At 59.0% G+C, this 57,259-nt stretch carries 54 protein-coding genes (2 of these 54 running past the window's edge); 32 read left to right on the forward strand and 22 right to left on the reverse strand.

All coding sequences use genetic code 11. The annotated features are described in order from the left end of the window. A protein-coding gene (locus tag HU754_RS06395; RefSeq protein ID WP_225919991.1) for a phage portal protein crosses the window boundary here: on the forward strand, positions 1–746 show its 3' portion. 163 nt of this gene lie to the left of the window's left edge; the window shows 746 of its 909 coding nt (coding positions 164–909); the start codon falls outside the window, past its left edge; its stop codon occupies positions 744–746. A 19-nt stretch (positions 747–765) separates the two neighbouring features. Here the strand turns inward: HU754_RS06395 and HU754_RS06400 are convergent, their stop codons facing one another. Next, positions 766–1,047, reverse strand: a complete 282-nt coding sequence (locus tag HU754_RS06400) for a hypothetical protein (RefSeq protein WP_186625375.1) — start codon at positions 1,045–1,047, stop codon at positions 766–768. A gap of 214 nt (positions 1,048–1,261) precedes the next feature. On the opposite strand from HU754_RS06400, the gene HU754_RS06405 reads away from it, so the two are divergent. Further along, complete coding sequence (locus tag HU754_RS06405) at positions 1,262–1,516, forward strand: ogr/Delta-like zinc finger family protein (protein WP_186625383.1); 255 nt, start codon at positions 1,262–1,264, stop codon at positions 1,514–1,516. Positions 1,517–1,549: 33 nt separating this feature from the next. Here HU754_RS06405 and HU754_RS06410 read toward each other — a convergent pair whose 3' ends face one another. After that, positions 1,550–1,933 carry a DUF6124 family protein gene (locus HU754_RS06410; protein ID WP_186625385.1) on the reverse strand — a complete coding sequence of 128 codons (384 nt, stop codon included), beginning with the start codon at positions 1,931–1,933 and terminating at the stop codon, positions 1,550–1,552. Between the two features lie 533 nt (positions 1,934–2,466). On the opposite strand from HU754_RS06410, the gene HU754_RS06415 reads away from it, so the two are divergent. Continuing rightward, on the forward strand, positions 2,467–3,402 hold the full coding sequence (locus tag HU754_RS06415) for a glutathione S-transferase family protein (protein WP_099758067.1): 936 nt from the start codon (positions 2,467–2,469) through the stop codon (positions 3,400–3,402). A gap of 115 nt (positions 3,403–3,517) precedes the next feature. Here HU754_RS06415 and HU754_RS06420 read toward each other — a convergent pair whose 3' ends face one another. Both HU754_RS06420 and yejK read right to left on the reverse strand, forming a co-directional pair. Further along, complete coding sequence (locus HU754_RS06420; RefSeq protein WP_186625387.1) at positions 3,518–3,868, reverse strand: glutaredoxin family protein; 351 nt, start codon at positions 3,866–3,868, stop codon at positions 3,518–3,520. Continuing rightward, entirely contained in the window at positions 3,868–4,872 is a 1,005-nt protein-coding gene (yejK, locus tag HU754_RS06425) for a nucleoid-associated protein YejK (RefSeq protein ID WP_095050956.1), read from the reverse strand. Before yejK ends, HU754_RS06420 begins: the two co-directional genes overlap by 1 nt. 395 nt (positions 4,873–5,267) lie before the next feature. On the opposite strand from yejK, the gene HU754_RS06430 reads away from it, so the two are divergent. Continuing rightward, positions 5,268–5,549, forward strand: a complete 282-nt coding sequence (locus tag HU754_RS06430; RefSeq protein WP_003221909.1) for an HU family DNA-binding protein — start codon at positions 5,268–5,270, stop codon at positions 5,547–5,549. A gap of 192 nt (positions 5,550–5,741) precedes the next feature. Here the strand turns inward: HU754_RS06430 and rlmF are convergent, their stop codons facing one another. The 5 genes from rlmF to HU754_RS06455 form a co-directional block, all read right to left on the reverse strand. Then, the gene (gene rlmF / locus HU754_RS06435; protein WP_095119373.1) at positions 5,742–6,761 is read right to left on the reverse strand and encodes a 23S rRNA (adenine(1618)-N(6))-methyltransferase RlmF; all 1,020 of its coding nucleotides are present in this window, start codon (positions 6,759–6,761) and stop codon (positions 5,742–5,744) included. 690 nt (positions 6,762–7,451) lie between these two features. After that, on the reverse strand, positions 7,452–10,298 hold the full coding sequence (locus tag HU754_RS06440; protein ID WP_186625393.1) for a valine--tRNA ligase: 2,847 nt from the start codon (positions 10,296–10,298) through the stop codon (positions 7,452–7,454). Between the two features lie 198 nt (positions 10,299–10,496). After that, positions 10,497–10,898, reverse strand: coding sequence for a DNA polymerase III subunit chi (locus tag HU754_RS06445; protein WP_186625600.1), 402 nt, complete (start codon positions 10,896–10,898; stop codon positions 10,497–10,499). A gap of 8 nt (positions 10,899–10,906) precedes the next feature. Beyond that, positions 10,907–11,335: a DNA polymerase III subunit chi gene (locus HU754_RS06450; RefSeq protein ID WP_186625602.1), complete on the reverse strand. Its 429-nt coding sequence runs from the start codon at positions 11,333–11,335 to the stop codon at positions 10,907–10,909. Positions 11,336–11,392: 57 nt separating this feature from the next. Then, entirely contained in the window at positions 11,393–12,883 is a 1,491-nt protein-coding gene (locus tag HU754_RS06455; RefSeq protein ID WP_186625604.1) for a leucyl aminopeptidase, read from the reverse strand. Positions 12,884–13,358: 475 nt separating this feature from the next. Here HU754_RS06455 and lptF point away from each other — a divergent pair, with 475 nt between their 5' ends. From lptF to pdxJ, 8 genes are all read left to right on the forward strand, one after another. Beyond that, positions 13,359–14,480 carry an LPS export ABC transporter permease LptF gene (gene lptF / locus HU754_RS06460; protein WP_186625606.1) on the forward strand — a complete coding sequence of 374 codons (1,122 nt, stop codon included), beginning with the start codon at positions 13,359–13,361 and terminating at the stop codon, positions 14,478–14,480. Continuing rightward, positions 14,473–15,534 carry an LPS export ABC transporter permease LptG gene (lptG, locus tag HU754_RS06465; protein ID WP_093436914.1) on the forward strand — a complete coding sequence of 354 codons (1,062 nt, stop codon included), beginning with the start codon at positions 14,473–14,475 and terminating at the stop codon, positions 15,532–15,534. The genes lptF and lptG overlap by 8 nt, the downstream gene beginning before the upstream one ends. Positions 15,535–15,707: 173 nt before the next feature. Further along, the gene (gene lepA, locus HU754_RS06470; protein WP_008083639.1) at positions 15,708–17,507 is read left to right on the forward strand and encodes a translation elongation factor 4; all 1,800 of its coding nucleotides are present in this window, start codon (positions 15,708–15,710) and stop codon (positions 17,505–17,507) included. Positions 17,508–17,512: 5 nt separating this feature from the next. Further along, positions 17,513–18,367, forward strand: coding sequence for a signal peptidase I (gene lepB / locus HU754_RS06475; RefSeq protein ID WP_007909027.1), 855 nt, complete (start codon positions 17,513–17,515; stop codon positions 18,365–18,367). 169 nt (positions 18,368–18,536) lie between these two features. Continuing rightward, positions 18,537–19,226 (forward strand): ribonuclease III, encoded by a 690-nt coding sequence (gene rnc / locus HU754_RS06480; RefSeq protein WP_186625608.1) that lies wholly within the window; start codon positions 18,537–18,539, stop codon positions 19,224–19,226. Continuing rightward, entirely contained in the window at positions 19,219–20,121 is a 903-nt protein-coding gene (era, locus tag HU754_RS06485; RefSeq protein WP_186625610.1) for a GTPase Era, read from the forward strand. The genes rnc and era overlap by 8 nt, the downstream gene beginning before the upstream one ends. A 166-nt stretch (positions 20,122–20,287) precedes the next feature. Next, the gene (gene recO, locus HU754_RS06490) at positions 20,288–20,977 is read left to right on the forward strand and encodes a DNA repair protein RecO (protein WP_093436899.1); all 690 of its coding nucleotides are present in this window, start codon (positions 20,288–20,290) and stop codon (positions 20,975–20,977) included. 207 nt (positions 20,978–21,184) lie between these two features. Beyond that, complete coding sequence (gene pdxJ / locus HU754_RS06495; protein WP_093436895.1) at positions 21,185–21,928, forward strand: pyridoxine 5'-phosphate synthase; 744 nt, start codon at positions 21,185–21,187, stop codon at positions 21,926–21,928. A 123-nt stretch (positions 21,929–22,051) separates the two neighbouring features. Here pdxJ and mltF read toward each other — a convergent pair whose 3' ends face one another. Next, positions 22,052–23,512 carry a membrane-bound lytic murein transglycosylase MltF gene (gene mltF, locus HU754_RS06500; RefSeq protein WP_093436891.1) on the reverse strand — a complete coding sequence of 487 codons (1,461 nt, stop codon included), beginning with the start codon at positions 23,510–23,512 and terminating at the stop codon, positions 22,052–22,054. A 285-nt stretch (positions 23,513–23,797) separates the two neighbouring features. Here mltF and purL point away from each other — a divergent pair, with 285 nt between their 5' ends. Then, positions 23,798–27,694: a phosphoribosylformylglycinamidine synthase gene (gene purL / locus HU754_RS06505; protein WP_186625612.1), complete on the forward strand. Its 3,897-nt coding sequence runs from the start codon at positions 23,798–23,800 to the stop codon at positions 27,692–27,694. Between the two features lie 5 nt (positions 27,695–27,699). After that, entirely contained in the window at positions 27,700–28,011 is a 312-nt protein-coding gene (locus HU754_RS06510; protein ID WP_042607740.1) for a YqfO family protein, read from the forward strand. A gap of 546 nt (positions 28,012–28,557) precedes the next feature. Here HU754_RS06510 and HU754_RS06515 read toward each other — a convergent pair. Continuing rightward, positions 28,558–28,788, reverse strand: coding sequence for an EF-hand domain-containing protein (locus HU754_RS06515; protein WP_099758074.1), 231 nt, complete (start codon positions 28,786–28,788; stop codon positions 28,558–28,560). 409 nt (positions 28,789–29,197) lie between these two features. Here HU754_RS06515 and HU754_RS06520 point away from each other — a divergent pair, with 409 nt between their 5' ends. From HU754_RS06520 to HU754_RS06535, 4 genes are all read left to right on the forward strand, one after another. Beyond that, entirely contained in the window at positions 29,198–30,343 is a 1,146-nt protein-coding gene (locus HU754_RS06520) for an integrase core domain-containing protein (RefSeq protein WP_116256756.1), read from the forward strand. Between the two features lie 397 nt (positions 30,344–30,740). Continuing rightward, the gene (locus HU754_RS06525; RefSeq protein ID WP_186621908.1) at positions 30,741–31,100 is read left to right on the forward strand and encodes a DUF6124 family protein; all 360 of its coding nucleotides are present in this window, start codon (positions 30,741–30,743) and stop codon (positions 31,098–31,100) included. 260 nt (positions 31,101–31,360) lie between these two features. Further along, positions 31,361–31,999, forward strand: coding sequence for a DUF6036 family nucleotidyltransferase (locus HU754_RS06530; protein WP_186621910.1), 639 nt, complete (start codon positions 31,361–31,363; stop codon positions 31,997–31,999). Further along, positions 31,983–32,435, forward strand: coding sequence for a hypothetical protein (locus HU754_RS06535; protein WP_099758076.1), 453 nt, complete (start codon positions 31,983–31,985; stop codon positions 32,433–32,435). The genes HU754_RS06530 and HU754_RS06535 overlap by 17 nt, the downstream gene beginning before the upstream one ends. A 78-nt stretch (positions 32,436–32,513) precedes the next feature. Here HU754_RS06535 and nagE read toward each other — a convergent pair whose 3' ends face one another. The 7 genes from nagE to HU754_RS06570 form a co-directional block, all read right to left on the reverse strand. Further along, positions 32,514–34,229, reverse strand: coding sequence for an N-acetylglucosamine-specific PTS transporter subunit IIBC (gene nagE / locus HU754_RS06540; protein ID WP_186621912.1), 1,716 nt, complete (start codon positions 34,227–34,229; stop codon positions 32,514–32,516). A gap of 35 nt (positions 34,230–34,264) precedes the next feature. After that, on the reverse strand, positions 34,265–36,778 hold the full coding sequence (gene ptsP, locus HU754_RS06545; RefSeq protein WP_186621914.1) for a phosphoenolpyruvate--protein phosphotransferase: 2,514 nt from the start codon (positions 36,776–36,778) through the stop codon (positions 34,265–34,267). Positions 36,779–36,812: 34 nt separating this feature from the next. Beyond that, complete coding sequence (locus HU754_RS06550; RefSeq protein WP_186621916.1) at positions 36,813–37,835, reverse strand: SIS domain-containing protein; 1,023 nt, start codon at positions 37,833–37,835, stop codon at positions 36,813–36,815. Next, positions 37,816–38,922 (reverse strand): N-acetylglucosamine-6-phosphate deacetylase, encoded by a 1,107-nt coding sequence (nagA, locus tag HU754_RS06555; RefSeq protein WP_186621924.1) that lies wholly within the window; start codon positions 38,920–38,922, stop codon positions 37,816–37,818. Before nagA ends, HU754_RS06550 begins: the two co-directional genes overlap by 20 nt. A 40-nt stretch (positions 38,923–38,962) precedes the next feature. Next, positions 38,963–39,694 (reverse strand): GntR family transcriptional regulator, encoded by a 732-nt coding sequence (locus tag HU754_RS06560; protein ID WP_116254598.1) that lies wholly within the window; start codon positions 39,692–39,694, stop codon positions 38,963–38,965. 287 nt (positions 39,695–39,981) lie between these two features. Continuing rightward, positions 39,982–40,497, reverse strand: coding sequence for a L,D-transpeptidase family protein (locus HU754_RS06565; protein ID WP_007909004.1), 516 nt, complete (start codon positions 40,495–40,497; stop codon positions 39,982–39,984). A gap of 113 nt (positions 40,498–40,610) precedes the next feature. Further along, positions 40,611–41,162 carry an NUDIX hydrolase gene (locus tag HU754_RS06570; RefSeq protein ID WP_007909002.1) on the reverse strand — a complete coding sequence of 184 codons (552 nt, stop codon included), beginning with the start codon at positions 41,160–41,162 and terminating at the stop codon, positions 40,611–40,613. 147 nt (positions 41,163–41,309) lie between these two features. Here HU754_RS06570 and HU754_RS06575 point away from each other — a divergent pair, with 147 nt between their 5' ends. The 5 genes from HU754_RS06575 (at position 41,310) to purT (ending at position 44,772) form a co-directional block, all read left to right on the forward strand. Then, the gene (locus tag HU754_RS06575) at positions 41,310–41,909 is read left to right on the forward strand and encodes a CoA pyrophosphatase (RefSeq protein ID WP_099758082.1); all 600 of its coding nucleotides are present in this window, start codon (positions 41,310–41,312) and stop codon (positions 41,907–41,909) included. A 62-nt stretch (positions 41,910–41,971) separates the two neighbouring features. Continuing rightward, positions 41,972–42,496 (forward strand): gamma carbonic anhydrase family protein, encoded by a 525-nt coding sequence (locus HU754_RS06580; protein ID WP_186621926.1) that lies wholly within the window; start codon positions 41,972–41,974, stop codon positions 42,494–42,496. Beyond that, the gene (locus HU754_RS06585) at positions 42,493–42,702 is read left to right on the forward strand and encodes a DUF1289 domain-containing protein (protein ID WP_093436849.1); all 210 of its coding nucleotides are present in this window, start codon (positions 42,493–42,495) and stop codon (positions 42,700–42,702) included. The genes HU754_RS06580 and HU754_RS06585 overlap by 4 nt, the downstream gene beginning before the upstream one ends. 320 nt (positions 42,703–43,022) lie before the next feature. Further along, on the forward strand, positions 43,023–43,490 hold the full coding sequence (locus tag HU754_RS06590; RefSeq protein ID WP_016986366.1) for a VUT family protein: 468 nt from the start codon (positions 43,023–43,025) through the stop codon (positions 43,488–43,490). Positions 43,491–43,590: 100 nt separating this feature from the next. After that, complete coding sequence (gene purT, locus HU754_RS06595; protein ID WP_003221968.1) at positions 43,591–44,772, forward strand: formate-dependent phosphoribosylglycinamide formyltransferase; 1,182 nt, start codon at positions 43,591–43,593, stop codon at positions 44,770–44,772. Between the two features lie 120 nt (positions 44,773–44,892). Here the strand turns inward: purT and HU754_RS06600 are convergent, their stop codons facing one another. From HU754_RS06600 to HU754_RS06610, 3 genes are all read right to left on the reverse strand, one after another. Continuing rightward, complete coding sequence (locus HU754_RS06600; RefSeq protein WP_186621928.1) at positions 44,893–46,209, reverse strand: MFS transporter; 1,317 nt, start codon at positions 46,207–46,209, stop codon at positions 44,893–44,895. Between the two features lie 256 nt (positions 46,210–46,465). Beyond that, a complete protein-coding gene (locus tag HU754_RS06605; protein WP_186621935.1) occupies positions 46,466–47,707 on the reverse strand; it encodes a transporter associated domain-containing protein in 1,242 nt (413 codons plus the stop codon). A 12-nt stretch (positions 47,708–47,719) separates the two neighbouring features. Continuing rightward, on the reverse strand, positions 47,720–48,532 hold the full coding sequence (locus tag HU754_RS06610; protein WP_186621949.1) for a cytochrome C assembly family protein: 813 nt from the start codon (positions 48,530–48,532) through the stop codon (positions 47,720–47,722). A gap of 210 nt (positions 48,533–48,742) precedes the next feature. Here HU754_RS06610 and ffh point away from each other — a divergent pair, with 210 nt between their 5' ends. The 6 genes from ffh to HU754_RS06640 all read left to right on the forward strand — a co-directional run bounded on the left by ffh (position 48,743) and on the right by HU754_RS06640 (position 52,880). Beyond that, the gene (gene ffh, locus HU754_RS06615; protein WP_093436823.1) at positions 48,743–50,119 is read left to right on the forward strand and encodes a signal recognition particle protein; all 1,377 of its coding nucleotides are present in this window, start codon (positions 48,743–48,745) and stop codon (positions 50,117–50,119) included. Between the two features lie 311 nt (positions 50,120–50,430). Continuing rightward, positions 50,431–50,682, forward strand: a complete 252-nt coding sequence (gene rpsP / locus HU754_RS06620) for a 30S ribosomal protein S16 (RefSeq protein WP_016986371.1) — start codon at positions 50,431–50,433, stop codon at positions 50,680–50,682. Between the two features lie 5 nt (positions 50,683–50,687). Then, entirely contained in the window at positions 50,688–51,224 is a 537-nt protein-coding gene (gene rimM, locus HU754_RS06625; protein WP_093436819.1) for a ribosome maturation factor RimM, read from the forward strand. A 2-nt stretch (positions 51,225–51,226) separates the two neighbouring features. Further along, positions 51,227–51,979 carry a tRNA (guanosine(37)-N1)-methyltransferase TrmD gene (gene trmD / locus HU754_RS06630; protein ID WP_008081628.1) on the forward strand — a complete coding sequence of 251 codons (753 nt, stop codon included), beginning with the start codon at positions 51,227–51,229 and terminating at the stop codon, positions 51,977–51,979. A 45-nt stretch (positions 51,980–52,024) separates the two neighbouring features. Then, positions 52,025–52,375, forward strand: coding sequence for a 50S ribosomal protein L19 (rplS, locus tag HU754_RS06635; RefSeq protein ID WP_003175895.1), 351 nt, complete (start codon positions 52,025–52,027; stop codon positions 52,373–52,375). A 91-nt stretch (positions 52,376–52,466) separates the two neighbouring features. Next, positions 52,467–52,880: an acyl-CoA thioesterase gene (locus HU754_RS06640; RefSeq protein WP_093436815.1), complete on the forward strand. Its 414-nt coding sequence runs from the start codon at positions 52,467–52,469 to the stop codon at positions 52,878–52,880. Positions 52,881–52,998: 118 nt separating this feature from the next. On the opposite strand, the gene HU754_RS06645 is transcribed toward HU754_RS06640, so the two are convergent. Then, positions 52,999–54,807 (reverse strand): cation:proton antiporter, encoded by a 1,809-nt coding sequence (locus HU754_RS06645; RefSeq protein WP_186621951.1) that lies wholly within the window; start codon positions 54,805–54,807, stop codon positions 52,999–53,001. A gap of 107 nt (positions 54,808–54,914) precedes the next feature. Between HU754_RS06645 and xerD the strand changes: the two genes are divergently transcribed. From xerD to HU754_RS06660, 3 genes are all read left to right on the forward strand, one after another. Further along, positions 54,915–55,811, forward strand: coding sequence for a site-specific tyrosine recombinase XerD (gene xerD / locus HU754_RS06650; RefSeq protein WP_186621958.1), 897 nt, complete (start codon positions 54,915–54,917; stop codon positions 55,809–55,811). A gap of 254 nt (positions 55,812–56,065) precedes the next feature. Continuing rightward, positions 56,066–56,797 carry a bifunctional protein-disulfide isomerase/oxidoreductase DsbC gene (gene dsbC / locus HU754_RS06655; RefSeq protein WP_007908974.1) on the forward strand — a complete coding sequence of 244 codons (732 nt, stop codon included), beginning with the start codon at positions 56,066–56,068 and terminating at the stop codon, positions 56,795–56,797. A 130-nt stretch (positions 56,798–56,927) separates the two neighbouring features. Further along, on the forward strand, positions 56,928–57,259 hold the 5' portion of the coding sequence (locus HU754_RS06660; RefSeq protein ID WP_186621965.1) for a homoserine dehydrogenase. It continues 973 nt past the right edge of the window; the window shows 332 of its 1,305 coding nt (coding positions 1–332); it begins with the start codon at positions 56,928–56,930; the stop codon falls past the right edge of the window.

Raw genomic sequence — 57,259 nt, forward strand, 5'->3', positions numbered from 1 at the left:
GGTGCAGCGCGCAAACCATGGGCCGTGCAGCGCTGGATTTTATGGTGTTTGGCGAAGGGTACTTTCAGCGCAAGCGCAATGTACTGGGGCAGGTGCTGGAACTCAGGCACCTGCCCGCGTTGAACATGCGGCGCAAAGTGGGGGGCGGCTTTGTAATGTTGCTGCCTGATGGTAAGCAGTTGCATTTCGACGAAGAGGAGGTTGAGCACGTCATGGATTACGACGTGGAACAGAACATCTACGGGGTGCCGGACTACTTGGGCGGGATGCATGCGTTGCTGCTCAATGAGTCGGCGACGCTGTTTCGTCGTCGGTATTTCAACAACGGTGCGCATGCGGGGTTTGTGTTTTACACCAATGATCCGAATTTGACGGAAGAGGACGAGAAAACACTGCAGGCGAAAATTGCTGGCAGTAAGGGAGTGGGAAACTTTCGTTCGCTTTTCGTCAACATTCCCGGGGGAAGCGACAAGGCTATTCAAATTATTCCGATTGGGGACATTGCCACAAAGGATGAGTTCGAGCGCATCAAGAACATAACCCGTAATGACGTGATTGCAGCATGGAGGATGAACCCGGCGCTGGCGGGAGTGATGCCGGAAAACGCGGCGGGATTTGAGGGCATTGAAAAGATTGACCGAGTCTACACTAACAACGAGATTCGGCCAATCGGTCACCTGTTCATGCAGATTAATACTAATTTGAGGAAGGATAAAGCTGTCGGATGGAGGGGGCACGGCGAGTAATTAGTAATGAATTTAGACCTCAACGGTCATTCTTTTTAAATTCTTCATCGAGAGAGCGATTGTAGAAAACATCAGCATTATCAATAACTCCAAGGTCTACTATCAATATGCTGTCGAGTTGTACTTCGACGTACAGGGCGGGAGAGCTGTCATGCTGGTAGGCGGCGAGTTCCACAGTTTGGGTTCTGTTATCATAATACCTAACTTTATATTGTTTATGCACTTCCTCGCCTACGAAGACTATATTGGCGGTAAGGCCGGAACGTTCGGCTATTATAAGAGTGTTATATAAATCATACATTTTTGGTTTTCCTTTTTGAAGTTAGTGGTGGGTTGCAGATGGTTGTTCAAATAATCATGCTTGCAATGCGATTTTGTATGTTTTCTCGATAATAGTTAACTGTCATGTCTGACAGTTTTTTAGATTGATCTGCTATAATTCGGTTGGTAAAAAGAAATAAGATAATAAGCCTGCTGAGTAGGCATGTTGAGATAAGTATGATTAAGGGACGCCTATGCGAGTGGTTTGTAAATCGTGTGGAGAGAAAGGAAGGGTTGTCTCTCGTGATGAACTCTCTTTGGAGTTTGTTCGGCTTTATTGTCAGTGCAGTTCTGTCGTTTGCGGTCACACGTGGGTCGCAAACTTGACGTTCTCGCATACGTTGAGCCCTTCGTCTCAAGCAGTTGACCGCCTGCTGTTCGACCGCTTGCGAAGCCTTCCACGTGAGAAGCAGCGTGATTTGTTCGAACAGCTAGGGTCATTAAGGTAGTGGCGAGATCGGTGCTCTCGCCACTACGTATCACTACTCAGTCGGCACTAACTTATCCAGCACCTGATTGACTGCCATTTCCGCCACCATGACGACTTGGGCAATGCCTTGCAGGGTTTTGCGGTGGGGACCTTCAAGCACTGCTGCAAAGTCGTTGAGCATCACGCTGGCGGATCCCAGGGTTTCGCACGCATCGACCAGCAACGGTTCGGTGCCGGATTGTGGGTTGGCCATGTAGAGGCGGTTGGGTTGGTAGGGCGTGGCCATGATCTGGGCGGTGGGTGGCCCTAGGTAATGGTTGAGTGCGCGTTCGGCGGCTTCGTTGAGTTTTTTCGAATCGAGGGATTCGTAGGGGGACGTCGGATTGGTGATGGTTGCCGGGTCTATTACCGGCGGGTTTGGCGTTACTTTGAACATGGTGACTAACCTCTTTGAGGCCGCAATCCTTAAGCCGCTAAGCGAAAGGGTGGCGGCTATGCGCAAGTTAGCGGACCGGTAGTCACCTAAACCCGGCGCACCCGAGGGTGCCATGCGCACAGCCACCATCAAGTGCAGGCGAATGCCTGACTGGATAGACATGTGCAACCGTGGTGACTAGCCGAGCCGCTAAGCTCGATCACTGCGAATCAGTGACCGTCCCAAATTACGCAGCAAGTCCAAGGCGCACAAGCCGGCGGATTCTGGCGCACGCGTAGGCAGTGGCGCAAGAATTTGTGGGCCTTTGCGCGTAACACTGAGTGTCTTTAAACGGATGTGGAAAATTGCGTGTAATTACCGAAGAGTTCCATGACTTTATCAGTCGGACAGTGCGTTAACGCCATATCTGGATGACGCGATCACTGCAGCACTCTTATCAATCTGACTGATCAGTTCCCATCAGGCAGATCTGTAGGCTGCTAAGCAAATGCACGCTAAGCTGCGGGCTCACTATCTGAGCGGCGGAGCCGAGCATGTCCGAGTTGATTCTGCATCATTACCCGACCTCCCCATTTGCCGAGAAGGCCCGTCTGCTGCTGGGCTTCAAAGGCTTGTCGTGGCGCTCGGTGCATATCTCGCCGGTGATGCCGAAACCGGATCTGACCGCCCTGACCGGTGGCTATCGCAAGACGCCGGTGTTGCAGATTGGCGCTGATATCTACTGCGACACGTCGTTGATCGCTCGTCGTCTCGAGCAAGAGAAGGCTTTGCCAGCGTTCTTCCCCGAAGGTCAGGAGTTCACCACCGCCAGTTTCGCCACTTGGGCTGACTCGGTAGTGTTCCAGCATGCGGTGAGTCTGGTGTTTCAGCCGGAATCGGTCGCCGTGCGCTTCGCCAAGTTACCGCCGGAAGCGATCAAAGCTTTTATCGCCGACCGCGCCGGTTTGTTCTCGGGTGGCAGTGCCACACGTCTGTCCGCCGAACAAGCCAAGCATCAGTGGCCGACGATCATGGCGCGTCTGGAGCAGCAGTTACAGCGCGAGCAAGGCGACTTCCTGTTTGGCGAGCCGTCGATTGCTGACTTCGCATTGGCGCATCCGCTGTGGTTCCTCAAGGCGACGCATGTGACGGCGCCGCTGGTGGATGAGTATCCGGCGGTTTCGGCGTGGCTGAGTCGAGTGCTAGGCTTTGGTCATGGCGCGGCGAGTGCGATGACGTCGGAAGAGGCGCTTGAGGTCGCACGCAACGCTACACCGGCGGCATTGCCGGATGAGCAGTTTGTTGATCCGAACGGCTTCAAGGCTGGCCAGCAGGTGGCAGTCTCGGCGACGGATTACGGGGTTGATCCGGTGGTGGGTGAGTTGCTGTTTGCCGGCAGTGAAGAGCTGATCATTCGTCGCGAAGACGAGCGTGGCGGCGTGGTGCATGTGCACTTCCCGCGATTCGGCTTCCGCATCGAAGCCCGCTGATCTCTCAAGTCTGATGCAAAACTTTGTAGGAGTGAGCCTGCTCGCGATAGCGGTGTGTCAATGGCGGATTTATCGACTGACACACCGCTATCGCGAGCAGGCTCACTCCTACAGGTTATTTCAGGGCGGCGAGGATTTCGTCCGGGTCAAAACCGCGAATCAACGTGCCATTCACGTCGATCAACGGAATCCCGCGTCCACCCAATGCCTCATACGCCTTGCGCGCCTCGGCATCCTTCTCGATATCGAACTCCTTGAACGCAATCCCTTTGCTGTCGAGAAAGCGTTTGGTCTGCTTGCAGTAGCCGCACCAGTCAGTGGCGTAGAGCACGACGCTGGCCTGTGCGCGCGTCTGCTCTGCAACCATTTGCGACGGGTTGAACAGCCGCTCGATCTTGCCCCAGTTCTGATAGACGACCACCACCAGCAGAACCAGTGCAACCTTCTTCAGCACATTGCCGAGCATCAGTTGCGGCGCTTCAACTGATCGGTGAGCGACGTTGGCAGGCCCTTGATCACCAAGGTGCCAGCCTCTTCGTCGTATTCGATCTTCGAGCCCAGCAGGTGCGCTTCAAAGCTGATCGACAGGCCTTCGGCGCGGCCGGTGAAGCGGCGGAATTGATTCAGGGTGCGTTTGTCCGCAGGAATCTCCGGCGACAAGCCGTAATCCTTGTTGCGGATGTGATCGTAAAAGGCTTTCGGACGCTCTTCGTCGATCAGCTCCGAGAGCTCTTCCAGGCCCATCGGTTCGCCGAGTTTGGCCTGGCTGCTGGCGTAATCGACCAGGGTCTTGGTCTTCTCGCGGGCGGAGTCTTCCGGCAGGTCTTCGCTTTCGACGAAGTCGCTGAACGCCTTGAGCAGCGTGCGGGTCTCGCCCGGGCCGTCGACGCCTTCCTGGCAACCGATGAAGTCGCGGAAGTACTCGGAGACCTTTTTGCCGTTCTTGCCTTTGATGAACGAGATGTATTGCTTGGACTGCTTGTTGTTCTGCCACTCGGAAACGTTGATCCGCGCCGCCAGGTGTAATTGGCCGAGGTCGAGGTGACGCGAAGGGGTCACGTCCAGCTCATCGGTCACTGCCACGCCTTCGCTGTGGTGCAGCAGGGCGATGGCCAGGTAATCGGTCATGCCTTGCTGATAGTGGGCGAACAACACGTGACCGCCAACCGACAGGTTCGACTCTTCCATCAGCTTCTGCAGGTGCTCGACCGCGACTTTGCTGAACGCGGTGAAGTCCTTGCTGCCTTCCATGTATTCCTTCAGCCAGCCGCTGAACGGGAACGCGCCGGACTCCGGATGGAACAGGCCCCAGGCTTTGCCCTGTTTGGCGTTATAGCTCTCGTTGAGGTCGGCGAGCATGTTCTCGATGGCTGCAGACTCGGCCAGTTCCGTGTCACGGGCGTGCAGAACTGCGGGCGTGCCGTCGGGTTTTTTGTCGATCAGGTGGACGATGCAATGACGGATCGGCATGGGCTTCTCGGCTGTAGGAAGGGAGGAGGGCTGGCTCCCCCGAAAAAGCGCTAAGTGTACCGCAACCACTGGTTTTGGCGCGGGTTGTAGGGCAAAACCGGGGCGCGCACTGACGCATATGCAGTTTTTTACCGATTTAGCGCAATAAAGCTGACCAAATGGGTAGCTAGAGGCGGATATTTCCCCGTCTCTGTGCTAGTTTTGCCCGGTCTTACGCGAAGTCACTGCGTTAAGCGTGCAATCAGCATTTGTCAGGTCGAACCAAACCCTGATTTCGGTATCTATAACCCGACTCGTCGTGGTTATCGCCGAGGGTGCCAGATCCAGAAGATCGGGCTCGATGGCTGACACTGCACTCTGCAATCCATATGAATTTGATAGGGAAGGAACACTACATGGCTCTTACTAAAGACCAACTGATCGCCGACATCGCTGAAGCTATCGACGCGCCGAAAACCACCGCGCGTAACGCTCTGGACCAACTGGGCCAAATCGTTGCCGATCAGCTGGAAAACGGCGGCGAAATCACCTTGCCAGGTATCGGCAAGCTGAAAGTGACCGAGCGTCCTGCCCGCACTGGCCGTAACCCTTCGACTGGCGCTGCCATCGAAATCCCTGCTAAGAAAGTGATCAAGCTGGTTGTGGCCAAAGGCCTGACCGACGCTGTGAACAAGTAAGACGCAGCAATAAAAAACCGTGCACCGGAGTGATCCGGGCACGGTTTTTTTGTGCCTGCGATTTGGCGCTGCCCACTGAAACCAATGTGGGAGCGAGCCTGCTCGCGAAAGCGGTGGGTCAGTCGATATTGAAGCTAACTGACACACCGCCTTCGCGAGCAGGCTCGCTCCCACAGGTGGATCTGTTGTGTGTCAGCGAACCCAGCGCTCGCGGCGCCAGATCTGCTGCTCGGACTTGGTCTGGAAGGTCCAGGCCACAAAGCGGCTCTGCTTCTGGCCCTGAGACATCTCGACGACCTGGCTTTCCAGCACCCCGGCTTTTTTCAGTGCGGTTTCGATGGCCGGCAAGTTCGAAGCTTTCGAGACCAGCGTGCTGAACCACAACACTTTATGCTGGAAGTTGGCGCTCTCGGCGATCAGTTGCGTCACGAAACGCGCTTCACCGCCTTCACACCACAACTCCGCCGACTGACCGCCGAAGTTCAGCACCGGCAGTTTGCGTTTCGGGTCAGCCTTGCCCAGTGCGCGCCATTTGCGCTCGCTGCCCTTGGTAGCTTCGTCCATCGACGCGTGGAACGGCGGGTTGCACATGGTCAGGTCAAAGCGCTCGCCTGGCTCCAGCAAGCCAATCAGGATGTGCTTGCGGTTTTCCTGCTGACGCAGCTGGATGACTTTGTTCAGGTCGTTGGACTGAACGATGGCTCTGGCGGCCGCCACAGCAGTCGGATCAATCTCCGAGCCGAGGAAGTGCCAGCGGTATTCGCTGTTACCGATCAGCGGATACACGCAGTTGGCGCCCATGCCGATGTCCAGCACGTTGACGATAGCGCCGCGCGGGACCTTGCCGTCGTTCATGCTCGCCAGCAAATCGGCGAGGAAGTGCACGTAATCGGCACGGCCCGGAACTGGCGGGCAGAGGTAGTCTGCCGGGATGTCCCAATGCTGGATGCCATAGAACGACTTGAGCAGCGCCCGGTTGAAAACGCGCACCGCATCGGGGCTGGCGAAGTCGATGCTTTCCTTGCCGTACGGGTTGGTGATCACGAACTTCGCCAGTTCCGGCGTGGTTTTGATCAGCGCCGGGAAGTCGTAACGACCCTGATGGCGATTGCGCGGGTGCAGGCTGGCCTTTTCACGCGGCTCGACGGTCTTGGCCGGGGTCGCGGAGTCAGGCTTCTTGCGCGCAGGTTTGGGTGTGCGGGGGGCGTTCATGGGCGTGATCGATTCGGGTATGGCTGAAAGTGGCGGGTATTGTCCCACATCTATACGGTACCCGAGTAATCGAGTGAAAAAGGTATAAACATCGCAACTACCGATTCCAAATCGGTCTTGGAAACCTGTCATATATGACAGTAGGCGCATTTGTCGAATACGGCTTTACTGGCGACGTCTTCTCCAGCCGGAGATTCTTCAGGGAGTGATTGAGATGATTCAACTAAGTGAAGCGACCTTTCCAAGTGCCCCGTCAGGAATTATCAGTTGCGGAAGTAACCCGAGTCCCTTAAAGGGCATTCTGGTTAATGTCGAAACTCATCCGGAGCTGGTGGTGGGCGACGTAATTACCCTGACATCCCAAGCCTGTTCAGGTCTCAACGGTACGGGGCCCATAGCAGGAACGAAAGCCACTTTCGCCCAGACCTTAACGCAGAGCACGCAGAAACTACGATTCAACGTTGAACCGTACGATAAATGGATCAAACCAATACTTGACCAAGCCAATGGGAGTGGGTCGCTGCTTGTGAGTTATGTCGTAGAGCGAGGTTCTTCTGAAATCGGTACTTCACCACCGTCATTCGTCGCTATCGCACTCAAGCTACCGAGCGGTGAACCCTGCCAGGAGTAATAAACCGGTCATAAAAAAGGGAGGCCCATGCGGCCTCCCTTTTTCATTGCGATTTGCCCTTACAGGCTGGCAATCCGCGCGTGCTGCTCGGCCAGTTTGCCCAAGGCTTGTTCAGCCTCGGCCAGTTTGGCGCGTTCCTTCTCGATGACTTCGGCCGGGGCCTTGTCGACGAAACCAGCGTTGGACAGTTTGCCGCCGACGCGCTGGACTTCGCCCTGCAAACGCAGGATTTCCTTGTCCAGACGCGCCAGTTCAGCGCCCTTGTCGATCAGTCCGGCCATTGGTACCAGCACTTCCATCTCGCCCACCAGCGCGGTGGCGGACAGCGGCGCTTCTTCGCCGGCCTGCAGAACAGTGATCGATTCCAGACGCGCGAGCTTCTTCAGCAGCGCTTCGTTCTCGGTCAGACGGCGCTGATCTTCAGCGCTGACGTTCTTCAGGTAGATCGGCAGTGGCTTGCCCGGGCCGATGTTCATTTCGCCACGGATGTTACGCGTGCCGAGCATCAGTTCCTTGAGCCATTCGATGTCGTCTTCGGCAGCTGGATCGATGCGCTCTTCGTTGGCCACTGGCCACGCTTGCAGCATGATCGTCTTGCCCTGAATGCCGGCCAGCGGCGCGATGCGCTGCCAGATTTCTTCAGTGATGAACGGCATGAACGGGTGCGCCAGACGCAACGCCACTTCCAGTACGCGAACCAGCGTACGGCGAGTACCGCGCTGACGTTCAACCGGCGCGTTCTCGTCCCACAGCACAGGCTTGGACAGCTCCAGGTACCAGTCGCAGTACTGGTTCCAGATGAACTCGTACAGCGCTTGTGCTGCCAGGTCGAAACGGAATTGATCCAGCTGACGGGTCACTTCGGCTTCAGTGCGTTGCAGTTGCGAGATGATCCAGCGATCCGCCAGCGACAGCTCGTAGGCTTCGCCGTTCTGGCCGCAGTCTTCGCCCTTGTCCAGAACATAACGCGCGGCGTTCCAGATCTTGTTGCAGAAGTTGCGATAGCCTTCGACGCGGCCCATGTCGAACTTGATGTCGCGACCGGTCGAGGCCAGCGAGCAGAAGGTGAAGCGCAGGGCGTCGGTGCCGTAGCTGGCGATGCCATCGGCGAACTCGTCGCGGGTCTGCTTCTCGATCTTCTTCGCCAGTTTCGGCTGCATCATGCCGGAGGTGCGCTTCTGCACCAGTTCTTCCAGCTCGATACCGTCGATGATGTCCAGCGGATCCAGAACGTTGCCCTTGGACTTGGACATCTTCTGGCCCTGGCCATCGCGCACCAGACCGTGCACGTAAACGGTCTTGAACGGCACCTGCGGTGTGCCGTCCTCGTTCTTGATCAGGTGCATGGTCAGCATGATCATCCGGGCAACCCAGAAGAAAATGATGTCGAAGCCCGTCACCAGTACGTCGGTGGAGTGGAATTTCTTCAGGAATTCGGTCTGCTCAGGCCAGCCCAGAGTGGAAAAGGTCCACAGGCCAGAACTGAACCAGGTGTCGAGGACGTCGTTGTCCTGTTGCAGCGCCACGTCCGGGCCGAGGTTGTGCTTGGCACGCACTTCGGCTTCGTCACGACCGACGTAGACCTTGCCAGACTCGTCGTACCAGGCCGGAATCCGGTGGCCCCACCACAGCTGACGGCTGATGCACCAGTCCTGGATGTCGCGCATCCACGAGAAGTACATGTTTTCGTACTGCTTCGGCACGAACTGGATACGGCCGTCTTCAACGGCAGCAATCGCAGGCTCGGCCAGCGGTTTGGTCGACACGTACCACTGGTCGGTCAGCCACGGCTCGATGATGGTGCCGGAGCGGTCGCCTTTCGGCACTTTCAGGCCGTGGTCGTTGACGCTGACCAGCAGGCCGGCGGCATCGAACGCAGCTACGATTTGCTTGCGCGCTTCGAAACGCTCAAGGCCGGCGTATTCAGCCGGAATCGCGCCATCGATGCTGTCGTTCAGCGTACCGTCGAGGTTGAACACCTGGGCGGCTGGCAGCACGTTGGCGTTCTTGTCGAAGATGTTCAGCAGCGGCAGGTTGTGGCGCTTGCCGACTTCGTAGTCGTTGAAATCGTGGGCCGGGGTGATTTTCACGCAGCCGGTGCCGAATTCAGGATCGCAGTAATCGTCGGCGATGATCGGGATGCGGCGGCCAACCAGTGGCAGCTCGACGAATTTGCCGATCAGGGCTTGGTAGCGCTCATCGTTCGGGTTCACCGCAACGGCGGAGTCGCCGAGCATGGTTTCCGGACGGGTGGTCGCTACGATCAGGAAGTCGTTGCCTTCAGCGGTTTTTACGCCGTCGGCCAGCGGGTACTTCAGGTTCCACAGGAAACCTTTCTCGTCGTGGTTTTCCACTTCGAGGTCGGAAATCGCCGTGTGCAGTTTGGTGTCCCAGTTGACCAGACGCTTGCCGCGGTAGATCAGGCCGTCTTCGTGCAGACGCACGAAGGCTTCTTTGACCGCTTCCGAGAGACCGTCGTCCATGGTGAAGCGCTCGCGGCTCCAGTCCACGGACGAGCCGAGGCGGCGGATCTGACGGCTGATGTTGCCGCCGGATTGATCCTTCCACTCCCAGACCTTCTCGAGGAATTTCTCGCGGCCCAGATCGTGACGATTCTGGCCGGTGGCTTCCAGTTGACGCTCCACCAGCATTTGCGTAGCGATGCCAGCGTGGTCGGTGCCCGGCTGCCACAGGGTATTGCGACCCTGCATGCGGCGGAAACGGATCAGGGCGTCCATGATCGCGTTGTTGAAACCGTGACCCATGTGCAGGCTGCCGGTGACGTTCGGCGGCGGGATCATGATGGTGTAGGAGTCGCCCGCGCCTTGCGGGGCGAAGTAGTTCTCGGACTCCCAGGTGTTGTACCAGGAAGTTTCAATGGCGTGCGGCTGGTAGGTCTTATCCATGCGCGGCGGGACCCTATTGGCATTAATTCAGGAAAAGCCGACGAGTATAGCGGGGCATGGGGCCGAGGGCGAGCGGGGGAGGCCTGGCGGGGATCTAAATGTAGGAGTGAGCCTGCTCGCGATGCAGGCGCTGCGGTTTTTCAGGAAAACCGAGGTGCTGCTATCGCCAGCAGGCTGGCTCCCACAGGGGGTGGGGGGTTATTCGTATTGGCTGAGCAGCCGTTCCATGCGTGCATCGAGCCGGCGTTTGATTTCGGTTTCGATGTGCGGTGCGAAGTCGTCGATCACGTCTTGCATGATCAATTGCGCGGCGGCGCGCAGTTCGCTGTCCAAGTGGAGCAGGGGGTCCGGGCCTTTATTCGCGGGGGGCGCAGGTTGCGCGGCCGGCGCCGGAGTTGGAGCGGGTTGCGGTTCGACTGCGACTGCGGCCGGTTCGGCGCCGACAGAGTCAAACAGCATCGGAATCTGTTCCTGCTCGCCATCGTCGACCGTGTCGGTCAACAGCGGTGGTTGCAGGTTGTCATCGCCGAGCAACTGGCGGATCGATTCAAGATCATCCAACAGGTGCGCGGACTTTTGTTGCGGTTTCGGAGTGTCCATTGGAATGCTCAGAGTCGCTGTAAACGGTGGTCTTGCAGAGGATAGCCCTGTTCGCGGTAGAAACGGAAACTCTCCCGCGCGGCCGCCCGAATTGTCGGATCTTCCACCACCACTTCCGCCACACGGGCGAATTTGCTGGCGAAGGCCGGGACTTTCAGGTCGAGGTTGACCAGCAAATCCTGGTGCTGACCGCAGTCATCACCCAATCCCAACACAATCAAACCGTCCGGTTCGCTGTCAGTCGGGCCATGCGGCACGAAGGTTTCGCCCTTGAATGCCCACAAGCGCGCATCGAGATCGTCGCGCTGAGCGGCATCGCTGCAATGCAGGTAGATGCGGTGGCCCATGCGCCAGGCTTTCTCGGTGAGCTTGCAGGCAAAGTCCAGGCGCGCCGAAGGGTCAGCGCTGGGCAGGATATAGAAGTCGACTTTGGTCATTGCGGTTCCAGAGCAGCAAGCGGCGTCACCGGAATGTGACGCCGCTTGTCAGCGGGTTCAGGCTTTGGCGCGATCCAGCAGATACTGGGTCAACAGAGGCACCGGACGACCGGTTGCGCCTTTGTCCTTGCCGCCGCTGGTCCATGCGGTGCCGGCGATGTCCAGGTGCGCCCAGTTGAGGTTCTTGGTGAAACGCGACAGGAAGCACGCAGCAGTGATGGTGCCGGCTTTCGGCCCGCCAATGTTGGCGATGTCGGCGAACGGGCTGTCCAGTTGCTCCTGGTATTCGTCGAACAGCGGCAATTGCCAGGCGCGGTCGTCGGCAGTCTGGCCAGCGCTCAACAGTTGGCCGATCAGTTCGTCGTTGTTGCCCAGCAGGCCCGAGGTGTGTGCGCCCAGTGCCACGACGCAAGCGCCGGTCAGGGTGGCGATGTCGATCACGGCTTGTGGCTTGAAGCGCTCGGAGTAGGTCAGCGCATCGCACAGCACCAGACGGCCTTCGGCGTCGGTGTTGAGGATTTCCACGGTCTGGCCGCTCATGGTGGTGACGATGTCGCCCGGACGGGTCGCGTTGCCGCTCGGCATGTTTTCCGCGCAAGCGAGGATGCACACCAGGTTGATTGGCAGTTTCAGTTCAAGCACGGCACGCAGGGTACCGAACACGGAGGCTGCGCCGCCCATGTCGTACTTCATTTCGTCCATGCCGGCACCCGGTTTCAGGCTGATGCCGCCGGTGTCGAAGGTGATGCCTTTACCGACCAGTGCGTACGGCTTCTCGGATTTCTTGCCGCCGTTGTATTGCATGACGATCAGGCGCGGCGGTTGCTCGCTGCCCTGACCCACGGCGTAGAACGAGCCCATGCCCAGGGCTTTGATCTTCTTCTCGTCGAGGACTTCGACTTTCAGATCCTTGAACTCTTTGCCCAGATTCTTCGCTTGTTCACCAAGGAAGGTCGGGTGGCAGATGTTCGGCGGCAGGTTGCCCAGGTCGCGGGTGAATGCCATGCCGTTGGCGATCGCGGTAGCGTGATTCACCGCGCGCTGCACTTCGGCCTGAGCAGCCTTGATGGTCAGCAGGGTGATTTTCTTCAGGGCGCGCGGTTCGGCTTTCTGGCTCTTGAACTGGTCGAAGGTGTATTCGCCATCCACCAGGGTTTCTGCCAGCAGACGGGTTTTGCCGTAGCTGTCGCGGTTTTTGACAATGATTTCATCCAGTGCCAACACGGCGTCGCTGCCGCCCAGACCTTTCAGGGTGTTAAGGATGCCGGCAACGATTTTACGGAATGGACGGTCGCCCAGTTCCTCATCCTTGCCCACGCCGACCAGCAACACGCGCTCGGCTTTCAGGTTCGGCAGGCTGTGCAGCAGCAGGCTTTGACCGACTTTACCAGCCAGATCGCCACGCTTGAGGACGGCGCTGATCGCGCCACCGCTCAGTTCGTCGACCTGTTTGGCGGCGACACCGAGTTTGCGGCCTTCGCCGACGGCAACCACCAGGGTGGCGGTTTTCAACGTTTCTGGGCTAACGCTTTTTACAACCAGTTCCATGTCCGGATCCCTGAATGAATGGTCAACACGCAGGCGTTCGACGGTGTCCGCAGTCGCCTGCTTATAGAGAGAAGAGGCGCAGGCCAAAGCCTGCGACAAGGGCCGCAGTTTGAACCCCGCTCCCCGCGCCTGACAACCCTAGGGGGCGTTCTCAATTAGTTTTCACACCGCGTTGTCGCCTTAAAGCCAGCCAGGCAAGGCGCAGGCCGCTGGGAATGGTTGTTCCCTTTCCAAGGCCTGCAACGCAGACTGGCCGGCTTTAAGGCACAACCCGGCGCGGTGTGAAAACTAATTGAGAAAGCCCCCTAGGTTGTACGATCTGCAAAGGATTACAGACATGGATGAGTGTGCGCAGTGACAGGCGCCCTCAATCACAGGATAATGCCGCATCTTTTTTCGACGGCTCTGCGTTGCGGGCCGGTCGATGTGTTTGCTTGTTTGGCCGCCTTAGCCTGACAACCCTGGAGTGTCTGGTTTGATCGTCTTCCGTTATCTGTCCCGCGAAGTCCTGTTGACCCTCAGCGCCGTGAGTGCTGTGCTGCTGGTTATCATCATGAGTGGTCGCTTCATCAAATATCTGGCTCAGGCCGCTGCCGGCCAGCTCGATCCGGGCTCGTTGTTCCTGATCATGGGCTATCGCCTGCCGGGTTTCATGCAGCTGATTCTGCCGCTGGGCCTGTTCCTCGGGATCCTGCTGGCCTACGGTCGCCTGTATCTGGAAAGCGAGATGACCGTGCTCTCGGCCACTGGCATGAGTCAGCAGAAGCTGTTTCGCATGACGCTGTTCCCGGCGACGCTGGTGGCACTGGTGGTGGCATGGCTGAGCCTGGGCCTGGCCCCGCAAGGCGCCAATCAATTCCAGTTGCTGCTGAACAAGCAAGACGCCCTGACCGAATTCGACACCCTCGAGCCGGGTCGCTTTCAGGCCCTGCGTGATGGCACTCGGGTCACCTATACCGAGACCCTGAGCGACGATCGCGTCAATCTGGGCAGCGTATTCATTTCGCAGAAGAACCTCGGTGCCGATCAAAAGGATCGCGGGATTTCCGTGCTGGTGGCCGAAAGCGGTCGCCAGGAAGTGCGCCCCGACGGCAACCGCTATCTGATCCTCGATAACGGCTACCGCTACGACGGCAGCCCGGGTCAGGCCGATTACCGCGCCATTCACTACGAAACCTACGGTGTACTGCTGCCCAAGCCGGACGTCAGCGAAGAAGTCACCGATCGCGACGCCATGCCGACCTCGTCTCTGCTGGGCAGCGATGACATCCGCTCCAAAACCGAACTGCAATGGCGTGTGTCCCTGCCGCTGCTGGTGTTTATCGTGACCCTGATGGCGGTGCCGCTGTCGCGAGTCAATCCGCGCCAAGGGCGTTTCCTCAAGCTGCTGCCGGCGATTCTTCTTTATATGGCTTACCTGACCATTCTGATTGCCGCCCGCGGCGCCCTTGAAAAAGGCAAGATCCCGCCAGCCCTGGGCCTGTGGTGGGTGCATGCGATCTTCCTGTTCATCGGTCTCGGTTTGCTCTATTGGGAGCCGCTGCGTCTGAAGATGGCCAGCCGTCGCGCTGCAGCGCTGGAGGTGACCCGTGGTTAAACTCGACCGCTACATCGGCAGCAGCGTGTTCATGGCGATCATCGCCGTGCTGGCAATCATTCTCGGTCTGGCGACCTTGTTTGCCTTCATCGATGAGATGGGCGACGTCAGCGATACCTACACCCTCGTCGATGTCCTCAGCTTCGTGTTGCTGACCGCGCCACGCCGTCTCTACGAAATGCTGCCGATGGCGGCGTTGATCGGTTGCCTGATCGGCCTTGGCAGTCTGGCCAGTAGCAGTGAACTGACCGTCATGCGCGCCGCTGGCGTGTCCATCGGCCGTATCGTGTGGGCTGTAATGAAGCCAATGCTGGTGCTGATGCTGGCCGGTGTGCTGATCGGCGAATACGTCGCGCCGGCGACCGAAAGCATGGCCCAGGCCAATCGCTCGCTGGCGCAAGGCAGCGGCGACGCGCAAAGCGCCAAGCACGGTATGTGGCACCGTCAGGGTGAAGAGTTCATCCACATCAACGCCGTGCAACCCAACGGCCTGCTGTATGGCGTGACCCGTTATCACTTCGACAAAGAGCGTCACCTGCTGAGTTCGAGTTTCGCCAAGAAGGCCGAGTTCGACGGCAATAAGTGGCAACTCACCGACGTTGCCACCACGCTGTTCCATGAGCGCAGCACCGAAGTCGTCAATACCCCGAGCGAGCAATGGGACGTGGCGTTGAGCCCGCAATTGCTCAGCACCGTGGTCATGGCGCCGGAATCGCTGTCGATCAGTGGTTTGTGGGGCTACATCCACTATCTGTCCGAGCAGGGCCTGAGCAACGGCCGCTACTGGCTGGCATTTTGGGTCAAGGTGTTGCAGCCGCTGGTGACCGCAGCACTGGTGCTGATGGCGATCTCCTTCATTTTCGGTCCGCTGCGCTCGGTAACCCTCGGTCAGCGGGTGTTTACCGGCGTGCTGGTGGGCTTCACCTTCCGTATCGTCCAGGATTTGCTCGGCCCGTCGAGCCTGGTGTTCGGTTTCTCCCCGCTGTTTGCGGTGCTGGTGCCGGCCGGGGTCTGTGCGCTGGCGGGTGTCTGGCTGCTGCGAAGAGCCGGTTGATGACAGGCGATTGACCTGTGTTTTAAACCTCGAAAACGCCTCGGTCGACAGATCGGGGCGTTTTTGCATGCAATCCGGGTGACAGGCGAACGTGACGCTTGCGCCGTGTATCAGGTACAATTCCCGGCTATTTTTCGGCGGGCCATGCCTGCAGCCTTTTTGAGTGTTGATCCGTGAGTGATTTGAGTCATATCCGCAATTTCTCCATCATCGCCCACATTGACCATGGCAAGTCGACGCTGGCCGATCGCTTCATCCAGATGTGCGGCGGCCTGGCCGAGCGTGAAATGGAAGCCCAGGTGCTGGACTCCATGGACCTGGAACGTGAACGCGGGATCACCATCAAGGCCCACAGCGTCACCCTGTATTACACCGCCAAAGACGGCATCAAGTACCAGCTGAACTTCATCGACACCCCGGGTCACGTCGACTTCACCTACGAAGTCAGCCGTTCCCTGGCAGCGTGTGAAGGTGCACTGTTGGTGGTCGATGCCGGTCAAGGCGTTGAAGCTCAGTCCGTAGCCAACTGCTACACCGCGATCGAGCAGGGCCTTGAAGTCATGCCGGTGCTGAACAAGATCGACCTGCCGCAGGCTGATCCTGATCGCGTAAAAGACGAAATCGAGAAAATCATCGGCATTGATGCCACCGACGCCGTCACCTGCAGCGCCAAAACCGGTCTGGGTGTCGACGAAGTGCTCGAGCGCCTGGTGCATACCATTCCTGCGCCGACCGGCAACATTGAAGATCCGCTGCAAGCGTTGATCATCGACTCGTGGTTCGACAACTACCTGGGCGTTGTTTCCCTGGTACGTGTACGTCATGGCCGCGTGAAGAAGGGCGACAAGATCCTCGTCAAGTCCACCGGCAAGATCCATCTGGTCGACAGCGTGGGCGTGTTCAACCCGAAACACACCGCCACCACTGATTTGAAAGCCGGCGAAGTGGGCTTCATCATCGCCAGCATCAAGGACATTCACGGTGCACCAGTCGGTGACACCCTGACCCTGGCCTCGACCCCGGACGTTGAAGTGCTGCCCGGCTTCAAGCGCATTCAACCACAGGTTTACGCCGGTCTGTTCCCGGTCAGTTCCGACGACTTCGAGGACTTCCGCGAAGCGCTGCAGAAGCTGACCCTCAACGATTCGTCGTTGCAGTACACCCCGGAAAGCTCCGACGCACTGGGCTTCGGCTTCCGTTGCGGCTTCCTTGGCATGTTGCACATGGAAATCATCCAGGAGCGCCTCGAGCGCGAGTACGACCTGGACCTGATCACCACTGCGCCAACGGTAATTTTCGAGCTGGTGCTGAAAACCGGTGAAACGATTTACGTCGACAACCCATCCAAGCTACCGGATGTGTCGTCGATCGAAGACATGCGCGAGCCGATCGTGCGGGCCAACATTCTGGTGCCGCAAGAACACTTGGGCAACGTCATCACCCTGTGCATCGAGAAGCGTGGCGTTCAAGTCGACATGCTGTTTCTCGGCAATCAGGTGCAGGTCACCTACGACCTGCCGATGAACGAAGTGGTGCTGGACTTCTTCGACCGTCTCAAATCCACCAGTCGCGGCTATGCTTCGCTGGATTACCATTTCGACCGTTACCAATCGGCTAATCTGGTGAAACTGGACGTGTTGATCAACGGCGACAAGGTCGATGCCCTCGCATTGATCGTGCACCGTGACAACTCGCACTACAAAGGTCGCCAGTTGACCGAGAAGATGAAAGAACTGATTCCTCGTCAGATGTTCGACGTAGCCATTCAGGCCGCCATCGGTGGTCAGATCGTTGCCCGGACAACCGTCAAGGCGCTCAGAAAGAACGTATTGGCCAAATGCTACGGTGGTGACGTCAGCCGTAAGAAGAAACTGCTCGAGAAGCAAAAGGCCGGTAAGAAACGCATGAAGCAGGTCGGCAACGTGGAAATTCCACAAGAAGCCTTCCTTGCCGTGCTCAGGTTGGATAGTTAGGTCCTATGTCACTAAATTTCCCGCTGTTGCTGGTCATCGCCGTGTTCGTCTGCGGCCTGTTGGCGTTGCTTGATCTGTTGATCCTGGCACCGCGTCGGCGTGCTGCCATTGCCTCTTATCAAGGCAGCGTCAGCCAGCCTGACGGGGTGGTCGTTGAAAAACTGAACAAAGAACCGCTGCTGGTTGAATACGGCAAGTCGTTCTTCCCGGTGTTGTTCATCGTGCTGGTGCTGCGTTCGTTCCTCGTGGAGCCGTTCCAGATCCCTTCGGGTTCGATGAAGCCAACCCTGGACGTCGGCGACTTCATTCTGGTGAACAAGTTTTCTTACGGGATCCGTCTGCCGGTGATCGACAAGAAAATCATCGAAGTCGGTGATCCGCAGCGCGGCGATGTGATGGTGTTCCGCTACCCGAGCGATCCGAACGTCAACTACATCAAACGTGTGGTCGGTCTGCCGGGTGACACGGTGCGTTACACCGCCGACAAGCGTCTGTTCGTGAATGGCGAGTCGATTGCCGAGCAGATGGTCGGCGCCGAGCCGGGCACACTGGGCAGCGCCGAACTGTACAAAGAGAAACTGGGCGCCGCCGAGCATCTGATCCGCAAGGAAATGAGCCGCTACCGCGCCACGCCGGATCGCTCGTGGACAGTGCCTGCCGGGCACTACTTCATGATGGGCGACAACCGCGACAATTCGAATGACAGTCGCTACTGGGATGATCCAAACATTCCCAAGGATCTGCTGGGCATGGTTCCCGACCAGAATATCGTCGGCAAGGCCTTCGCGGTCTGGATGAGCTGGCCGGAACCGAAACTCAGTCACCTGCCGAATTTCTCGCGGGTTGGCCTGATCAAGTAATCACACACGGCGCTGTTGACCACAGCGCCGAATGCATTTCTGGAGCCGGCACAATCGGCTTCGCAATCGCCAGGATTTAATTTTTGAACACAGCGTTAATTGTCCCAGGCCTGCGCCGCATCCCGGCGATGGCAGTGGAATCCAGCCACGAACTCAGCGTGGGTAAACCGTGAGCGTTTCTCTAAGCCGTCTCGAGCGCCAGCTCGGTTACACCTTCAAGGATCAGGAGCTGATGCTGCTGGCCCTGACGCACCGCAGTTTTGCCGGGCGCAACAACGAACGCCTGGAATTCCTCGGCGATGCCATCCTCAACTTCGTCGCTGGCGAGGCGCTGTTCGATCGTTTCCCGCTGGCCCGCGAAGGCCAGTTGTCGCGTTTGCGCGCACGCCTGGTAAAAGGTGAGACGCTGGCCGTACTGGCTCGCGGTTTCGACCTTGGCGATTACCTGCGACTGGGTTCCGGTGAGTTGAAAAGCGGCGGTTTCCGTCGCGAATCGATTCTGGCCGATGCCCTCGAAGCCTTGATCGGCGCGATCTACCTTGATGCCGGCATGGACATGGCGCGCGAGCGCGTGCTGGCCTGGCTGGCCGGCGAGTTCGAAGGCCTCACGCTGATCGATACCAACAAGGATCCGAAGACCCGCCTGCAGGAACACCTGCAATCGCGCGGTTGTGAACTGCCACGCTACGAAGTGGTGGATATCCAGGGCGAGCCGCACTGCCGAACCTTCTTCGTCGAGTGCGAAGTTGTCTTACTGAATGAAAAAAGCCGAGGTCAGGGTGTAAGCCGTCGTATTGCCGAACAGGTAGCGGCCGCCGCAGCACTGATTGCCCTGGGCGTGGAGAATGGCAATGACTGATACAAACGCAACTCGCTGTGGCTATGTTGCCATCGTCGGCCGTCCCAACGTCGGTAAGTCGACGCTGCTGAACCACATCCTTGGCCAGAAGCTCGCGATCACCTCGCGCAAGCCGCAGACCACTCGCCACAACATGCTCGGGATCAAAACCGAAGGTGACGTGCAGGCGATCTACGTCGATACCCCTGGTATGCACAAGGGTGGCGAAAAGGCCCTGAACCGTTACATGAACAAAACCGCTTCGGCAGCGTTGAAAGACGTCGACGTGGTGATCTTCGTCGTTGACCGCACCAAGTGGACCGATGAAGACCAGATGGTGCTGGAACGCGTGCAGTACGTCACCGGCCCATTGATCGTTGCGCTGAACAAGACCGACCGCATCGAAGACAAAGCCGAGCTGATGCCGCACCTGAGCTGGTTGCAGGAGCAGTTGCCGAACGCGCAGATAATCCCGATCTCCGCGCAGCACGGGCACAACCTCGACGCGCTGGAAAAGGTTATCGCTGATCATCTGCCGGAGAACGATCACTTCTTCCCGGAAGACCAGATCACCAACCGCAGCAGCCGGTTCCTTGCCGCCGAACTGGTACGCGAGAAAATCATGCGCCAGATGGGCGCCGAGCTGCCGTACCAGATCACCGTCGAAATCGAAGAGTTCAAGCAGCAGGGCAAGACCCTGCACATTCATGCTTTGATCCTCGTTGAGCGCGACGGCCAGAAGAAGATCATCATTGGCGACAAGGGCGAGCGTATCAAACGCATCGGCACCGAAGCGCGCAAGGACATGGAGCTGCTGTTCGACTCCAAGATCATGCTCAACCTGTGGGTCAAGGTGAAGGGCGGTTGGTCCGATGACGAGCGTGCGCTGCGTTCGCTGGGCTACGGCGACCTGTAATCACCGATCCAGAGAACACCGATACCCACTGTGGGAGCGAGCCTGCTCGCGAAGAGGATGTAACATTCAGCCTTGATGTTGACTGTCACTCCGCTTTCGCGAGCAGGCTCGCTCCCACAGTGGTTTTGGGTTGTGTGTAAAACTGCGTTTCTTCATCGAGAACTCAATGTCGCAAAACCCGCCTCCCGCCCAACCCGCCTACGTCCTGCATTCTCGCGCCTACCGCGAAACCAGTGCGTTGGTGGACTTCCTCACGCCGCAAGGTCGGCTGCGGGCGGTGTTGCGCAGTGCGCGGGGCAAGGCTGGGACATTGGCGCGGCCGTTCGTGGCGCTGGAAGTCGAGTTTCGTGGCAAGGGCGAGCTGAAGAACGTCGGGCGCATGGAGAGCTCTGGCACCTCGGCGTGGCTCAACGGTGAAGCGCTGTTCAGCGGTCTCTATCTCAATGAATTGCTGATTCGCCTGCTGCCTGCCGAAGACCCGCACCCGGGTGTCTTCGATCACTACGCCGCGACCTTGCTGGCATTGGCCGAAGGTCGTCCACTGGAGCCGTTGCTGCGCTCCTTCGAATGGCGGCTGCTGGACGATCTCGGTTACGGCTTTTCGTTGAATACCGACGTCCATGGCGAACCTGTTGCGCCGGATGGTCTCTATCGTCTGCAAGTGGATGCCGGTCTTGAGCGGGTCTTTCTGCTGCAACCCGGCCTGTTCAACGGCGTCGAATTACTGGCCATGGCCGAAGCCGACTGGACCGCCCCCGGCGCGCTCTCCGCCGCCAAGCGCTTGATGCGTCAGGCACTGGCTGTTCACCTGGGCGGTCGCCCTCTCGTCAGTCGCGAGCTGTTTCGCAAGCCCTAAGGGTCTGTTTACGTCTGGACGCGGCGCAACGGGCGCTGGCTGCGCGCAGGGCCGCGTTGCTCGGAACTCATTTGGCGCAACCAAACTTCGTTCCTCGCGCCTTGCCCTGCACTCAGCCAGCATCCCGTTGCCGCCGCGCCCAGACGTAAACAGACCCTTCACCGTGTATGCTGTGCGCCGAATCTTTTTCTTCAGGAGCGCGCATCCGTGACCACCAGCAATCGCATTCTTCTTGGCGTGAACATCGACCACGTCGCCACCCTGCGTCAGGCTCGTGGCACGCGCTACCCGGATCCGGTCAAGGCGGCATTGGACGCGGAAGAGGCGGGGGCCGATGGCATCACCGTGCACCTGCGTGAAGACCGTCGGCACATTCAGGAGCGCGATGTTCTGTTGCTCAAGGATGTGTTGCAAACCCGCATGAACTTCGAAATGGGCGTCACCGAAGAAATGATGGCGTTTGCCGAACGCATTCGTCCGGCGCACATCTGCCTTGTCCCGGAAACCCGTCAGGAGCTGACCACCGAAGGCGGCCTGGATGTGGCAGGACAGGAGGAGCGCATCAAGGCAGCGGTTGAGCGCCTGTCGAAGATCGGCAGCGAAGTGTCGCTGTTCATCGATGCCGACGAGCGCCAGATCGCAGCGTCGAAGCGTGTCGGTGCGCCGGCCATCGAACTGCACACCGGCCGTTACGCCGATGCCGAAACCCCGACCGAAGTGGCAGAAGAGCTCAAGCGTGTCGCCGATGGCGTGGCGTTTGGTCTGGCCCAAGGCCTGATCGTTAACGCGGGTCACGGCTTGCACTACCACAACGTTGAAGCCGTAGCGGCGATCAAAGGCATCAACGAACTGAACATCGGCCATGCGTTGGTGGCGCATGCGTTGTTCGTCGGCTTCAAGTCTGCGGTAGCGGAAATGAAGGCGCTGATCCTGGCTGCTGCCAAGCCTTAAGCTTCAACTCAAAACCCTTGTAGGAGTGAGCCTGCTCGCGATATCGGTGTGTCACACAAAATTAATTGACTGACCCACCGCTATCGCGAGCAGGCTCGCTCCCACATTTGGTTCCAGGGTCTGTTAGAGCGGGGCGGGTTCTTGTGCGGGTTTTGACTTGTCGATACCGGGCACATGCAGATTGCCCTCAGCCACTTGATCACCCTCAAGTTGCGGCTGCGTCACCCAGGTCAGAATGTCGTAGTAGCGACGAATGTTCGCCACAAAGTGCACCGGCTCGCCGCCTCGGGCGTAGCCATAACGCGTCTTGCTGTACCACTGTTTCTGCGACAGGCGCGGCAGGATTTTCTTCACGTCCAGCCATTTGTCCGGGTTCAGCCCTTCCTTGGCCGTCAGCTTGCGCGCGTCATCCAGGTGGCCACTGCCGACGTTGTAGGCCGCGAGGGCGAACCAGGTGCGGTCCGGCTCCTTGATCGAATCGTCGAGCTGATCCTTCATATAAGCCAGGTACTTGGCGCCGCCCATGATGCTCTGCTTCGGATCGAGGCGGTTGGACACGCCCATTGCCTGTGCCGTGTTCTGGGTCAGCATCATCAGCCCGCGCACGCCGGTCTTCGAGGTAACCGTCGGCTGCCACAGCGATTCCTGATAACCAATGGCCGCCAGCAGACGCCAGTCGACTTTCTCTTTCTTCGCGTAATTCTTGAAGTGCTGTTCGTATTTCGGCAGGCGCTGCTGCAAGTGCTGGGCGAAGGTCGTGGCGCCCATATAGCCGAGAACATCGACGTGGCCGTAATAGCGATCCTTCAAGCGTTGCAGGGTGCCGTTCTTCTGCACTTTGTCCAGGTACGCGTTGATTTCGTTGAGCAGGCTGTTGTCTTCGCCGGGGCCGACCGCCCAGCTCTGACTGCGCGCATCACCGAGGTCGAAGGCCACACGAATGTTGGTGAAGTACACCTGATTCATCGCCACTTCGTTGGAATCGACCAGGGTCAGGTCGATCTGGCCTTCATCGACCATGCGCAGCAGATCGACCACTTCAACCGCGTCTGACTCTTCGTATTCGATGCCGGGGAATTTCTTTTTCAGCTCCGCCAGTTGCTCGGCGTGGGTGCTCCCCTTGAGCACCATGATCTTCTTGCCGACCAGATCGCCGGGATCGGTCGGCCGCGACTGGCCGTTGCGATAGATGATCTGCGGGGTGACTTCAAGGTAGGAGTGCGAAAAGCGCACCTGCTGCTTGCGCTGTTCGCTGCTGACCAGACCGGCGGCGGCCAGCACCGGGCCGTTCGGCTTGCCGATCTGATCGAACAAGTCATCGAGGTTGTCGGCGGTCTCGATCTTCAGCTCTACGCCCAAATCGTCGGCGAAACGCTTCACCAGCTCGTATTCGAAGCCGGTTTCACCGCTGCGATCCTGAAAGTAGGTGGCGGGGCTGTTACGGGTAATCACCCGCAGCACACCATCCTCCTTTACGCGCTCGAGTGTGTTGGGTTTATCAACACAGCCACCGAGCATCAGGAAGAGTCCGGTTGCGATCAGCCATTTGGCGTACCGCGGACGCAAAGCCGTTGGGAAAAACATCTGCGCAGTATACGCAAACGGCCGCGGGCGCCATATCTCGACAGTGCAGGGCGAGTCTGCTAGCGATCACAAAACTGCACGAAACCCCGCAGGAACGGGGCTTGACGGCATTTTGTTACAGTAAAAATAAGCGGCATCTGAATAGCTGATTTACCTGACTCTGAAGTCGGAAACACAGATTGATACCCGAGTGCAACCGCGCGTAGCGTTTCGGGTGATGTTGAGGGCGGTTTAGGCTAGAATGCACGGCCTCAAAGCACACCCCTTCCCGAGGCTGTCCCGAAGATGTTGATCCTGCGCGGCGCTCCTGCCCTTTCTGCCTTTCGCCACAGCAAACTCCTTGAGCAACTGAGCCAGAAGGTTCCAGCTGTCAGTGGCCTGTATGCTGAATTCGCTCACTTCGCCGAAGTCACCGGCGTCCTGACCGGCGACGAACAGCAGGTGCTTGCGCGCCTTCTGAAGTACGGTCCAAGCGTTCCGGTACAAGAGCCGACCGGCCGTCTGTTTCTGGTGTTGCCGCGTTTCGGCACAATCTCGCCATGGTCGAGCAAGGCCAGCGACATCGCCCGCAACTGCGGCCTGAGCAAGATCCAGCGTCTGGAGCGCGGTATCGCCTTCTACGTTGCCGGTCAGTTCAGCGAAGCCGAAGCGCAGCAGATTGCCGACGTGCTGCATGACCGCATGACCCAGATCGTCCTGGCTAACCTCGAGCAGGCCGCCGGTCTGTTCAGCCACGCCGAGCCGAAGCCGCTGACTGCAATCGACATCCTCGGTGGTGGTCGCGCTGCGCTGGAAAAAGCCAATACCGAGCTGGGCCTGGCTCTGGCCGAAGACGAGATCGACTATCTGGTCGACGCCTTCAATGGCTTGAAGCGCAACCCGCACGACATCGAATTGATGATGTTCGCTCAGGCCAACTCCGAACACTGCCGTCACAAGATCTTCAACGCCAGTTGGGATATCGATGGTGAGAACCAGGAAAAAAGCCTGTTCGGCATGATCAAGAACACCTACGTGATGCACAGCGAAGGCGTTCTGTCGGCTTATAAGGACAACGCCTCGGTGATCGTCGGCAACGTCGCCGGCCGTTTCTTCCCGAACCCTGAGACCCGCCAGTACGGCGCGGTGCAGGAGCCGGTGCACATCCTGATGAAGGTTGAAACCCACAACCACCCGACCGCGATTGCTCCGTTCCCGGGTGCATCGACCGGTTCCGGCGGCGAAATCCGTGACGAAGGTGCAACCGGCCGTGGCGCCAAGCCAAAGGCTGGCCTGACCGGTTTCACCGTATCGAACCTGCAAATCCCGGGCTTCGAACAGCCGTGGGAAGTGCCGTACGGCAAGCCTGAGCGCATCGTTACCGCGCTGGACATCATGATCGAAGGCCCGCTCGGCGGCGCCGCGTTCAACAACGAATTCGGTCGTCCGGCCCTGACTGGTTACTTCCGTACCTTCGAACAGTCGATCACCACCCCGCATGGTGACGAAGTTCGTGGTTACCACAAGCCGATCATGTTGGCCGGCGGCATGGGCAACATCCGCGAAGAGCACGTCAAGAAAGGCGAGATCGTCGTGGGCTCCAAGCTGATCGTCCTCGGCGGCCCGGCGATGTTGATCGGTCTGGGTGGCGGCGCGGCTTCCTCCATGGCCACCGGCACCAGCTCGGCGGATCTCGACTTCGCTTCCGTACAGCGTGAAAACCCTGAAATGGAGCGTCGTTGCCAGGAAGTCATCGACCGTTGCTGGCAGCTGGGCGACAAAAACCCGATCAGCTTCATCCACGACGTCGGCGCGGGCGGTCTGTCCAACGCCTTCCCGGAACTGGTCAACGACGGCGACCGCGGTGGCCGTTTCGAACTGCGCAACATTCCCAACGACGAGCCGGGAATGGCCCCGCACGAAATCTGGTCCAACGAATCCCAGGAACGTTACGTTCTGGCCGTCGGCCCTGAAGACTTCGCGCGCTTCCAGGCGATCTGCGAACGCGAGCGCTGCCCGTTTGCCGTAGTGGGTGAGGCGACTGCCGAGCCGCAACTGACCGTGACCGACAGCCACTTCGGCAATAACCCGGTGGACATGCCACTGGAAGTGTTGCTGGGCAAGGCCCCGCGCATGCACCGCTCGGTGGTTCGCGAAGCTGAAATGGGCGATGACTTCGATCCGTCGAACCTCGACATCAGCGAGTCCATCGAACGCGTTCTGCATCACCCGGCCGTGGCGAGCAAGAGCTTCCTGATTACCATCGGCGACCGCACCATCACCGGCCTCGTGGCCCGTGACCAAATGGTCGGCCCGTGGCAGGTTCCGGTGGCCGACGTTGCCGTCACCGCCACCAGCTTCGACGTTTACACCGGTGAAGCGATGGCAATGGGCGAGCGCACTCCGCTGGCTCTGCTGGACGCCCCGGCGTCGGGCCGCATGGCCATCGGCGAAACCCTGACCAACATCGCTGCTTCGCGTATCAACAAGCTCTCCGACATCAAACTGTCGGCAAACTGGATGTCGGCGGCCGGCCACCCGGGCGAAGACGCGCGTCTGTACGACACCGTGAAAGCGGTCGGTATGGAACTGTGCCCTGAGCTGGGCATCACCATTCCGGTGGGCAAGGACTCGATGTCCATGGCCACCCGCTGGAACGATAACGGCGAAGAAAAAACCGTGACCTCGCCGATGTCGCTGATCGTAACTGGTTTCGCGCCAGTGGCTGACATCCGTCAGACCCTGACCCCGGAACTGCGCATGGACAAGGGCACCACCGACCTGATCCTGATCGACCTCGGTCGCGGTCAGAACCGTATGGGTGCTTCGATTCTTGCTCAGGTTCACGGCAAGCTCGGCAAACATGCTCCGGACGTCGATGACGCCGAAGACCTGAAAGCCTTCTTCGCCGTGATCCAGGGCCTCAACGCCGACGGTCACCTGCTGGCTTACCACGACCGTTCCGACGGTGGTCTGCTGACCTCCGTGGTGGAAATGGCCTTTGCCGGCCACTGCGGTCTGAGCCTGAACCTCGACAGCGTTGCCGAGTCTTCGGCGGAAATCGCTGCGATCCTGTTCAACGAAGAACTGGGTGCAGTGATCCAGGTTCGTCAGGACGCCACGCCAGATATCCTCGCGCAATTCAGCGCGGCCGGTCTGGGCGACTGCGTCTCGGTGATCGGTCAGCCGATCAACAATGGCCAGATCAACATCACCTTCAACGGTGACACCGTGTTCGAAGGTCAGCGTCGTCTGCTGCAACGTCAGTGGGCCGAGACCAGCTACCAGATCCAGCGTCTGCGTGACAACGCCGACTGCGCCGAACAAGAGTTCGACGTGCTGCTGGAAGAAGACAACCCGGGCCTGAGCGTCAAGCTCAGCTACGACGTCAACCAGGACATCGCCGCGCCTTACATCAAGAAAGGCATCCGTCCTCAGGTTGCCGTGCTGCGTGAGCAGGGCGTCAACGGTCAGGTGGAAATGGCCGCCGCGTTCGACCGCGCCGGTTTCAACGCGATCGACGTGCACATGAGCGATATTCTGGCCGGCCGTGTCGACCTGAACGAGTTCAAAGGTCTGGTGGCCTGCGGTGGTTTCTCCTACGGCGACGTTCTCGGCGCCGGTGAAGGCTGGGCCAAGTCGGCACTGTTCAACAGCCGCGCCCGCGATGCGTTCCAGGGCTTTTTCGAACGTAACGACAGCTTCACCCTCGGCGTATGCAACGGTTGCCAGATGATGTCCAACCTGCACGAGCTGATTCCGGGCAGCGAATTCTGGCCGCACTTCGTGCGTAACCGCTCCGAGCAGTTCGAAGCGCGCGTGGCGATGGTTCAGGTTCAGGAGTCGAACTCGATCTTCCTGCAAGGCATGGCCGGTTCGCGTATGCCGATCGCCATCGCTCACGGTGAAGGTCACGCCGAGTTCTCCAGCGAAGAAGCCCTGCTGGAAGCCGATCTGTCCGGTTGCGTGGCGATGCGTTTCGTCGACAACCATGGCAAGGTCACTGAGCGTTATCCGGCCAACCCGAACGGTTCGCCGCGCGGGATTACCGGTCTCACCAGCCGTGATGGCCGTGTGACGATCATGATGCCGCACCCGGAGCGTGTGTTCCGCGCGGTGCAGAACTCGTGGCGTTCGGAAGACTGGAACGAGGATGCACCCTGGATGCGTATGTTCCGTAATGCTCGTGTCTGGGTTAACTGATCCTCGTGTACAAGCTGGCGTTTTTTGTTCCTGACAGTCATGTCGAGGTGGTCAAAGGGGCTGTGTTCGCTGCCGGTGGTGGGCGGATCGGTGACTATGACCACTGTGCGTGGCAGGTGCTTGGTCTGGGCCAGTTTCGACCTTTGGACGGCAGTCAGCCGTTTATTGGTGAGGCAGGGCAGGTTGAGCGGGTTGAGGAATGGAAGGTTGAGCTTGTAGTGGCGGATGAGTTGATCGTGGCTGTTGTGGCGGCGCTCAAGTTGAGCCATCCCTACGAGACGCCGGCTTATGAGGTGTGGCGGCTGGAAGATTTCTGATTTTTCTTGCTGCTGAAACAAGAAACCCGCAGATGAGTGATTGTCTGCGGGTTTTTTGTTGCCTGCGATTTGCTGTTCTGGAGGAGTGAGCCCCCTGCTCGCGATGGCGCCCTGACAGGCGACCATGTTCTGGCTGACTGAGTGAATATCCGTTTCTTCGGGTGCTGCGGCTGGCGGTTTCGCCCTTACGGCGACTCACTTTTTTTACAAACGCCTAAAAAAAGTAAGCAAAAAAACGCTTGCCCCAACGTTCGGCCCACTCGCTAAAGCTCGGGGTTCCTTCGCTCCGGGATCCATCCGGGCGCATCGCCTACGGTTTGCTTCGCTGCACCTCCTCTCGATGCATTTGGCTGCGCCAAACGGTCGCTGCGCTCCCACCCCCGGATAAATCCCTCCACTCAGCCTGCCGACGGGGCCGGTGGATCAAGATCACAAGCAGCAGCCGAGCTAACGCTCATCCTGTTGAGTGGTGAGGAGCGGGGTGGTGGTGTTGCTTTGCTCTGTGGGAGCTGGCTTGCCAGCGATGGCGGCCTGGAGGTGACGAAACTATTCGGCGGGCTTCTTTTTTTTTGGGGCCAGGTACTCTTCCAGGGTTAGTTCGCTGTTCCGATCCTTGTTGTATTCATCCCATACCCAAGTTCTCATGGTTTTTTCAGCGCCTTTGGCACCGTTGGCGAACTCTTCGAAAGTAAGAGTTCCGTCTGAATTTTCATCAAGATATCTGAAGGTTTTTTTCAGATGCTCCAGTTGTTCTGCGTCCGTCATTTTCTTTGCCATGTCGCAGCCATCCTTAATGAATTGAGCTTCGGGTTATCGAGGCTACGACATAAAAACTGCCTGATTCAGCCAACGTAATAAGGTCGATCGAGGCGGTCAACTGTCAGACCTGACAGTTGACAGTGCCAGCAATGTGGGGAGGCAGCCGAGCTGGGTTTTGTGCTGGATTCGCCCCTGATCGGATCGCCGCCCGCCCAGCCCTCACCCGAGGGAGAGGAGTCGATTTTTGGACTTTTCAGAATCTGAATTCGACTCGGTATTTCACGTCGGCGTACATCCACCAAACACCTCGGTCAGTCCCCTCTCCCTCTGGGAGAGGGCTAGGGTGGGTAAAGACCGGGTACATCCTTTACGTTTGAGACCGGGGACATGGTTTACAGGTATCAATCATGGTCAGGAGGTGCTGACCATGCCCTGGAAACAAGAGTCCCCAATGGATCAACGAGTGAAGTTAATTAGCGATTGGCTCAGCGGCAGCTACACCAAAAGCCAATTAAGCCGGCGGTATGGCGTCAGTCGTCCAACCATCGACAAGTGGCTGGAACGGTATGCAGCGTTGGGCGTGGATGGCTTGAAAGAGCAGTCGCGTAAGCCGCTGAATTGCCCTCACCAAACTTCCGATGAAATCATCGCCAAGTTGCTGGCCAAGAAAAACGAACATCCCGATCGGGGACCCAAGCAGATCATTGGTCGCCTGCGCGATTCCGATCCGCATATCCAATGGCCGGCGGCGAGTACCGCCGGGGAGTGGTTGAAGAAAGCTGGTTTGGTGGTGGCACGACGGCCCTATCCCCCGCGTCCCCGTGCTCCAACACATTTACGTCCGGTCGACGCGCCCAACCAGACTTGGTGTGCTGATTACAAAGGGCAGTTCAAAATGCAGGACGGTAATTGGTGCTATCCGCTGACCATTACCGATCAGATGAGCCGCTTTTTATTCGTCTGTCGCGCTTTGCCCAGTACGCACGGAGCGCCGACGCGGGAAGGCTTCGAGTGGGCTTTTCGAGAATATGGGCTGCCGGATGTGATCCGCACTGATAATGGCGCTCCTTTTGCGTCGACAGGTCTGGCGCGACTTTCGAAGTTATCGGTTTGGTTCATCAGGCTCGGAATCCATGTCGAAACGATTACACCTGGCCGTCCCGACCAAAATGGTCGACATGAACGGATGCATCGAACGCTAAAGGCAGCAGTGCCACCGGCGGAAAACCTGGTGCGCCAGCAGCTGGCTTTTCAGGATTTCATCCAAGACTTCAACCACCACCGACCGCACACCGCGCTGGGCATGAAACCGCCGGCATCTGTCTATCGCCCGTCGATACGCGCTTATCCCGGTTACTTGCCTGCGCTTGAATACGGTTCCGATGTTGAAGTACGTAAGGTTCGGTCAAATGGGGAAATTAAATGGAAAGGACAGCTGATTTTTCTAGGAGAGGCTCTAATTGGAGAGGACATCGCGTTGAAGGAAGTGGCTGATGACGCTTGGGAACTGTACCTTTGCAGCCACTGTTTAGGCAGGCTTGAAAGAGGCGCCAAACGCGTTTCAAGCCTGTAAAGGTGTAAACGATGTCCCCGGTCTAATTTGTAAAGGATGTACCGGTCTCTACAGTGAGGGTTTGCTTTTGACTGTTTAAAGCAGTGTCGAAGTAGCAGAACCTTCCCACAAGGTTTTCAGATTGTCCGTCGGACGCCTGCTCTCTAGGCTTTGTCTGTCGCTGCCAATTTAGCGACCGGGCGTGAGATCCCCGGAATGCTTGCAACTAGCGCCAACACCACGATAATTGGCGCCAGCTCAATCTGCTGCCTGTTTTATGGCGGCTGTGTGCGGGCAGACTTCGGTCTGGCCGGTTGCCTGCTCCGGTGGATCTCACCCTGCACATAGCTGCCACCTCTTCGCCGCGTGAGATCCGGCGAACGATGGCATCCTCACTTGCTGTAGCAGGAGTTGAATTTTGGACAAGCTAATTCCCGACCCCCCCGAAACCAAAACCCCACTCGAAGAAGCCCTCCGCGCCGAAGACCAGGCCCGAAACCGCGAAGCCATCAAACGCGCCCTCGACTTCTATCTGTGCCCCGACCCCGCAAAGCCCTGCCGACCGAGCACCATGTTCATGGTCTGCCCTCAAGTCGACACCGAAAGCCTGCTAGCCCACGCTTGCGAGTCATTAGCCTCGGCAAGTACCGCCGCCAGCAACTTCGCCAATGAGCTAAACGGTTCTCAGCGCAGCACCGTATTAGGCATCCAGCAAATCGTCATGCTCGCCGAACTGGCGGTAAACCGAGCGCTGGATCGAGTCGACCCACAAACCTGACGTCCGCGTCATCGTTCATCGCCAGCAGGCTGGCTCCCACAATTGAAATGCATTCCCTTGTGGGGGCTGGCTTGCCAGCGATGAGGCATTAACAGGCGTCAGACGAGTTTCAGAGCGCAATCAAACCGGGGAATTTTCCTACCACTCTTTCAGGTTGTCCCTCGGAAGTCGCATCCATACCTTGATCTGTCTCTGGCAAACAGCGAGCAGGGCAACAAGTTGCGTCGCTTTAGCCATCGACATGACTCTGAGGTTCAAAAATGGAATTGCTGCCCGTAGTCACTCCCCGTATCAACACGAATACTGCATTGGGGAAGGCATTGGTTTCGATGTTCAAATCAGTCGAAGCAGAATTGACGCAGGAAAATGCCGATCCGGGGGCAGTCAAAATCATCGTCTTTGGTGGTTGCGCCGTACATCTCTACACAAATCATCGTATTTCCATGGATGTCGATGCGGAGATTTATGAAGCTTGCCTTCCGCCAGGGTTCGACCTTCAAGCGCTTCTTGCTCAAGTTCCGGAGCCTTTTATCGACGAGCGCTCCGCTCGGGTGATGGAGCTGAACTACGACCTTCAATACAACACTAGTTTTGGCCCGATCCATGAAGACTACTGGGTGCGAAGTATTCCCATGACTGAGTTTCCGGAGACGTCCCCGCTCCAGATTCACATCGCTGCTCCGGTGGATATTGCAATTACAAAACTTGGTAGGGCTACCGATCACGACGTTGCGGACATCAAGGCGCTTCTTAGAGCCGGTTTCATTCTGACGAGTGATTTCCGGCGTCTGGCATTGCAAGCAATTGATGTATATGTTGGCAGCAAAGAGCAACCTGCCTCAGTGCTCTTCAATATCTTGCAGGACTACCTGGAGGAACCAGATGTCGAACTCTCTTGATGATCATGTCCTTTCTTCGGCATTGGATACGTTGGTCAGAAGACCGCTGGATCAAGCCGATGGGACGGCGCTGGTCGATGCAGCCAAAGAGGTCTGGTATTCAAAATCCGATCTTGAGAGTGAGATATCAACATTTCTCAAGTTTCACAGCGATGAAGTCGAGCTGCGGCGAGCGGCTTATCTGCTGGAGCGATTTACGCGTTTCGCATGTGTATCGGATAGCCGCGTATTGGAAACGCTCCATGCACTCGAGCTTTTCAACGCCAAAACACCCAAGCAACACGTCGTTTCTCAACCAGGTGTTTTATTACGCAATCGCCGCGACGAGTTGGCGGTTGCTTGGGGGTTGACGGAAAGTCTGGGTTTGAAGATTCAGGCGCTCATGCCGTACCAGACTCGGCATTACGAGGCGGAACAGCGCGCAAGAATGTCCTGAACTTGAGCAGCATGAAAAAACCCGGCCAACGCCGGGTTTTTTGTATCAGTTGTTTCGAGTAGAGCCTGATGTAAAGGCTCAGACCTTGGCACTGACCTCACTGCGATTGACCAACACCTCAATCGCCCCGCTCAAACTCGCCGCCTTATCCCCCACCAGCAAATGCCAAACCCCACCCTCCAACTGGCTGACACCCTGACAACCCAGCTCCTTCAACTGCGCCTCGGACAGCGCCTTGCCATCCGCCAACAGCAAGCGAATCCGGCTCATGGCAATGCAATCCAGTTGCAGCACGTTGTCGCCACCACCCAGCGCATTCAGCCATTGCTGAGCTTCGGTGCCTGCGACCACAACCGCTTTCGGCTCTTCGACAACCGCAACAGGTTCAGCAAGAACCGCACGCCCCAACGCCGGAATCGCCAGGCGAATCTCATCAGCAATGCTGTCGGCCAGCGGACCGACCACCACCTGCAAACTGCCACCCTTGCCTGGACGCACAACGGCCATCGCACCCAATGCTTTCAGGTCTGCATCGGACGCTTTGTTGCGATCCACCATTTCCAGTCGCAACCGCGTAGTGCAGGCACCGACAGTCACAAGGTTGTCTGCACCCCCGAGTGCCTTGATGTAAGCCCCGGCGCGTTCGTTTTCCGCGAAAACCGCTTTTTCAGCCGTCGCCACATCCTCACGCCCCGGCGTCTTCAAGTTGAAGCGACGAATGCAGAAATCAAACACCGCGTAATACACCACGGCATACGCCAGCCCGACCGGAATCACCAACCAGCCATTGGTCGAACGCCCCCAACCCAGCACCATGTCGATGAAGCCGCCAGAGAAGGTAAAGCCCAAATGGATGTTCAGCGCATTGGTGATCGCCATCGACAACCCGGTCAGCAGCGCATGCAGCAGATACAACAACGGCGCCAGAAACATGAAGGCGAATTCAATCGGCTCGGTCACCCCAGTCAAAAACGACGTCAAAGCCATCGACAGAAAAATCCCGCCCATCACCTTGCGCCGTTCCGGCAGGGCGTTGCGATACATCGCCAGGCACGCGGCGGGCAGGCCGAAGATCATCATCGGGAACATGCCGGTCATGAACTGGCCGCCCTTCGGGTCGCCGGCGAAGTAGCGCGACAGGTCACCCGTCACCAGAGCACCGGTCGTTGGATCGGTGAAGTTGCCGAACACGAACCACGCCATGTTGTTGAGGATGTGGTGCAGGCCGGTGACGATCAGCAGGCGGTTGAACACGCCAAACACGAACGCGCCGATACTGCCGCTTTCCATCATCAGCGCACCAAACGCGTTGATGCCGTGCTGGATCGGCGGCCAGATATAGCCGAACACGACACCGAGGCCGACCGCCGCGAACCCGGTGACAATCGGTACAAACCGTCGGCCACCGAAGAACGCCAGGTATTCCGGCAGCTTGATGTCCTTGAAGCGATTGTACAGCGCGCCCGCCATCAGGCCGCTGACGATCCCGGCGAGCATGCCCATGTTGATGCTCGCGTCGAGCACCTTGAGCGTGGAAATCATCACCAGATAACCGATCACTCCGGCGAGGCCGGCGGTGCCGTTGTTGTCCTTGGCGAAACCGACGGCGATGCCGATGGCGAAGATCATCGCCAGGTTGGCGAAGATCACTTGGCCGGCATCGTGGATGATCGCGATGTTCAGCAGGTCGGTATCACCCAGACGCAGCAGCAGGCCGGCAATCGGCAGGATCGCGATCGGCAGCATCAGCGCGCGGCCGAGGCGTTGCAGGCCTTCGATGAAGAGTTGGTACATGGTGGTTCTCCCGGCTCTTTATAGAGAGCTTGTTGTTAGGACAGCGGCCAATGCTGGTGGCAGGCGTGACGCACGGCGGCGGCGCTGCTCAGCTTGAGCAGGTCGCGACTCAGGCGCTGACATTCGGCTTCGTGCAGTTGACGCACGCGGTCCTTGATTTCACCGATCTGCACTGGGCTGACCGACAGTTCGCTCACGCCGAGGCCGATCAAAACGGGTGTGGCCAGCGGATCGGAGGCGAGGGCGCCGCAGACGCCGACCCAACGCTTGTGCACCGCCGCGCCTTCGCAGGTCATGGCGATCAGGCGCAGCAGCGCCGGGTGCAGGGCGTCGACCCTAGCGGCCAAGCCGGCGTGGTCGCGGTCCATGGCCAAGGTGTATTGGGAGAGATCGTTGGTGCCGATGGAAAGGAAGTCCGCATGTTCGGCCAGTTGTTCGGCCTGCAATGCGGCGGCAGGGACTTCGATCATCACGCCGATTTCCGGGCGTTGGGTGATGCCCATCTCCTGGCACAGCGCATCGACGCGTTGGCGGATGTGCAGCAACTCATCCACTTCGGTGACCATCGGCAACAGGATCCGGCAACGGCGCAGCGGGCTGACTTGCAGCAGCGCGCGCAGTTGCTGGTCGAGGATTTCCGGGCGCGCCTGAGCCAGACGAATGCCGCGCAGGCCGAGCACCGGGTTGGCCTCGACGGGCAGCGGCAGGTAGTCGAGTTGCTTGTCGCCGCCGACGTCGATGGTGCGGATGATCACTGAGTGATCGCCCATCGCATCCAGTACGCCTTGATAGGCCGCACGCTGTTCTTCGACATCCGGCGCGGTCTGACGATCGACGAACAAAAACTCAGTGCGCAACAGACCAACGCCATCAGCGCCGTTGGCGAAGGCATCTGCCGCTTCACCGCTGGAGGCAACGTTGGCGACGACTTCGATGGTCACGCCGTTGCGGGTTTCTGCCGGCAAGTGAGCCTTGGCTTGCTGTGCGTCACGGCGTTGCTGACGATCAATTTGCGCCTGCTGAACTTCAGCCAGGCGTTCGGCATTTGGCGTCAGTTCGAGGCGTCCTCCGTCGGCATCGAGCACCACCGCTTGGCCTTGTCGCTGATCAAGCAAGGCAGAACCCAGCGCCACCATGCACGGCAGACCTTTGCCGCGAGCGAGAATCGCCACGTGTGAAGTCGCGCCACCCTCGGCCATGCATAACCCGGCAACGCCTTGCGCGCTGAGTTGCAGCAGATCCGAAGGCGTCAGTTCATGAGCGGCAACAATGGCGCCGGCCGGTACATCGTAATGCCACGCCTCACCGAGCAACGCACGCAACACCCGTTGCTTGAGGTCACGCAGATCGTTGGCGCGCTCGGCCAGCAGCGCGCTGCCGGTGTGCTGCAGCATTTCGCACTGCACGTCGATTGACTGGCTCCAGGCGTGAGTGGCTGCAGTGCCTTGTTCGATGGAGTGTTGCGAAGCATCAAGCAGCGCCGGATCTTCCAGCAGAGCCAGATGCGCGGCGAAGATCGCTTCTTCGTCGGCATTCCTGTGTTTTTTCGCTTGCGCGAGGGTGGCGTCGATTTCGTTGCGGACCTGAGTCAGCGCCGTGTCGAGCAGCTGCTGTTGCTGCAGCGGATCATGATTACCCGCATCCGCTGGCAAATTGATCGCGTTCAAACGAAACAGCGGCCCGCCAACCAGTCCTGGCGCGGCGCAGACACCGTGCAACACGCCAGCCTCGGCCGGGCGTTTAAGCGACGCGACACTCACCGGCGCCGCAGCGTGATGATCATCCGGCAGCGCGGTGGCCAACGCCGTAAGCAACGCTTGCAACGCCGCTTCAGCGTCTGGCCCCTGACAACTGACCTGCACCTCATCCTGCTCGCCAACGGCCAGGCCCATCAAACCGATCAGGCTGTTGCACGGCGCCGATTTGCCGGCGAAGTGCAGTTGCGACTGGCTCTTGAACCCTTGCGCAGTTTGCCGAATCAGCGCAGCCGGGCGGGCATGCAAACCACCGCGATGGGCCACCAGAACATGGCCATGAACCTCAGGTCCGTCGATGACTGCTGCGCTCGCCGCCAAACCGTTGCGCGCAATAATGTGCAGCAACGGCTCGCCGACTTTCACTGCTTTGAGCGTAATCGGCCGCACCTGAAAATCCTGGCTGTTGGTCAGGATCAACAGGCTGACCAGGCTTTTGCATTGCTGGCCGACCTTGTCCAGGTCATAGCGCAACAACGGCTGGCCCTTGCTGACGCGGGTGCCATCCTTGACCAGCATCGAGAAGCCTTCGCCGTTCAACTCAACGGTATCGAGGCCCAGATGCAGAAGGATCTCCGCGCCGTTGTCGGCACGCACGGTGAGCGCGTGGCCGGTGCGCGCGACGTGAATGATCATTCCGGCGCACGGCGAATACAGCGTGTCGTTGATCGGGTCGATAGCAATGCCGTCGCCCATGGCGCCGCTGGCGAACACCGCGTCCGGGACTTTGGCGAGCGTGAGCACCGGGCCGCTGAGCGGGGCGCTGAGGGTCAGCTCTTTATTGTTGTTGTGCATGGCTCGGTCTCATCAGGTGTGCAGTCATTCGGACTTAGTGCGTGCGGGTCACTTTGCTCAGGTGGCGCGGCTGATCCGGGTCCATGCCACGGGCCACCGCCAGACCGGCGGCCATCACGTAGAAACTCTGGATCGCCAGAATCGGATCGAGGGCCGGGTGTTCGGCGCGGGTCAGGGTCAGGTCGCGCTCGGTCACGTCATCCGGTGCGGCCAGCAACACGCGGGCGCCGCGTTGGCGCATCTCTGCGGCGAGGCTCAGCAGGCCGGCCTGTTCGGCACCGCGTGGGGCGAAAACCAGCAACGGATAGTGTTCGTCGATCAGCGCCATCGGGCCGTGACGCACTTCGGCGCTGCTGAAGGCTTCGGCCTGAATCGCCGAGGTTTCCTTGAATTTCAGCGCCGCTTCCTGAGCAATGGCAAAACCGGCGCCACGGCCAATGACCATCAGACGCTGGCAATCGCGCAGCGCTTCGATGGCCACGCTCCAGTCCTGTTTCGCCGCTTCGCGCAGGCCTTCAGGCAGGGCGTTGCCGGCTTCGAGCAATTCGCTGTCCTCTTTCCAGTGCGCGATCAAACGGGCGCTGGCGTTGAGGGTGGCGATAAAACTTTTGGTCGCGGCGACGCTGCTTTCAGTTCCGGCGAGCAGGGGAACGCTGAATTCACACGCGGCTTCCAGTGGCGAATCGGCGGCGTTGACCATCGACACACTGAGCGCGCCACGCTTGCGCAACAGGCGCAGGCTGTTGACCAGATCCGGGCTCTGCCCCGACTGGGAAAAGGCGAACGCGACCTGACCGCTGACCTTCAATGGCGCCTGCTGCATGGTCACCACCGACATCGGCAACGACGCCACCGGCACGCCAAGTTGCTGCATGGTCAGGTAGGCGAAGTAGCTCGCCGCGTGATCGGAGCTGCCGCGCGCCACAGTCATTGCCACTTGCGGTGGCTGACGGCGCAGGCGCCCGGCAATTTCGATCATTTGCGGGTCGAGCTGTTGCAGTTGGGCTTGCACGGCCTCGAACGAGGACAGCGCCTCCTCAAGCATTTTTGAAGTCAATGTCTTCTCCTTCGACCATGACGGCGGTCAGTGTGAGTGAGCGATCCAGCCGCACGCAGTCGGCCCAGGCCCCTGGTTGCAGGCGCCCGCGTTCAGTGATGCCGAGATAGTCGGCAGGGAATTGCGACAGACGTTGCGAGGCTTCCGCGATCGGCAAACCGATCTTCGCCAGATTGCGCAGGGCCTGATCCATGGTCAGGGTGCTGCCGGCCAAGGTGCCGTCGGGCAGGCGCACGCCGCCCAGGCATTTGGTCACGGTGTGGCTGCCGAGCTTGTATTCACCGTCGGGCATGCCGGCGGCGGCGGTCGAATCGGTCACGCAATACAGGCACGGGATCGAGCGCAAGGCCACGCGGATCGCACCGGGATGCACGTGCAGCAAATCCGGAATCAGCTCGGCGAATTTGGCGTGGGCCAGTGCGGCGCCGACGATGCCCGGCTCGCGGTGATGCAGCGGGCTCATGGCGTTATAGAGATGGGTGAAACTGGTCGCGCCGGCATCGAGGGCGGCGACGCCTTCTTCGTAACTGCCGAGGGTGTGGCCGATCTGCATGCGCACGCCACGGCTGCTCAGTTCACGGATCAAACCGTCGTGGCCGGCGATTTCCGGGGCGATGGTGATCACCCGGATCGGCGCCAGTGCCAGATATTCTTCGACTTCGGCCATTAACGCGGTGTGGGCGAAGTTCGGTTGCGCGCCGAGTTTTCCCGGATTGATGTACGGGCCTTCGAGGTGTACGCCGAGGACTCGCGCGGCACCTTGCGGACGCTGTTCGCAGAACTCTCCGACTTCTTTCAAGACGCTGGAGATCTCGGCGCTCGGCGCGGTCATGGTGGTGGCCAGCAGCGAGGTGGTGCCGAAACGCACGTGGGTTCTGGTGATGGTCTCGAAGGCGCTGGCGCCTTCCATGATGTCTTTGCCACCGCCGCCGTGGACGTGCAGATCGATGAAACCCGGCAGCAGATACGGCAGGTCATTGTCGGCCGGATCGCAGGGCACGCCTTCGATCGACACGACTTTGCCGTGTTCGTGGACCAGCCGGCCGCGAATCCAGCCGCTGGCGGTAAGGATGTTGTCTTCGGACATTTTGGTTCTCGCTTGTGACTGCGCTTATCGACGCAGCTCTTTATCTACGAAGCTCTGCAACAAAGTCGTAGTAGTCGTTGCGGCAATAGGTGTCGGTGACTTCGATCGGGGTGTTGTCTTCGAGGTAGCCGACCCGGGTCATCAGCAACATCGCGGTGCCGGGGGCAATGCCGACCAGCGCGGCGAACTCGTCAGAGGCGTTGATCGCCTGGATGTGCTGCAGGGCGCGGACGATCGGCTTGCCGATGCCGTCGAGGTATTCGTAGAGCGAATCGCCGACCAGTTGCGGCTTGGGCATGATCGAGGCGGGCAGGGTGCTCATTTCGATGGCCATGACCGTGTCATCGGCTTTGCGCAGACGCTTCATGCGCGCGACTTTGTCGTTGGGCGATAGGCTGAGGCGGATCAGTTCTTCGTGGGTCGGTAGGGTGACTTCGCGTTCCAGCCATTGCGAACTGGGCACGAAGCCCTTGAGGCGCAGCATCTCGCTGAAACCCGAAAGGCGCGACAGCGGTTGTTCGAGGCGAGGGGTGATGAAAGTGCCGGAACCTTGCAGGCGACGAATCAGGCCTTGATCGAGCAGAACTTCCAGCGCCTTGCGTGCCGTCACCCGGGAGATTCCCAGTTGCTCGCTGAGGTTGCGCTCCGAAGGCATCGCCTGTTCGGACTTCCACTGCCCGGCATGAATCGCTGCTTCCAGATTGCGCGCTAGCTGCAGGTACAGCGGCGTCGGCTGGGAGTCGTCCGGGCGTAGGGTATGGAGGTCGTTCATGTAGGGCATTTCCGTCGCGAGTATAGGATTGTTGTGGCTCGCTTGTGGGGCGGAAATTAATACCACTTGAATACCATGTCAACGCGCGAAAATAGGCTTTGGCCCAATGGAATGGCGGGTTTTAGGGGGTGTGGTTTCAAGTGGTATTAGTGTTGACCTATAAAAAGCAAAAGATCGCAGCCTGCGGCAGCGCCTACAGTTGAGAGTGGTATCACCTCTGTAGGCGCTGCCGGAGGCTGCGATCTTTTTGATTTATTTTTTAATGCCGACCAATGGTCGTGAGGAAGTTAAGGGCGAATTTCAACCATCGTGCCGTCCGGCACCAGGTTCCATACTTCGCGCATATCAACGTTGCGCATGGCGACGCAGCCGTCAGTCCAGTCGAGGGTGTGGAACAGGTCTTCCGGGGTCTCTTCCGAATCCGGCGTGCCGTGGATCATGATCATCCCGCCGGGCTCGACGCCTTCACGCCGGGCGCGGGCCGAATCGCTGATGTTCGGATAGGAAATGTGCATCGACAGATTGAATTTGTCGCTGGTCTTGCGCCAGTCGATCCAATAGAAACCTTCTGGCGTGCGCTTGTCGCCCTCTATCAGCTTCGGGCCTTTCTTCGCGCCTTTGCCCAAGGAAATGCGATAGGTCTTCAACGGCTTGCCGTCGGCGATCAACTGCAGTTGATGAGCCGCTTTGAGCACCAGAACTTTCTCGATGAGCGGGGTATTCGACGGCGTCACGGTGGTCACGAATGACGCTTGGGAGACGGTAACGAACGACAGGCAAAACAGGGCAAGCAACCAGCGCATTGAAACGATTCCCCAGGGAGTGACGCGGATAACCAACATTTTATATGTATGTGTACAGGTAGGAGCTGCCGAAGGCTGCGATCTTTTTGTCGGCCATCACGCCAATGTCTTGATTAAATAATGACCGGCTGCGCCAACGGAGGAATCGATTCCGACCGAACCGGATACGCCTCGATACGCCGATCAGCGAAGAAGCATTCTAAGGTACGCCCCACCGTGCGGAAAGCCAGCTCGTCCCAGGGAATGTCGGCTTCGTCGAATAGTTGTACTTCGAGGCTCTCGGGGCCGGCGGCAAAGTCCAGGTCGACCAGTTCGGCGCGGAAGAACACATGCACCTGACTGATGTGCGGTACGTCGATCAGCGTGTAGATACTCAGGTTGCGTACCCGGGCGCAGGCTTCTTCGGCGGTTTCGCGTACGGCGGCCTGCTCGATGGTCTCGCCGTTCTCCATGAAGCCGGCGGGCAAGGTCCAGTAGCCGAGACGCGGCTCGATGGCGCGGCGGCAGAGCAACACTTTCGTGCCCCAGGTCGGCACGCAACCGGCGACGATATTGGGGTTTTGATAGTGAATGGTCTGACAGCTGTCACAGACAAATCGCAGCCGCGAATCGCCTTCGGGAATGCGCTGGGTGACCGGGTTACCGCAGTGGCTGCAAAATTTCATGCTGGGCTTCCTGAATGCTGCGCCTATCTTGGCGTGCAGCGGTGCCGGTCGGCAAGTTGTCGTTTCGCGACACGGCGGGTTTCGGGGGCTTGGGCGCTTGCAACGATTGGTGCATGATGCAGAGTAAGGCACAGATCGAGAACACTCATGCTGGACGAGCTACTGCATAGGGTTAGCAACCACACACCGCGCACGCTGGAGACTGACACCCGTTTCCCCGAGGCCGCCGTTCTGGTGCCGATCACCCGCAGTGACGAGCCGGAACTGGTACTGACCCTGCGCGCCAGCGGGCTCTCGACCCACGGCGGCGAAGTCGCGTTCCCCGGTGGCCGTCGCGACCCGGAAGACCCCGACCTGATCTTCACCGCGCTACGCGAAGCTGAAGAAGAGATCGGCCTGCCCCCCGGCCTGGTTGAAATCATCGGCCCGCTCAGTCCGCTGATCTCCCTGCACGGCATCAAGGTCACGCCGTATGTCGGCGTCATCCCTGATTTTGTCGAGTATCTGGCCAACGATGCCGAGATTGCTGCGGTGTTCACTGTGCCGCTGGAATTCTTCCGCAAAGACCCCCGTGAACACACGCACCGCATCGACTATCAGGGTCGCAGCTGGTACGTGCCGAGCTACCGCTTTGGCGAGTACAAGATCTGGGGGCTGACGGCGATCATGATCGTCGAGTTGATCAATCTGCTCTATGACGCCAAGATCAGCCTGCACCAACCGCCGAAAAGCTTTCTTGATATTTGAACGCATCAATACCTGAGCCATCGGCAGAATGGCCATTCACCGTGAGCCCTGAGGAAAACAAGATGAAATACCGCTTGGGCGACGCCCGTGTCGAGACCCATCCACAAAGCTGGGTCGCCCCCAATGCCGTACTGGTGGGCAAGGTCAAACTCGAAGAGGGCGCCAACGTCTGGTTCAACGCCGTGCTGCGCGGCGACAACGAACTGATCCTGATCGGCAAGAACAGCAACGTCCAGGACGGCACGGTGATGCACACCGACATGGGCTTTCCGCTGACCATCGGTACCGGCGTGACCATCGGCCACAACGCCATGCTCCACGGCTGCACCGTCGGCGATTACAGCCTGATCGGCATCAACGCGGTGATTCTCAACGGCGCGAAGATCGGCAAGAACTGCATCATTGGCGCCAACTCGCTGATTGGTGAAGGCAAAGAAATTCCGGATGGTTCGCTGGTGATGGGCTCGCCGGGCAAAGTCGTGCGCGAGCTGACCGAGCCGCAGAAGAAGATGCTCGAAGCCAGCGCCGCCCACTATGTGCATAACGCCCAGCGTTATGCCCGCGATCTGGTTGAGCAGGAAGAATGAACACAGCCGAAAGACCGGTCGCCTCGCCATGCGTGAATATTTGTGCGCTGGATGAGGATGACATTTGTACTGGCTGCCAGCGTACGGTCGCGGAGATCACCCGCTGGGGCCGTATGACCAACGACGAGCGCCGCGTGGTGCTTGGGTTGTGTCATGAGCGGGCGAAGGCGAGTGGGTTGGTGTGGATGATCCCTTCGAAATCGTGATCGGCTTGGGGGTGCCCTCACCCTAACCCTCTCCCAGAAGGAGAGGGTTAGGGTGAGGTGTCTTTCGCTATACGCCGCCCTGAACGATTGAGTCGAGCTCAAGTTTGAAAAGCCCCCGATCTGCTCCCTTTCCCCTCGCCTGAAGGAACGGGATTGTTCGAGCTGCACCGAACTGCGTTATCGAGTCGAACTCGGGAGTCGATTCAACGAAGATCTGCTCCCTTTCCCCCTCGCCCCCTTGGGGGAGAGGGCTGGGGGGAGGGGGTAGCTCTTGATCTGCCGGTCCAGTAATCTGTGCGCCAATCTGACAGGTCACCTCCATGATTTTCCTCATCGCCTACATCAGCAGCGTTGTGCTGATCAACTTCGCCTTCTCCACCGCGCCACACCTGGACATCATCTGGTCGGCCTGGGGCGGCTTGGTGTTCGTGTTGCGCGACATGGTGCAAACCCGCTTCGGTCACGGCGCGATCGTGGCGATGCTGGCGGCGCTGGTGCTGTCTTACGTCACCTCCGATCCTTCCATTGCCCTGGCCAGTGCCACGGCGTTCGCGGTCTCCGAGTGCATCGACTGGCTGGTGTTCAGCATCACCAAACGGCCGCTGCGCGACCGCTTGTGGATCAGTTCGGCGCTGAGTATTCCGCTCGATACCTTCATCTTCTTCGGCATGATCGACCTGTTGACGCCGCCGGTGATCATCACCGCTCTGGCTTCGAAATTCGCCGGCGTCACTGCCGTTTGGCTGATCATGGCCTGGCGCGAGCGTAAACAGGCCGTCGCCGGCTGAAGCCAAAGCCTCAGGTTCATGTAAAATGCCGCGCTTTCTCCCCATGGAAAGCGCGTCTGGCGTTGCTTTCCTCGATGATCCGCTTCTTTGAGGACCTGAGATGACCCGTATCGGAACTCCATTGTCGCCAACCGCGACCCGCGTATTGCTGTGTGGCTGTGGTGAGTTGGGCAAGGAAGTGGTGATCGAGCTGCAACGCCTGGGCGTTGAAGTGATTGCCGTCGATCGCTACGCCAATGCGCCAGCCATGCAGGTTGCCCATCGCAGTCACGTGATCAATATGCTCGACGGCGCTGCCCTGCGTGCCGTGATCGAAGCCGAGAAACCGCACTTCATCGTGCCGGAAATCGAAGCGATCGCCACCGCCACACTGGTCGAACTGGAAGCCGAAGGCTTCACCGTGATCCCGACCGCGCGCGCTGCGCAACTGACCATGAACCGCGAAGGCATCCGTCGTCTGGCTGCTGAAGAGCTGGATCTGCCGACCTCGCCGTACCACTTTGCCGACACCTTCGAGGACTACAGCAAAGCCGTTCAGGACCTGGGCTTCCCATGCGTCGTCAAACCAGTCATGAGTTCGTCGGGCAAAGGCCAGAGCCTGCTGCGTAGCGCTGATGACGTGCAGAAGGCATGGGATTACGCGCAAGAGGGCGGTCGCGCCGGCAAAGGCCGGGTGATCATCGAAGGTTTCATCGATTTCGATTACGAGATCACCCTGCTGACCGTGCGCCACATCGGCGGCACCACGTTCTGCGCGCCGGTCGGTCACCGTCAGGAGAAGGGCGACTATCAGGAATCCTGGCAGCCGCAAGCCATGAGTCCGATTGCCCTGGCTGAATCCGAGCGCGTTGCCAAAGCGGTAACTGAGGCGCTGGGTGGCCGTGGTCTGTTCGGCGTTGAGCTGTTCATCAAGGGTGATCAGGTGTGGTTCAGCGAAGTTTCGCCGCGTCCGCATGACACCGGCCTGGTGACCTTGATTTCGCAGGATCTGTCGCAGTTCGCGCTGCACGCTCGGGCAATTCTGGGCCTGCCGGTGCCGCTGATCCGTCAGTTCGGGCCGTCGGCTTCGGCGGTGATTCTGGTGGAAGGGCAGTCGACGCAGACCGCATTCGCCAACCTCGGCGCGGCGTTGAGCGAGCCGGATACGGCGTTGCGTCTGTTTGGTAAGCCGGAAGTGAATGGCCAGCGCCGCATGGGCGTGGCGCTGGCGCGGGATGAGTCGATCGAAGCCGCTCGTGCCAAGGCGACCCGTGCTGCTCAGGCTGTTGTGGTCGAGCTCTAAACCGAGTTGCGACATTCGCGAGCAGGCTCGCTCCCACATGGGATTGGGTGAACACAGAATCTGTGACCAACCCCAAAAAACTGTGGGAGCGAGCCTGCTCGCGAAGCTTTTGATCTTCTGTCAGGCAACCTGATTCAGGTCGTTATTGCGGGTTTCCTTCAAACACAACACCGCAATCAAACTCAGCACCGCCGCCCCCGACACATACCCGCCGACATAACTCAAACCGCCCATCGCCACCAGTTTCTGCGCAAAGAACGGCGCCGCCGAGGCCCCGACAATGCCGCCCAGGTTATACGCCGCCGAAGCACCGGTATAACGCACGTGAGTCGGAAACAGCTCCGGCAACAGCGCGCCCATCGGTGCGAATGTCACGCCCATCAAGAACAGCTCGATGCACAGAAACAGCGCCACGCCCCAGGTCGAACCCTGAGTCAGCAACGGCTCCATCAGGAACCCGGAAAGAATCGCCAGCACGCCACCGATGATCAGCACCGGTTTGCGCCCGTAACGGTCGCTGGCCCAGGCTGACAAAGGTGTCGCGGCAGCCATGAACAGCACGGCAAAACACAGCAGCCCGAGGAAGGTTTCGCGGCTATAGCCAAGTGTGGAAACCCCGTAACTCAGGGAGAACACCGTCGAGATATAGAACAGCGCATAACAGACCACCATCGCCGCCGCGCCCAGCAATGTCGGCGCCCAGTACTGACTGAACAGCTCGACCAGCGGTATTTTCACCCGCTCCTGGCGAGCGATGGCGTTGGCGAACACCGGTGTTTCATGCAGTTTCAATCGCACATACAGACCGACCATCACCAGCGCTGCGCTGAGCAGAAACGGAATCCGCCAGCCCCAACTGCGGAACTGCTCGTCAGTGAGAGTCATGGCCAGGGTCAGGAACAGCCCGTTTGCTGCGAGAAAACCAATCGAAGGCCCGAGCTGCGGGAACATGCCGAACCACGCACGTTTGCCCTTCGGCGCGTTTTCCGTGGCGAGCAGGGCGGCACCGCCCCATTCGCCACCCAATCCCAACCCTTGGCCGAAACGCAGCACGCACAGCAGAATCGGCGCCCATGCGCCGATGGTGGCGTAGCCCGGCAGTACGCCAATCAGTGTCGTACACACGCCCATCAACAGCAGCGAGGCCACCAGCGTCGACTTGCGCCCGATACGGTCACCGAAGTGGCCGAACAGCGCCGAACCCAGCGGTCGAGCGAGGAAGGCAATGCCGAAGGTCAGGAACGCCGACAGCATCTGCGCGGTGCCAGAGGTCTGTGGAAAGAACACCGGCCCGATCACCAAAGCGGCGGCGGTGGCGTAAACATAGAAGTCGTAGAACTCGATGGCCGTGCCGATAAAACTTGCCGTGGCCACGCGGGTGGCGGAGTTGGTCGGCTGGGCAGGCGCGGTGGCGCTGTAAGCGGTACTGGTCGTCATGCGGTGATCCCTGACAGTCATGAGCTCCATTGGAGCGAATTATTATGGTCGAGCACCCAGGGATGTGGGATGAGGCGCGGTCGCTGTTTCAGGTAGGAACAGTCGCCGGAGTACAACAGAAATGGCCGAAACCTGTTGGGTGCGGGGTAAGCACAAGGTTTGGCGGGGGCTTGGATAAGCGTTTCGATTATAGGAAGGAGGCTAACAATCAAACAAGAGCAAAAGATCGTCCGAACGCGGCCCGATCTTTTGATTTTTATCGGGCAGGCACCAAAGCAGGCACAGAAGAGGTATGCCAAATCAGCACTTTGCTAACCCGGTTCTCTTCAGTCTCAAGAATCTCCAGCCGATAACGCCCGATCTTCAAGCAAACGGCACTTTCCGGAATCGTCTCCAATGCTTCAGTCACCAGCCCATTCAGCGTTTTCGGCCCATCGCTCGGCAAATGCCAACCCAGGCACTTGTTCAACTCGCGGATCGACGCGGCACCGTCAATGACCATGCGGCCATCGCCCTGCGGATGAATATGCGGATTATCCAGACTGTGCTCACTTTCAAACTCGCCGACGATTTCTTCGAGAATGTCTTCCAGCGTGACGATGCCGAGCACTTCGCCGTACTCATCCACGACCATGCCGAGGCGCCGCTGCTGCTTGTGGAAGTTCAGCAGTTGCAGTTGCAGCGGCGTGCTTTCCGGCACGAAGTACGGTTCGTAACTGGCGGCCAGCAGCGCTTCGCGCGTCAGATCACCGTTGTTCAGCAGGTGCCGGATCTGCCGGGTGTTGAGCACCGCTTCAACCTGATTGATGTCGCTATGGAACACCGGCAGGCGTGTTCGCTTGTTATGCCGCAGTTGTTCGATGATTTCTTCGATCGAGTCATCGAGGTTGATGCCGTCGACGTCACTGCGCGGCACCAGGATGTCGTTGACCGTGATGTTGTCCAACGCATGAATGCCTGAGACCGGGTGCGCGCGCAATGGATGCTCTGGATCGTCGTAGCGATCGACGGGAGAGTCATCTTCGCTTTGCTGCACCACCTGAACCTTGCGCGCAAACGGACTCATCAGCAAACCGCTGATACGGCTGAACAACCAGGCAAGCGGATAGACAATCTTCAGTGGCACGGTCAGCAAGGTATTGCCAAACGCCAGCACCGCATCGGGGTAGCGCTGGGCAACCGTACGCGGGAAGTAATCGGCAAACACCAGCAGGATGGCGCCGGCACCGAGGCACGCAGCCCATGGGCCGTTTTCTTCGCAGAGGAAAATCGCCAGCAGTGTCGCGATGACGACCGCGAGAGCGCGGCACAGGGTATTGCAGAGAATAAGGCTGTCGAGCGGGAAGCTCAGCTTCGCCAGCGGTTTGTCGCTGGCGCGCGAGGCGGTGCGTTGCGCAAGCAGGTGCTGCTGCGCGATTTCGACGGCGGTAAACAGCCCCGACCATAAAATCAGCAGGACAAATACCGCGAGCATCGGCCCTAGGGGCAAACCGTCCATTTATGCCGCCCGTCAGATGTGCAGGATGTATTCACGAACCAGTTTGCTGCCGAAATACGCCAACATCAGCAGGCAGAAACCGGCGAGGGTCCAGCGAATCGCCTTGTGACCGCGCCAGCCGAGGCGATTGCGGCCCCACAACAACACGCTGAAGACGATCCAGGCCAGGCACGCCAGCAGGGTCTTGTGCACCAGATGCTGGGCGAACAGGTTCTCGACGAACAGCCAGCCGGAAATCAGCGACAGCGACAGCAGTGTCCAGCCGGCCCAGAGGAAGCCGAACAGCAGGCTTTCCATGGTTTGCAGCGGCGGGAAATTCTTGATCAGCCCGGACGGGTGCTTGTGTTTGAGCTGGTGGTCTTGCACCAGCAGCAGCAAGGCCTGGAACACCGCGATGGTGAACATGCCGTAGGCGAGGATCGACAACAGAATGTGCGCGAGGATGCCTGGCTCTTCGTCGATGATCTGCACGGTGCCGGCCGGCGCGAACTGCGCCAGCATCACGGTGATCGCGCCCAGCGGAAATAGCAGCACCAGCAGGTTTTCCACCGGGATTCGCGAGCAGGCAATCAGTGTCAGCGCGATCACTGCCGCGGCAATCAGACTCGAGGCGCTGAAGAAGTCCAGGCCCAGACCGATCGGGGTCAGTAGGTGCGTGAGCAGGCTGGCAGCGTGGGCCACCACGGCGAGAGCGCCGAGGCTAACCAGCAGGCGTTTGTTCGCCTTGGCACCAGTGGCCAGACGAGTGCTCTGATAAAGGGTCGCAGCGGCATATAGAAGGGCGGCGGCGAGAGTGGTCAATAAACTGGGTGACAAGGGGAGCATAAATCCTGTTAGGCAGGCCCGAAAGGGGCTGAGTTTGGCATAGAACCGCCATGGCACGAAAGACTCAGGAAGCTGACAGCGAGGTGTCCGCCAGCCGCAGTCTTCGCTATAATCCGCGACCTGCCCACGCCGCAGGCTCGCCGAGCACATGTTGATTCCGGTCTGGGCCGCCATTATCCCGGTCTACACAGGGCCTGAAAGGATCGCGCAATGTTTGAAAACTTAACCGACCGTCTCTCGCAGACGCTGCGCCATGTCACCGGCAAAGCGAAGCTGACCGAGGACAACATCAAAGACACCCTGCGTGAAGTGCGCATGGCGTTGCTCGAAGCCGACGTCGCCCTGCCGGTGGTCAAGGACTTCGTCAATTCGGTCAAGGAGCGCGCTGTCGGCACCGAGGTGTCGCGCAGCCTGACGCCGGGCCAGGCGTTCGTGAAGATCGTCCAGGCCGAACTCGAAAGCCTGATGGGTGCGGCCAACGAAGATTTGAATCTGAGCGCTGTGCCGCCCGCCGTGATTCTGATGGCCGGTTTGCAAGGTGCGGGTAAAACCACCACCGCTGGCAAACTGGCGCGCTTCCTTAAAGAGCGCAAGAAGAAGTCGGTCATGGTCGTGTCGGCGGACGTCTACCGTCCTGCGGCGATCAAGCAGCTGGAAACCCTGGCCAGCGACATCGGTGTGACGTTCTTCCCGTCCGACCTGAGCCAGAAGCCGGTCGACATCGCCACCGCAGCTATTAAAGAAGCAAAACTGAAATTCATCGACGTGGTCATCGTCGATACCGCCGGTCGTCTGCACATCGACGAAGAGATGATGGGTGAGATCAAGGCGTTGCACGCCGCGATCAACCCGGTCGAAACCCTGTTCGTGGTTGACGCCATGACCGGTCAGGATGCGGCCAACACGGCCAAGGCCTTCGGTGATGCACTGCCGCTGACCGGTGTGATCCTGACCAAGGTCGACGGCGACGCCCGTGGCGGTGCCGCCCTCTCTGTGCGCGCCATCACCGGCAAGCCGATCAAGTTCATCGGTATGGGCGAGAAGAGCGAAGCGCTCGATCCGTTCCACCCTGAGCGTATCGCCTCGCGGATTCTCGGCATGGGCGACGTGCTCAGCCTGATCGAACAGGCTGAAGCGACGCTCGACAAGGACAAGGCCGACAAACTGGCCAAGAAGCTGAAGAAGGGCAAGGGCTTCGACCTCGAAGACTTCCGCGATCAGCTGCAACAAATGAAGAACATGGGCGGCCTCGGCGGGCTCATGGACAAACTGCCGAGCATCGGCGGCGTCAACCTGTCGCAAATGGGCAATGCCCAGAACGCCGCAGAGAAGCAGTTCAAGCAGATGGAAGCCATCATCAACTCCATGACCCCGGCCGAGCGCCGCGACCCTGAGCTGATCAGCGGTTCGCGCAAGCGTCGGATCGCCATGGGTTCCGGCACCCAGGTGCAGGACATCGGTCGCTTGATCAAGCAACACAAGCAGATGCAGAAGATGATGAAGAAATTCTCCGCCAAGGGCGGTATGGCGAAAATGATGCGCGGCATGGGCGGAATGTTGCCCGGCGGCGGCATGCCAAAAATGTAAGGTGTCCCGTCTCATCCATTTCACTCGCCAAAAGTGAGTGAAATGGGTGAGACGGGATACTGGAATCTCGCCGGTCGTCGCACCGGCGCAGGCCCCGCAAGGATGCGGGATCAACAGCAAACCCGCACTCGGCGGGAGCTGACTGGCCGTTTTCATCGACGGCTCTATATGCAGATCTGCACGGCATGCCATAGGCGCCGGAAAAAGTCATTTGCAAAAGTCCGGATATTCCTTAGAATATGCGGCCTTTCGGGCACCCATGCCCGCTGTGCATTTAGATTTGCAGCACCGACTACAGGAACGATGTTCACATGCTAACAATCCGTCTTGCCCTTGGCGGCTCCAAAAAGCGCCCGTTTTACCACCTGACCGTAACCGACTCGCGTAACCCGCGTGACGGCTCCCACAAAGAACAGGTTGGTTTCTTCAACCCTGTTGCACGTGGTCAGGAAACCCGTCTGTCCGTGAACCAAGAGCGCGTAGCCTACTGGCTGAGCGTTGGTGCACAACCTTCTGAGCGCGTTGCTCAGTTGTTGAAGGAATCTGCCAAGGCTGCGGCCTGAGCAATATGAACGCGACGCCTGCTGTTGCCGATGATTTGATCGTTATTGGCAAAATTTATTCTGTTCATGGCGTTCGCGGCGAAGTGAAGGTTTATTCCTTTACTGATCCGACTGAAAACCTGTTGCAGTACAAAACCTGGACGCTCAAGCGCGAAGGCAATGTGAAACAGGTCGAGCTGGTCAGTGGACGCGGGAACGACAAGTTTCTGGTCGCAAAGCTCAAGGGTCTTGATGATCGTGAAGAAGCTCGTCTTCTGGCCGGTTATGAGATCTGCGTGCCGCGCAATCTGTTCGCTGAATTGACCGAAGGCGAGTACTACTGGTACCAGCTGGAAGGTCTGAAGGTCATCGACACCCTTGGGCAATTGCTCGGGAAAATCGATCATCTTCTGGAAACCGGCGCCAATGATGTAATGGTCGTCAAGCCTTGCGCTGGCAGCCTGGATGATCGCGAACGCCTGTTGCCCTATACGGAGCAATGCGTGTTGGCTGTCGACCTGGCCGCGGGCGAGATGAAGGTGGATTGGGACGCGGACTTCTAAACGTGGCTAATTTGCGCGTAGAAGTGATCAGTTTGTTTCCCGAGATGTTTTCCGCCATCGGCGACTACGGCATCACCAGTCGTGCGGTCAAACAGGGGCTCTTGCAGCTGACCTGTTGGAATCCGCGAGATTACACGACGGATCGGCATCACACTGTGGACGATCGCCCGTTTGGCGGTGGTCCGGGCATGGTGATGAAGATCAAGCCCCTGGAAGATGCTCTGGTTCAGGCCAAGGCAGCAGCCGGGGAGGCGGCGAAGGTGATTTACCTGTCCCCCCAAGGCCGTCAACTGACTCAGTCGGCGGTACGCGAGCTGGCACAATCGGATGCATTGATCCTGATTGCCGGCCGCTATGAAGGCATTGACGAGCGCTTTATTGAGGCCCATGTCGATGAAGAGTGGTCGATTGGCGACTATGTACTGTCTGGCGGCGAGCTGCCGGCCATGGTCCTGATCGATGCGGTTACACGACTGCTGCCTGGAGCTTTAGGGCATGCGGATTCCGCTGAGGAAGATTCCTTTACGGATGGTCTGCTGGATTGCCCGCACTACACCCGACCTGAGGTGTATGCGGATCAGCGTGTTCCCGACGTGTTGCTGAGTGGCAATCACGCGCATATCCGGCGTTGGCGTTTACAGCAGTCCCTTGGTAGGACCTTTGAACGACGCGCCGATCTTCTGGAAAGCCGCTCGCTTTCTGGAGAAGAGAAGAAGCTGCTCGAGGAATACATCCGCGAGCGGGACGATAGTTAACAACGTATCGATGGTAGATCGAACGATTTACCTTAGGAGCACAGCATGACCAACAAAATCATCCTTGCACTCGAAGCAGAGCAGATGACCAAAGAAATCCCTACCTTCGCCCCAGGCGACACTATTGTCGTTCAGGTGAAAGTGAAGGAAGGCGATCGTTCCCGTCTGCAAGCGTTCGAAGGCGTTGTAATCGCCAAGCGTAACCGCGGCGTGAACAGTGCGTTCACCGTTCGTAAAATCTCCAACGGTGTTGGCGTAGAACGTACTTTCCAGACCTACTCCCCGCAGATCGACAGCATGGCTGTTAAACGTCGCGGTGACGTACGTAAAGCCAAGCTGTACTACCTGCGCGACCTGTCGGGTAAAGCAGCTCGCATCAAGGAAAAACTGGCTTAAGCCCAGCTTCCGATGCAGAAAAAAGCAGCCTACGGGCTGCTTTTTTGTTGCCTGCAATTTATTCACCGTACTTTCGTTTCAGGCCAGAACCATGACTCCCCGCGACCAGGAAATCCAGCGCCGTACCGAACTCTCGGTAACTCGCGTAACCAAAGCCGTCTTCCCGCCGACCACCAACCACCACAACACCCTGTTCGGCGGCACAGCGCTGGCATGGATGGACGAAGTGTCGTTCATCACCGCCACGCGTTTCTGCCGCTTGCCGCTGGTGACCGTGTCGACTGACCGTATCGACTTCAACCACGCGATCCCGGCCGGTTCCATCGTCGAGCTGGTCGGGAAGGTGATCAAGGTCGGCAATACCAGCCTCAAGGTCGAGGTGGAAGTGTTTGTCGAGAGCATGAGCTGTGATGGCCGCGAGAAGGCGATTCATGGGCAGTTCAGTTTTGTTGCTATTGATGATGACAAGCGGCCGGTGCCGGTGCTGCCGGGTTTTGCGGCTTGATCTGATACCGAGTCGCGCCATTCGCGAGCAGGCTCGCTCCCACAGGTTTTGTGCCGGACACAAATTTTGTGTTCACGCCGATCACTGTGGGAGCGAGTTTGCTCGCGAAGGCGTCAGCTCAGGCGCCGCTGGCCTCAGGCTGAATCAACGCCAGCAGCGTCCACCCGGATCCTGGTTTCAAAGCAGTCTCCGGCGTCACCACATGCACCCACCCGCTGTCATCGCGCATAAACAGCAAGGTCGCACGATTACCATGCAGCGCGCGGTAATCCTCCCAGCCAAAACCATCCGTCAGCGTCGTGCTGTATAACTCCGCACCCTGGCCCATCTGGCTGGCGAGTTTCGCGTAAGTAAACGCCTCGCTGCCCAACTGATTGCCACGATGTTCAAGGCTGGCGCGGTGCTTGTCACTGCGGCGGCTTTCATGGCCGCTGGCCAGACCGAACAGGCGCTGATGGCCGAAATCATGCCGAAAGCGCATCGCCGCCAGGGTATTGAGTTCACCTGACGGCGACAGCGCCAGCAAATGCCCCAGTCCGACCAGATCCAGATGCGCATCGGCATGTTGCGAGGCCGGATTGCCGAAGTAAGTCGGTAATCCTTCCATGCGCGCCGCACGAATATTTTCCCAGCTCGAATCGGTCAGCAGCACGCGACTGCCGAGTTGCTGCAGCGACTTGCCCAGCTCCCGCGCCGGGCCGTTGGCACCGACGATCAGGAAGCCACTCGGCGCCGGCTCCGCGACCTTGAGCAGTCGGGCCAGTGGTCGGGCCGTCGCACTTTGCAGGACAACGGTACCGATGATCACCGCAAACGTCAGCGGCACCAGCAGCAATGCTCCCTCGTGCCCGGCCTCATGCAGGCGAATCGCGAAAATCGCCGACACCGCCGCTGCAACGATCCCGCGCGGCGCAATCCAGCACAGCAACGCGCGCTCACGCCAACTCAGGCTGGAACCGGCCGTGCTGAGCAGCACGTTCAGCGGTCGAGCGATCAGTTGAATCACCAACAGCAGAATCAGCACCAGCGGCCCCAGTCCGATCAGCGCGTACAAATCCAGGCGCGCCGCCAACAGGATGAACAGCCCGGAAATCAGCAGCACACTGAGGTTTTCCTTGAAGTGCAGGATGTGCCGTACATCCACACCTTTCATGTTCGCCAGCCACATGCCCATCAGCGTTACCGCCAGCAGGCCGGATTCATGCATCACTTCGTTGGCGGCAATGAAAATCCCCAGCACCGCCGCCAGCGAGGCGAGGTTATGCAGATACTCCGGCAGCCATTGCCGGCGGATCACGGTGCCGAGCAGCCAGCCACCGACAATGCCGAACAACGCGCCGCAGAGAATCACCCCGCCAAAGGTGAACAGACTCTGCTTGAGGCCGTGCCCTTCGGCGCTGGCAATGATGAAGCTGTAAACCACCACGGCGAGGAGGGCGCCGATCGGGTCGATAACGATGCCCTCCCAGCGCAAAATGTTGGCGATCGAGGCTTTCGGCCGCACCACGCGCAGCATCGGCACGATGACGGTCGGGCCGGTGACCAGTGTCAGGCTGCCGAACAGGATGGCCAGCATCCAGTCGAAGCCGAGCAGAAAATGCGTGGCGACCGCGATGACGATCCAGGTCGAGATCGCGCCAATGGTCACCAGTCGATGGACGACGCTGCCGATCTCCTTCCACTCCGACAGGTGCAGGGTCAAGCTGCCCTCGAACAGAATCAGCGCGACCGCCAGCGACACCAGCGGCATCAGCAGCGGCCCGAACATCTCCTGTGGATCGAGCCAGCCCAGCACCGGGCCGACCAGAATCCCCGTCAACAACAGAAACAGAATCGCCGGCAACTTCAGGCGCCAGGCCAGCCATTGGCAACCCAGCGCGGCCGCGCCGATCCCGCCAAATGCCAAGAGAATTTGCTGCTCGTTCATTGATGCTCCCTGTTCCTTGAATTAGCGGGCTATGAAAGACTAGCGCCCATTCCTACAGTTCACTCTACATTTGCGCACAGTCTTGAGGCTGTGTGACTTGAGCGCCCATGCCTGCCATCGACCATCCACTGATTGATCAATTCCTCGACGCTTTATGGCTGGAGAAAGGCCTGTCCGATAACACCCGCGGCGCCTATCGCAGTGATCTGGCGCTGTTCAATGGCTGGTTGCAGGAGAAAAACCTGGAACTGATCAATGCCGGCCGTGAGCTGATCCTTGATCACTTGGCCTGGCGTCTGGAGCAGAACTACAAACCGCGCTCCACTGCCAGATTTCTTTCCGGGGTGCGTGGCTTTTATCGCTATTTGCTGCGGGAAAAGATGATCAGCGTCGACCCGACATTGCGCGTCTACATGCCGCAACTCGGTAGGCCTCTGCCCAAATCGCTGTCGGAAGCCGACGTCGAGGCGTTGCTCAAAGCGCCGGACCTGAGCGAAGCCATCGGTCAGCGAGACCGCGCCATGCTCGAAGTGTTGTATGCCTGTGGTTTGCGCGTGACAGAACTGGTCAGCCTGACGCTGGAACAGGTCAATCTGCGTCAAGGTGTGTTGCGGGTGATGGGCAAGGGCAGCAAGGAACGGCTGGTGCCCATGGGCGAAGAGGCGATTGTCTGGGTCGAGCGCTATATGCGTGATGGTCGTAGCGAATTGCTCGGTGGCCGCCCCAGCGATGTGCTGTTTCCCAGTCAGCGTGGCGAGCAGATGACCCGTCAGACCTTCTGGCACCGGATCAAGCATCAGGCCAAGGTTGCCGGGATCGGCAAGTCGCTGTCGCCGCACACCTTGCGCCATGCGTTTGCCACGCACTTGCTCAACCATGGCGCGGATTTGCGCGTGGTGCAGATGTTGCTCGGCCACAGCGACCTCTCTACTACACAGATCTACACCCATGTCGCCCGCGCTCGATTGCAGGATCTGCACGCCAAACACCACCCGCGCGGCTGAACAAAAAGTCCTGTGGGAGCGAGCTGCTCGCGAAGAGGGAGTGTCAGTCAGCGTTCATTTAGCTGACACACCGCTTTCGCGAGCAGGCTCGCTCCCACAAGGATCTGTGCAGTCCTGAAAGTGTGGCGACAGGCGCATTCGGCCACCGTGACCTTATGTGTTAGGCTTTGCCGGTTTGCACGATGGACGGTTATGACCCGGTGTTACGGCACGGGCGTTCTGATCGTTCCATTTGTCCGCCTTCAGGAGTTCTCATGCGTCTGACCCAGATTTTCGCCGCCGCAGCCATTGCGTTGGTCAGTACCTTTGCCGTCGCCGATGACGCGGCCGACAAAGCCATTCGTCAAAGCCTGGAAAAACTCGAACTCGAGGTTCCGGTCGAAAGCATCAGCGCCAGCCCGTTGCCGGGCATGTACGAAGTCAAGCTCAAGGGCAGCCGCGTGCTCTACGCCAGCGCCGATGGCCAGTACATCGTTCAGGGTTACCTGTTCCAGCTCAAGGACGGCAAACCGGTCAACCTGACCGAGAAGACCGAACGCCTGGGCATCTCCAAACTGATCAATGCCATCCCGGTTGCCGAAACCGTGGTCTACCCGGCTGTGGGCGAAACCAAGTCGCACATCACCGTGTTCACCGACACCACCTGCCCGTACTGCCACAAGCTGCACGCCGAAGTGCCTGAGCTGAACAAGCGCGGCATCGAAGTGCGTTACGTCGCGTTCCCGCGCCAGGGTCTGAACTCGCCGGGTGACGAGCAACTGCAAGCCGTGTGGTGCTCGAAAGACAAGAAAGCCGCCATGGACAAAATGGTCGATGGCAAGGAGATCAAGGCCGCCAAGTGTGATAACCCGGTTTCCAAGCAGTTCGCCCTAGGTCAGTCGATCGGCGTGAACGGCACACCGGCCATCGTTTTGGCTGACGGACAAGTGATTCCGGGCTACCAGCCTGCGCCACAAGTCGCCAAACTGGCGCTGGGCGCGAAGTGATTCGCATCGTCACGGTCAGCCGTGACGATCATGGTCCGGCAGCTGCATCGCCGGGCCATCAATAGAGAGCCGCGAGCACGCGGTTGTTTTCCGGCCGACCCCGCGTCGGCCGTTTTATGGGGAGTTCACAGTGAATCCGGTCAAAGTAGGCATCTGTGGGTTAGGGACCGTCGGTGGCGGTACCTTCAACGTACTTCAGCGCAACGCCGAGGAAATTGCTCGTCGTGCCGGGCGTGGGATCGAAGTGGCACAAATTGCCATGCGCACGCCAAAGCCTCAGTTCCAGACGACCGGTATTGCGATTACCAACGATGTCTTCGAAGTGGCCACGAACCCTGAGATCGACATCGTCATAGAGCTGATGGGCGGCTACACCGTCGCCCGCGAGCTGGTACTCAAGGCCATCGAGAATGGCAAGCATGTGGTCACCGCGAACAAGGCTCTGATTGCCGTTCACGGTAA

The organism is Pseudomonas zeae (assembly GCF_014268485.2).
Taxonomy (GTDB): Bacteria; Pseudomonadota; Gammaproteobacteria; order Pseudomonadales; family Pseudomonadaceae; genus Aquipseudomonas; species Aquipseudomonas neuropathica.

Bases quoted from the DNA above. Each gene is read 5' to 3' on its own strand.
- HU754_RS06585 (WP_093436849.1), top strand. From the start codon at position 42,493: ATGAACACAGCCGAAAGACCGGTCGCCTCGCCATGCGTGAATATTTGT.
- HU754_RS06440 (WP_186625393.1), bottom strand. From the start codon at position 10,298: ATGGATAAGACCTACCAGCCGCACGCCATTGAAACTTCCTGGTACAAC.
- HU754_RS06530 (WP_186621910.1), top strand. From the start codon at position 31,361: ATGGAATTGCTGCCCGTAGTCACTCCCCGTATCAACACGAATACTGCA.
- HU754_RS06640 (WP_093436815.1), top strand. From the start codon at position 52,467: ATGACTCCCCGCGACCAGGAAATCCAGCGCCGTACCGAACTCTCGGTA.
- HU754_RS06400 (WP_186625375.1), bottom strand. From the start codon at position 1,047: ATGTATGATTTATATAACACTCTTATAATAGCCGAACGTTCCGGCCTT.
- recO (WP_093436899.1), top strand. From the start codon at position 20,288: ATGTCGCAAAACCCGCCTCCCGCCCAACCCGCCTACGTCCTGCATTCT.
- rimM (WP_093436819.1), top strand. From the start codon at position 50,688: ATGAACGCGACGCCTGCTGTTGCCGATGATTTGATCGTTATTGGCAAA.
- yejK (WP_095050956.1), bottom strand. From the start codon at position 4,872: ATGCCGATCCGTCATTGCATCGTCCACCTGATCGACAAAAAACCCGAC.
- HU754_RS06565 (WP_007909004.1), bottom strand. From the start codon at position 40,497: ATGCGCTGGTTGCTTGCCCTGTTTTGCCTGTCGTTCGTTACCGTCTCC.
- HU754_RS06580 (WP_186621926.1), top strand. From the start codon at position 41,972: ATGAAATACCGCTTGGGCGACGCCCGTGTCGAGACCCATCCACAAAGC.
- HU754_RS06455 (WP_186625604.1), bottom strand. From the start codon at position 12,883: ATGGAACTGGTTGTAAAAAGCGTTAGCCCAGAAACGTTGAAAACCGCC.
- rplS (WP_003175895.1), top strand. From the start codon at position 52,025: ATGACCAACAAAATCATCCTTGCACTCGAAGCAGAGCAGATGACCAAA.
- purT (WP_003221968.1), top strand. From the start codon at position 43,591: ATGACCCGTATCGGAACTCCATTGTCGCCAACCGCGACCCGCGTATTG.
- ptsP (WP_186621914.1), bottom strand. From the start codon at position 36,778: ATGCACAACAACAATAAAGAGCTGACCCTCAGCGCCCCGCTCAGCGGC.
- HU754_RS06450 (WP_186625602.1), bottom strand. From the start codon at position 11,335: ATGACCAAAGTCGACTTCTATATCCTGCCCAGCGCTGACCCTTCGGCG.
- HU754_RS06515 (WP_099758074.1), bottom strand. From the start codon at position 28,788: ATGGCAAAGAAAATGACGGACGCAGAACAACTGGAGCATCTGAAAAAA.
- ffh (WP_093436823.1), top strand. From the start codon at position 48,743: ATGTTTGAAAACTTAACCGACCGTCTCTCGCAGACGCTGCGCCATGTC.
- nagA (WP_186621924.1), bottom strand. From the start codon at position 38,922: ATGTCCGAAGACAACATCCTTACCGCCAGCGGCTGGATTCGCGGCCGG.
- lepB (WP_007909027.1), top strand. From the start codon at position 17,513: ATGTCACTAAATTTCCCGCTGTTGCTGGTCATCGCCGTGTTCGTCTGC.
- nagE (WP_186621912.1), bottom strand. From the start codon at position 34,229: ATGTACCAACTCTTCATCGAAGGCCTGCAACGCCTCGGCCGCGCGCTG.
- xerD (WP_186621958.1), top strand. From the start codon at position 54,915: ATGCCTGCCATCGACCATCCACTGATTGATCAATTCCTCGACGCTTTA.
- HU754_RS06590 (WP_016986366.1), top strand. From the start codon at position 43,023: ATGATTTTCCTCATCGCCTACATCAGCAGCGTTGTGCTGATCAACTTC.
- rpsP (WP_016986371.1), top strand. From the start codon at position 50,431: ATGCTAACAATCCGTCTTGCCCTTGGCGGCTCCAAAAAGCGCCCGTTT.
- HU754_RS06535 (WP_099758076.1), top strand. From the start codon at position 31,983: ATGTCGAACTCTCTTGATGATCATGTCCTTTCTTCGGCATTGGATACG.
- HU754_RS06570 (WP_007909002.1), bottom strand. From the start codon at position 41,162: ATGAAATTTTGCAGCCACTGCGGTAACCCGGTCACCCAGCGCATTCCC.
- HU754_RS06600 (WP_186621928.1), bottom strand. From the start codon at position 46,209: ATGACGACCAGTACCGCTTACAGCGCCACCGCGCCTGCCCAGCCGACC.
- HU754_RS06410 (WP_186625385.1), bottom strand. From the start codon at position 1,933: ATGTTCAAAGTAACGCCAAACCCGCCGGTAATAGACCCGGCAACCATC.
- HU754_RS06645 (WP_186621951.1), bottom strand. From the start codon at position 54,807: ATGAACGAGCAGCAAATTCTCTTGGCATTTGGCGGGATCGGCGCGGCC.
- HU754_RS06445 (WP_186625600.1), bottom strand. From the start codon at position 10,898: ATGGACACTCCGAAACCGCAACAAAAGTCCGCGCACCTGTTGGATGAT.
- HU754_RS06430 (WP_003221909.1), top strand. From the start codon at position 5,268: ATGGCTCTTACTAAAGACCAACTGATCGCCGACATCGCTGAAGCTATC.
- dsbC (WP_007908974.1), top strand. From the start codon at position 56,066: ATGCGTCTGACCCAGATTTTCGCCGCCGCAGCCATTGCGTTGGTCAGT.
- HU754_RS06575 (WP_099758082.1), top strand. From the start codon at position 41,310: ATGCTGGACGAGCTACTGCATAGGGTTAGCAACCACACACCGCGCACG.
- HU754_RS06605 (WP_186621935.1), bottom strand. From the start codon at position 47,707: ATGGACGGTTTGCCCCTAGGGCCGATGCTCGCGGTATTTGTCCTGCTG.
- HU754_RS06520 (WP_116256756.1), top strand. From the start codon at position 29,198: ATGCCCTGGAAACAAGAGTCCCCAATGGATCAACGAGTGAAGTTAATT.
- HU754_RS06420 (WP_186625387.1), bottom strand. From the start codon at position 3,868: ATGCTCGGCAATGTGCTGAAGAAGGTTGCACTGGTTCTGCTGGTGGTG.
- era (WP_186625610.1), top strand. From the start codon at position 19,219: ATGACTGATACAAACGCAACTCGCTGTGGCTATGTTGCCATCGTCGGC.
- HU754_RS06415 (WP_099758067.1), top strand. From the start codon at position 2,467: ATGTCCGAGTTGATTCTGCATCATTACCCGACCTCCCCATTTGCCGAG.
- purL (WP_186625612.1), top strand. From the start codon at position 23,798: ATGTTGATCCTGCGCGGCGCTCCTGCCCTTTCTGCCTTTCGCCACAGC.
- mltF (WP_093436891.1), bottom strand. From the start codon at position 23,512: ATGTTTTTCCCAACGGCTTTGCGTCCGCGGTACGCCAAATGGCTGATC.
- rlmF (WP_095119373.1), bottom strand. From the start codon at position 6,761: ATGAACGCCCCCCGCACACCCAAACCTGCGCGCAAGAAGCCTGACTCC.
- HU754_RS06610 (WP_186621949.1), bottom strand. From the start codon at position 48,532: ATGCTCCCCTTGTCACCCAGTTTATTGACCACTCTCGCCGCCGCCCTT.
- HU754_RS06560 (WP_116254598.1), bottom strand. From the start codon at position 39,694: ATGAACGACCTCCATACCCTACGCCCGGACGACTCCCAGCCGACGCCG.
- HU754_RS06405 (WP_186625383.1), top strand. From the start codon at position 1,262: ATGCGAGTGGTTTGTAAATCGTGTGGAGAGAAAGGAAGGGTTGTCTCT.